Here is a 57,671-nt window from a genome sequence, read left to right on the forward strand (position 1 = left end):
TCAAGGGCGCGAAGCGCCGCATTTTTTGACTGGTTTGTCAAGTGTTTTTGAGAAAAAAGTGGGTGATTTTTGAAAAATAGGTTCTGAAAGCACCATGAAATAAGGGCTGAAGATTCCGAGAAGTTATACGAATACAAAGGAGGATAGCAGTATGTTGCCATCCATACTGGCCGGACAATTACAAAAAGGTATCGGCGATTACATAGAAGCCACATTCCCCATGACCAACGTGCCCTCCTGCTTTGAAGTGATTCATCCCGCATATCTTCCCTATGTGCATCAGCAGAAAGCCTTTCAGCGGCTGACCGGAGACGATGGCCGTTCCACATTGGTGGCCACAGGCACAGGCTCCGGTAAAACAGAGTGCTTTCTTTATCCGATTCTGGAGTATTGCTATCAGCACCGCGGCGAGGGAGGCATAAAAGTGCTTATCATTTATCCCATGAATGCCCTGGCAGCAGACCAGGCGAAACGTATCGCGGAACTGATTTATGGATGTGGGGAGCTGCGGGGCAATGTGACGGTAGGCATGTATGTAGGCGGCGAGGAGCATACCCCTGCCCGCATGATGGGCGAATACGGCGTCATTACTGACCACGAGACCATGCTGAATGCGGCGCCGGACATTCTGATGACCAATTACAAAAATTGTGCCGAAGCGGGTTCCGGCCAGAGTCTGGAGGACTTTCAAAAAGGCTTTCTGGCGTACTGGCATCAGCGCATGACAGACGAACAGTTTGTAAGCTTCTTTATTGCACCGAATATGATGTGGAAACATGCCTATGAAGACATGGTGGAGAACCGGAGGCTCGGCAGAGACAGACAGGCTTAAATTCTGATGCATGAGGTTGAGCAGCGCGTCAAATACGAGATAATGCTGGAGTTCGGTCTTGCCGGAAAGATTGGCCGTACCCTGGAAAAATCCGGCTGTTCGGTGCTGGCTTTTGGGACACAGGAGGTCATGGAGATTGCGGATGTTGTCCGGGAAAGAACAGTCAATGAGCTTGGCGTATTGACCGCCGAAAGTCCCGCGTCCTTTCAGCGCATGGTCATTGGATGTCTGAACCTCATGCGTACCAATGGCGGCGGAAGACCCTCCCCTGAATTTGACTATCCCGAGGCAAATAATCAAGCTGTTTCGATTTTCTGATAAGATGAGAATTGGAAAGAGGGCGGATAAAGGAATGAATAGTAAGATGCCAGATTTTATTAGAGCTGAATGAGACCCGTGGCAGCGGTCTGACCCACTCACAGATTGCTCATACCTATGCTGTTTGCACTATATCCGGGAGCACTGGTACCTATATGAGCGGAGCAATGTTTATGACTCACAGCTCGGACGGTCATTGGCGACATCAATTATCTTTGCAGCGAGTTGGCATCATGGGAAACAGAGAGTAATACAATAGAGGCAAAGGTAGACTGGCAGCGGCAGCCCCATTATCCAGAACGGGAAATTCATCGGGGCCGTGACCCATGTGCTGGTACAGGACAGCAAAAAGGGGTAATCGCGAAGCGATTGGCCGATGCAGCCCGTGGGAGCTTGCTCGCTGTCTCATTTTGCCGCAGAATTTGCCGCTGCTTTTTTCACAAAACATATTGACTTTAAGCAAGGTGTCTGATAGAATAAATCTATTCGTAAGATTTCGGATGTCAGTAAATCTTAATTTCTATGCAGAAGCATATCGTATTATAGTCGAAAGTTTATCCAGAGGTTTTTTAGAAATATGTGCCAGAGGTATTTTTGAAGTGGAAATATTGTATACGGGGAGAAAATAAATTTCTGTCCAGGGAATGCAGGAATGGGACACAAGAGAATGTTTTAGGGTCCATAACAGAAAATATCGGGGAGAAATACTCCCCGATGATAAAAAGCATGGTTTATTTCCGCATGGCGGCGCGTTTCCGCAGCGTGGGATCCAGAATCTTTTTGCGAATCCGCAGATGAGTGGGGGTAATCTCCAGCAGCTCGTCTGTGTCGATGAAGTCCAGGGCCTGCTCCATGGAAAGGATTCTGGGGGGGACCAGCCGCAGCGCATCGTCAGCCCCGGAGGAGCGGGTATTGGTCAGCTGCTTTTTCTTGCAGACATTGACCTCAATATCTTCACTTCTGCCGGTCTGTCCTACTACCATTCCCGCATATACTTTTTCGCCGGGACCGATGAAGAGTGTACCGCGTTCCTGGGCATTGAACAGGCCGTAAGTGATGGCTTCTCCCGCCTCAAAGGCGATCAGAGAACCCTGTCTTCTGTACTGGATATCTCCTTTGTAGGGGGCATAGCCGTCGAAAATAGTATTCATGATGCCGTTTCCCTTTGTATCTGTCAGAAACTCTCCCCGATAACCAATCAGACCTCTTGCGGGAATGGAGAATTCCAGACGGGTATAGGTGCCTCCGGAGATACTGCCCATATTCCTCAGCTCCCCTTTTCGCTGCCCCAGCTTTTCGATGACTGCCCCGGAAAATTCGTTGGGCACGTCTATATAGGCCAGTTCCATTGGTTCAGTGCGTTTTCCGCTTTCATCGGTTCGATAGAGAACTTCTGCTTTGCTGACGGCAAATTCGTAACCTTCCCGACGCATGGTTTCAATCAGCACGGAGAGATGCAGTTCGCCGCGTCCGGATACCTTGAAACATTCGGTGGTATCCGTTTCCTCCACCCGCAGGGATACATCTGTGTTCAGCTCCCGGAACAGCCTGTCACGGATGTGACGGCTGGTGACGTATTTCCCTTCCAGCCCGGCCAGCGGAGAGTCATTTACCATAAACTGCATGGCGATAGTGGGTTCGCTGATTTTCTGGAAAGGGATGGGGAGCACGGCATCGGGAGAGCAGAGGGTGTCACCGATATGAATATCTGTGATTCCGGAAATGGCCACAATGGAACCGATACCCGCCTCTTTTACTTCCACTTTGTTCAGGCCGTCGAATTCGTAAAGTTTGCTTACCTTAACCTTGACCTGCTTATCGGGGGCGTGATGGTTACAGATGACAACTTCCTGATTTACTTTGATTATGCCGTTATCTACTTTGCCGATACCGATGCGGCCCACATACTCATTGTAATCGATGGTGCTGACAAGTACCTGGGTACCTGCCTCCGGGTCGCCTTCCGGCGCCGGAATATAATTGATAATGGTTTCGAACAGCGGTTCCATGCTGGCGCCGGATTCGGCGGAATCCATGGAGGCAATGCCTGATTTTGCTGAGGCATAGACAAAGGGGCAGTCCAGCTGTGCATCGTCAGCATCCAGTTCCAGAAAAAGCTCCAGTACCTCGTCCACCACTTCATCCGGTCTCGCCTCCGGACGATCGATTTTGTTGATGCATACGATAACGGGTAATTTCAGTTCCAGTGCCTTTCTGAGTACAAATTTGGTCTGAGGCATGGGGCCTTCGAAGGCGTCCACCACCAGAATGACACCGTTTACCATCTTGAGTACACGTTCCACTTCTCCGCCGAAGTCTGCGTGCCCCGGCGTATCCACAATATTGATTTTCGTATTTTTGTACATAACGGCGGTATTCTTGGAAAGGATGGTGATGCCTCGTTCCCGTTCAATGTCATTGGAATCCATAACCCGTTCCGCAACATTCTGACCTTCGCGAAATACACCGCTTTGCTTTAACAGTTCGTCAACCAGGGTTGTCTTGCCGTGGTCTACATGGGCGATGATGGCAACATTTCTGACATCTTCCCTTTTTTGTTTCATAATTAACCTCATTTCCGGACCGTCAGGATCTGAAAGTCGTAGTTTGTCGCTGATTGTCCCTATTTGTCGATGAAATGTTTTGTCGAAATTTCAAACTGTTATAGTATAGCACTAAATTGCGGAAGACGCAAGTTTTATTGGGTTCCAACTTATGTTCTTTGGTTTTTCATATCGAAAAAAATGATAATAAGGATAAATATTAAAAAAATTGACGAACTGCGCGGTGAGAAATTGTACTAAAATGGTAATTTCTATTGTATAAATAGTAATATCCAGCCTGAAAGAAATGTTACGGTGTAGCAGCAACTTACAGGAGGTGTTACCGGAAAAAGTCTTGAGAGAAGAAGGGAGAACAAAATGACAGATAAGGTAATTGAAAACAACCAGGTAACGGTTATGGGGGAAATCGTCAGCGGCTTCAGCTATAGCCACGAGATATTCGGAGAAGGTTTCTATATGATGGATGTGAAGTGTAAGAGGCTCAGTGAGAGCTATGATACCATACCGATTATGGTATCGGAGCGTCTGCTGGATGTCAGCGCGGACTATACGGGAGAGCTGATCTGTATCAATGGTCAGTTCCGCTCTTACAATCGTCATGAGGAGCGCAAAAACAGGCTTGTTCTTTCCGTATTTGCCAGAGAAATAGAATTTGTGGAAGAGATGGAAGAAAGCTCGAAGACAAATCAGATTTTTCTGGACGGTTATATCTGCAAGGAACCGATATACAGGAAGACTCCCCTGGGAAGGGAAATCGCAGATTTGCTGCTGGCAGTAAACCGTCCCTATGGAAAATCCGATTACATACCTTGTATCTGTTGGGGGAGAAACGCCCGTTATGCCAATAACTTCAGGGTGGGAGAACGCTGTGCGGTATGGGGCAGAATACAGAGCAGAGAATATATGAAGAAGCTGGACGAGGAAAATGTGGAGAAGAGAGTGGCCTTTGAAGTATCTGTCAGCAAACTGGAACTGATTGAGGATGGGGAAGTGTCATAGCAGTTCGTGTGTTCTGAATCACCGGGAAATGTCAGCAGCAGTCCGACGAGAGACGGAATCGCTGCAACAGCCCGGCGTCCGGTCTGAATTGACGCAAATCGCCGCAGGCGTCAGGGGAGTGGGCTGCAAATAAATTTGCCAAATTCCGGAAAATGTGTTATCCTGAAATAGTAACTTTGTGCGATCGTGATTTCAAAGGCCTGAAAGAAATTGTCGTAAATGAGAATCATGAGCGTTTATCCTTTGTATATGAGAGGGGTAAGGTATGGCAAAAGGATTTGTAAGTATATATACCGGAGATGGACACGGAAAATCTCCGGCGGCGCTGGGTAGAGCTCTGCAGACGGCCATGGAAGGGAAAAATGTGGTCATTATCCAGTTCCTGAAGGGAAAGGGACCGGCGAATTCCGACTTCCTGCGGAGAATGGAACCGGAGATTAAGCTGTTTTGTTTTGAGAAATCCGATGAAAATTTCGAGAAACTTTCTGACGACAGAAAGCAGGAGGAGATTATCAATATTAAAAATGGAATGAAATTTGCCAGAAAGGTGCTGGCCACCGGGGAATGCGATCTGCTGATACTGGATGAAGTGCTGGGGCTGGTGGAAAAGGGTATTGTTCCGGTAGATGAATTGAAAACCATGCTGGAGTGCCGTGAAGATACGGGGGTTATTCTGACAGGCGCCTGGCTCTGTGACGATATCTGTGTTCTGGCGGATGAGGTTTCCAAAATAGAGACAGCAAAATTCAAGGTTTGGGAATAAATCCATTGACACCATCTGGATATGATGTTATGATGAAACCATGTTAATAATGTTGGGAAGATAGAGGTTGCGTTTTTCAGGAGTACTTTTTTTGATGCGACAGGCGCAGGAGATGAGAAGGGAAAGGGGAATACGCCGAAAGAGGAGATGGCCTGTAAGTCAAATCTTGGGCATGCGGCGAAGAACCGTATGACTGTCATTCGGTTTGCGGATGGAGCGCTATCAGACGTATTTTGTGGGAGTTATGTCGCCGGCGCTTTTGTGCCGGCGATATTTTGTCGCAGGGCTGTGGGGACAATCGGGAGTAACAGTCGACACTTATGCTGGCTGTGCGGTTTCTGCAGGCAGGCTTTTAATTTTCGCAGAATGCGGCATTATGGAAATGGAGGAAAATGGATGTCAATTTTTAAGGGATCAGGTGTGGCCATTGTTACGCCAATGCGCCACAATGGAGAAGTGGATTACGAACGGTTTGCAAAGCAGCTGGAATTTCAGATTGAGAACGGAACAGACGCCATTATCGTCTGTGGAACTACCGGCGAGGCCTCTACATTGTCACATGAGGAACACCTGGAGGTAATCAGGTATTGTGTCAGGACGGTGGCAGGGAGAATTCCTGTCATTGCGGGGACAGGTTCCAATTGTACGGAGACAGCCATTTACCTTTCCAGGGAGGCGGAGGCAGCGGGAGCAGATGGTCTGCTGCTGGTGAGTCCCTATTATAATAAGGCCACTCAGAACGGCCTGTACGGGCATTTCAGGGCTGTTGCAGAAGCGGTAAAGCTGCCCATTCTGCTTTATAATATTCCGGGCAGAACAGGATGCAATATACAGCCGGAGACTATCGTCAGACTCTGCAGGGATGTGGAGAATATTGTGGGGGTAAAGGAAGCCAGCGGTGATATCGCTCAGATTACACGACTTGCGGCTCTGGCAAACGGCTGTGTGGATATTTATTCGGGTAATGATAACGAAATTGTTCCCATTATGTCGGTGGGTGGTCTCGGTGTAATATCAGTATTGGCCAATATAGCTCCTGCCCGGACACATGAGATCTGTCAGAGATTTCTGGACGGAGATGCGAAGGGAAGCTGCGCAATGCAGCTGGAGGCAGTGGAGCTGTGCGATGCGCTGTTCTGTGAGGTGAATCCCATTCCGGTGAAAAAGGCGCTGGAACTGATGGGTATGGATACGGGAACCCTGAGAAGACCTTTGACTGAAATGGAGCCGGCTCATGCAGAGCGTCTGGAAAAGGCGATGAAGGCGTACGGAATTTTATAAAAATCTGCAGGAACATAGTAGAAATGAAACGGTAACCAACCCCACCTTTGGCATACAGGGTGGGGTTTATAATAATAGTGGAACCAGAATCAGGAGAAAAAGATGATCAGAATAATAATGCATGGTTGTAATGGAAAAATGGGACAGGTTATCGGCAGTCTGCTGGCAGAGGACAGGGAGGCGGAGCTGGTGGCGGGAATCGATGTATTTGATGACGGCCATAATGCTTATCCTGTTTTTAGAAATATCCGGGAATGTGACGTGGAGGCAGACTGCCTGATTGATTTTTCATCGGCTTCTGCGGTGGATGACATGCTGGATTACTGTGTGGAGAAGAGCCTGCCCTGTGTTCTGTGTACTACAGGGCTGCGTGAAGAACAGCTGCAAAAGGCAGAGAAAGCGGCGGAAAGCATTGCTGTGCTGAGATCGGCCAATATGTCTCTGGGGATCAACACCCTGTTGAAGCTGCTGAAGAATGCGGCGGCAATACTGGCACCCGCGGGCTTTGACATGGAGATTGTGGAGAGGCATCACAGACTTAAGGTGGATGCGCCCAGCGGGACGGCTCTGGCACTTGCGGATGCCATAAACGGGGAACTGGGGAATGAATACAACTATGTCTATGACAGAAGCGGCCGGAGAGAAAAGCGGCCTGAAAAGGAAATCGGTATCAGCGCTGTCCGCGGCGGCACTATTGTAGGTGATCATGATGTTATATTTGCGGGAGCGGATGAAGTTATCACTTTTTCGCATACAGCGTACTCAAAGGCGGTATTCGGCAAAGGTGCGGTGCAGGCGGCGAAATTTCTGGCGGGAAAGCCTGCGGGAAGATATAATATGAGCGACGTGATCAATGGAGCCGGCTGAGGGAGAAGGGTATGGATGGGAAGGACAGCAAGGTATTAAAAGTACTGGCGAGAGAATACCGGAGCAGTGCAGCGGCAGCTACGGAAATTATCAACCTGCAGTCGATTATGAATCTGCCGAAGGGCACGGAGCATTTTCTGACAGATATTCACGGGGAATATGAGCAGTTTAATCATGTGCTGAAAAACGGATCCGGTTTTGTGCGCAAAAAAATCGATGAAGAATTTGGAAATACTATCAGCAATAAGGATAAAAAAAGTCTTGCCACGCTGATTTACTATCCGGAGGAGAAGCTGGAGATTGTGGAGAGAGAGGAAGAAAACCTGGAGGACTGGTACAAAATTTCCCTTCACAGGCTGGTGCAGATGATCAAAAGGGTTTCTTCCAAATATACCCGGTCCAAGGTGCGCAAGGCACTGCCCGGGGACTTTGCTTACGTCATTGAAGAATTGATTACGGAAAAGGCGGAGATTCATGATAAAGAGGCATATTATAATGAAATTATTCATACCATTATCCGGATTGGGCGTGCGCCGCAGTTTATCATTGCGCTGAGCCAGCTGATTCAATGCCTGGTTATAGATCATCTTCATATTGTGGGGGATATATATGACCGGGGACCGGGCCCGCATATTATCATGGACACACTGTGTGCATATCACTCTGTGGACGTACAGTGGGGAAATCATGATATTGTGTGGATGGGAGCGGCCGGCGGACATCTGGCCTGCATTGCAAATGTGGTGAGAATGGCCGCACATTATGGGAACCTGGCGACTCTGGAGGACGGCTATGGCATTAATCTGCTTCCGCTGGCAACCTTTGCCATGGAGACTTACCAAAACGTGGACTGCAGTGCCTTTTCCATTCGATTCAACACAGATTACAATACAAAGGACCTGAGCCTTGATACCAGAATGCACAAAGCCATAGCAGTGATGCAGTTTAAACTGGAAGGGCAGCTGCTTATGCGGCATCCTGAATTCCGAATGGAGGACAGAATGCTGCTGGATCGGATAGACTTTGACAGGGGAACTGTCAGAATGGAGGATATGGCGGGAAATTCAGTGGAATATACCATGCTGGACATGGGTTTCCCCACCATAGATCCGCAGGATCCTTATGCGTTGACAGAAGAGGAAAGCAAGGTGATGGAAAGGCTGCGGCAGGCTTTTGTGAAATGTGAAAAGCTGCAGCGTCATGTGCGCTTTCTCTATGCAAAGGGGGGACTGTACAAAATTTATAATGGAAATCTGCTGTACCATGGGTGTGTGCCTATGAACGGGGACGGAAGCTTTATGGAAGTGGATATCTGCGGGAAACGGTACTATGGGAAGGCGCTGTATGATATTCTGGAATATTATGCCAGAAGAGGCTATTATGCGAAAGAGCCTGCGGAGCGTGCGCTGGGCCAGGATATTATGTGGTTTATCTGGTCCGGAAAGGGCTCTCCCGTATTTGGGAAGGAAAAAATGGCGACCTTCGAGAGATACTTTATAGCGGAGAAGGAAACTCACGAAGAGAAGAAGAACAGTTATTATAGACTGCTGGAAAAGGAGGAGACGGTTGACAGGATTCTGGGAGAATTCGGGCTTCACAGCCGGGAGGCCCATATTGTCAACGGCCATGTGCCTGTGGAACAGATACATGGGGAGTCGCCTGTCAAATGTGGGGGAAGACTGCTGATTATCGACGGCGGTTTTTCCAAAGCCTATCAGAAAAAGACAGGAATTGCGGGATATACGCTTGTCTGTAATTCCAGGGGAATGAGCCTTGCCGCACATGAACCTTTTGAATCTGCAGGGGCAGTTATCGAAAAAGAGTCGGATTTGTTTTCCCATTGGGTAGAAGTGGAAAGCTTTCCCCGCAGAAAGCTGGTTTCGGATACAGATGTGGGTCAGGAGATTCGGGAAAGAATTTATTATCTGGAGGAATTGCTGGAAGCTTACAGAGATGGAACGCTCATGGAAGAGGAATAGAGGTTTGAGGGACTCTCAGGCGCAGGCTTTCTAAGCAAACGCCCGAGAGAAAAGTTACTGCCCTATAACGCCGCCTGCATCGCCGCTGTTTATGCCTGTGCGTGCGCCGCCAGTTGTTCTGCCGTTCACACCGGTGCCGTTGCTTCCGATACCTGTGTTGCTGTTTTCGGTATTGTTCCTGTTATTGACGTCGTTAGTTCCGGAGCCGTTATTGTTGGTACTGTTGTCAGTTCCGGTGAGGCCATCGGTGACATCTTCAATGCCGTCGGCCACGTCATCTACCACATTGGTAACGGCATCACCTACATCGTCCAGCAGGGAATCATTGTCGCTGCCGGCAGTGCTGTTGTCTATTGTGCTGCTTCCTGCGGGATTGTTGTTACCCGCAGTGCCGTTATTGCCGGAGGAGCCGCTGTCCGCAGTGGCTCCGCTGCCGGATTCCTGAGTGCTGTTTCCGGCCATGCTGTCTGAATCGTTGTTGTTTCTGGCACTGTTTGTGCATGCGGTTGCCGTACACACACAGGCAAGCACCAGTCCTATTGCCAGAAGCTTTCTGGCTCCTGCAAGTTCTTTCCCTTTTTTCATTGTCTCCTCCATTTCTGCTGCGTGAACTATAAAACCAGACCATACTGTACCTGCAGAATGGCTGATTTGCCATTAGTATGTGGATTATCGTGAAATTTATGCATTAGAGATAAAAAATAAAAGGAAAAATCTGAGTATTGAAATTTTCATAACGGGGTGTAAAAATGGAATTCAGACCGTGTATAGACATTCATAACGGCAGAGTCAAACAGATTGTAGGCGGAAGTTTGAAAGACGGGGAAAATCTGCCGGAAGAAAATTTTGTGGCAGAGCAGGATGCTGCCTTTTTTGCACAATTTTATCATGAGGCAGGGCTTTGCGGAGGTCATGTGATTTTACTGAATCCGGAGAACAGCGAATACTACGAAGAGACAAAGCGACAGGCGCTGGCGGCGCTGCGGGCCTATCCCGGCGGGCTGCAGGCCGGCGGAGGGGTTACTCCGGACAATGCGGCGGATTTTCTGGAGGCGGGAGCGTCTCATGTGATTGTGACATCTTATGTATTCAGGGAGGGCAGAATTGATTTTGAAAGGTTAAAGAAAATGACAGATACAGTGGGAAAGCAGCATCTGGTGTTGGATTTAAGCTGTAGAAAGACTTCTGCCGGATACAGAGTGGTCACAGACAGATGGCAGAAAATGACACAGGAGACGGTGGATGAATCATTGATGGACAGACTGTCCCAATACTGCGACGAATTTCTGATTCATGCGGTGGACGTGGAGGGCAGGGCGGAAGGCATCGAAGAGGAGCTGACAGCCATGCTGGGAAACTGGGAGGGCTGCTGTGTAACTTATGCCGGAGGCGTACATAGTTATGAGGATTTGGAGCTGCTGCGCAGACTGGGCAGGAATCGTGTGAATGTCACTGTAGGAAGTGCGTTGGATTTGTTTGGCGGAAGTCTTGCCTGGAAGCGGGTGCTGGAAATCTGCGGAAGCGTTACCGGAGTGCATTGATGACGGTCCGCCGCTGTGGATAAAGGCTCGAAAGCGTGCCCAATGGAAAGAAGGATAAAACTATATAATGTACAGGATGCACAATAATTTAACTTGCTTTTTAGATAAATCAGCGTAAAAAGCAAGTTTTTATTGTAAGAATATCACAAAAACACCCGTTTATCGTTGAAGTGAAATTGCATTTATGGTAAAATAATAAAAGCTTGTCGGAGGTGACTATAAATGGGACGTAACAGACATAAGCGCAAAAACAGTCATGTGGTAATTGTTACATCCGATGCAGCGGACGGCCGGATGAAGCAGTTCCGGATTCGCCCCTGGATACTGCAGGTTATTATTATTATCCTGTGTGTGATTATCGGCGCATTAATAGGATATTTTTCTTACAAAAAGGATATCTGGACAGCAAAGCTTCAGCAGACCACAGAGCAGAATGAGGTGATTGCCGTTCTGGAGCAGGAGAAGGCTGATCTGGAGGCACAGATTGCCGGATTAAATGAGGAAATCGCGGGATTGAATGAGAAGATTCAGATTCTCAGTGAGACAGTGTCGCAGAAAGTACAGACAGAGACTGCGCTGTCCGAACAGCTGGAAAAGGAGTATCTGCCTACAAGGCTTCCGCTGTCGGAGCGGGCCACCATGGAAGACATGGCGGAAGGCGAGCTCATGTGTGTGTTTGCAGCGGCGCCGAATTCCATGGTGGTGGCTACGGCCAGCGGAACTGTCACAGCGGTAAATGAAGACGCGGAATATGGGAATAATGTCTGGATTGAGCATGGTAACGGCTATACCACCATCTACAGGAACCAGGGAGAAGTCAAAGTCAAGGTGGGAGAGACTGTCACCCAGGGAACCACATTATTTCTGATTACGGAGGAGAGCAGTAAACTGGGCTACCAGATGATGAAGGACGGAGAATATGTCAATCCCATGGATATGCTGAATATCAGTGGGTGAGAATATCAAGTCCGCTGTACGGGATAGAGGCTTTGTGACAGAACTATAACAGGAGGATTAAGAGATGAGGAAAAAGGAAACACAGATTACCACCATTATCGGTATGAGTGCCGAATGCAACGGTGATTTTGCCGCTGACGGCGCCATAAGGATTGACGGTACCGTAAACGGAAATGTAGTTGTGACGGATACCGTGATTGTGGGGGCATCCGGCTGCATTAACGGAGACATTAATGCTCAGAAGGTGGTCATCGGGGGGGAGGTATACGGCAATCTGAACGTGCCGGAAAAGGTTGAGCTGACGTCCACGGCAAGGGTTATCGGCGACATTACCACCAGCGGCCTTGTAATAGACGAAAAGGCAGTATTCCAGGGCAGATGTGACATGAATCAGGATGCCAGCAAGAAACCCAGACCCAATAACAAAGCGGTGAAAGCCATGAAGAAGACCGCAAAGGCAGCTGTTGTGGAAGCCCTGAAAGAAGCGGAGGAGGCTTCTGCTTCCGGCGATACTGTAAACTCTGAGGAGCAGGCTGTGGGATAAGATTTCGCCTGTTGTGCCGGAGAGATTTCTGGTGTGGTACATAGGCAATAAAAAAGCAGGTTTGTCGGCGTGAATTCATTTGGAGATCTGACAATCCTGCTTTTTGAATATGAAATTTTACATATTAAAGAATGGGTCTGTTCTCTTTTTTCATGCGTTCAAAGACCACTTCGTATCCGCCGTTTCCGTAGTTCAGGGAACGGTTAACCCGACTGATCGTGGCGGTGGAGGCACCGGTTTTCTCGGCGACTTCCAGATAAGTACTGCGATTTTTCAGCATTACGGCTACTTCAAAACGCTGTGACATGGAATGCAGTTCGTTGACAGTACATAAATCCTCAAAAAAACGATAGCACTCCTCACGGCTTTTCAGACAGAGTATGGCGTCGAACAGGGAATCTGCAGCCTCGCTTTTGACATCTTTATTCATTGGGGAATACCTCACTGTTTCTTTCTGTTTATTCATTTTAACATATTAAAGTTGTAAAGTAAAGGTGACTTTTTTTAAAACTAAATCTTGTCATGTAGTATTGAATACTATATAATGTTATCAGAGAAGAAAGTAATTGCCGGGGTTTGTCCGGGAGACAGAGAAGAAAAGGATGATCATCTATGACAATTGACAGCAGGGATTTACTGAACAGCATATTGGCAAGTCTGGACAGAATACAGTATATCAGCCCTGAGGATATACCTAATATTGATCTGTATATGGACCAGATTACCACTTTCATGGACAGCAGGCTGCGTTCTTCTGTGAGGAATCCGGAAGAGGATAAGGTGCTGACCAAGACCATGATCAATAATTACGCGAAAAATGATTTGCTTCCACCTCCGGTGAAGAAGAAATATTCCAAAGAGCATGTAATGCTGTTGATTTTTATCTACTATTACAAGGGGATTTTGTCAATTAACGACATTCAGACTCTTCTGGGACCGATTACGGAACACTTTTTCCGGAACGGGAAGGACTTTAATCTGGAAAGTGTGTACCGGGAGGCATTTGGTATGGAGGAAAAGCAGCTCCAGGCTCTGAAAGCGGATGTAACGGAGAAGTTCAAGGTTGCTCAGGAGGCTTTTCAGGGTGCACCGGAAGAACATGCGGATTTCCTTCAAAAGTTTGCCTTTATCTGTACGCTGGGGTTTGACGTATATTTGAAGAAGCTGATGATTGAGAAAATTATAGATGAAATTTCAGATCCCGGGAAAACAGACGTAAAATAAATGTAACCTGGACAGACATTCTTTCATATTATAGCTTATCAAAAGGAACCGGAGGTCCGGACAGAATGGTAAGGAGGTTTTAATGAAAGGGTTGTCTTTAAAAAGAATAGGGGCAGTATGCCTGGCGCTGTTGATGACAGCGGTTATGGCAGGCTGCGGAGACAGTGGGAATGCGGCAAAGGAAGGCGGTACAAAGGTGGTGCTGAATGAAGTGGCGCATTCCATTTTCTATGCACCCATGTATGTGGCCATTGAGGAAGGATACTTTGCAGAAGAGGGAATAGAGCTGACTCTTGTGACCGGGTTCGGCGCAGACAAAACCATGACGGCTGTGCTTACAGGCGAAGCGGATATTGGATTTATGGGAAGTGAGAGCACAATATATACTTACGCGGGGGGAACAGAGGATTATGTGGTGAATTTTGCGCAGCTGACACAGCGGGCAGGAAATTTCCTGGTATCCAGAGAGCCGGTGGAGAATTTTACCTGGGATATGCTCAAGGGCAAGGATGTGCTGGGAGGCAGGGCAGGCGGCATGCCCCAGATGGTATTTGAATATATCCTGATGAAAAACGGCATTGACCCTGCGGCGGATGTAAGAATTGACCAGAGCATTGATTTTGGCTCCACGGCTGCTGCCTTTTCCGGGGGACAGGGAGATTTCACTGTAGAATTCGAACCGCACGCAACCGCGCTGGAGCTGAAGGGAGAAGGCTATGTGGTGGCTTCTCTGGGAGAAGACTCCGGCTATGTGCCCTATACCTCTTTCTCGGCGAAGAAAAGCTATCTGGAGAAAAACAGGGATACCGTCCAGGCGTTTACCAATGCACTGCAAAAAGGAATGGATTATGTGCAGAGCCACACACCGGCTGAAATTGCAAAAGTGATAGCACCTCAGTTCCAGGAGACAGATATGGAGGCTCTGACTACCATTGTGGAGAGATATTATGTGCAGGATACCTGGAAAGATAACCTGATTTTTGAGGAGGAGTCTTTTAATCTGCTGCAGAATATCCTGGAAGACTCAGGCGTACTGGAAAACAGAGTACCTTACGAAGACCTGGTTACAAAATCGTTCGCTGAAACTGCGGGGAAATAACGAAACGGCAGAAGTCGGAACAGATGAGATAACTTTTCTGCCAGTGACAATAGAATCTCCCAAGAGGGGATTCTATTGCTGTATCCGTATATTTTTCACAGCCCAGAGCTGTAATGCCTTTGCGTTGACGCTGATTTTCTCCAGAGAATCCAGAATTTCCTGGAAGGCGGGACGCTCTTTTTCCTCTATGACGCCGTCTTCGGAAATGGCAATCAGAGAAGCACGCAAAGAATCGATGTCTTTCAGGGACCCCAGTACTTTCAGGGCCAGTCTGTCGAAATCATCAATGGAAACCTCGCGCACTGAGTTGCGGCCGATAGGGCATTCCCTTGCACAATATGAATTACATAATTCCGGCACATTATATGCCTTCGCCATGGCCCTGACTTCCTCCGGATAAGGAGGGATGGTATCCAGTTCGATTCGCGCCAGTCTGGTGCGATCAATGCCTATGATCTCGGCGGCCTTTTCCCGGCTGGAGAAATCGGAATTTGTTTCGGCGGCTTCCGAACGTGCGAGATAGTACATATTATCGGCGGCTTTGGTGGCTTTTTTACCCATGTCTGTCTATGTCCTTTACTTGTAAAATAATGAGATGGAACAGGCTTTCTCTTAACAGTGTATTCTAAAAGTCTCTTTTTGTAAAGATATTTCCCAAAAGCGGTTGAGAGAAAGCAAAAAATTTGATAGAATGCTTATATTGTAATGTCCTTCAGGGCAGGAAGAGGAGGTTGTAAGTTATGGGATTAATCAGAGCGGCAAAGGATGCGATAGGTTCCCTTCTGGCAGACCAGTGGAGGGAATACTTTTATTGTGATTCTCTTTCCAATGATATTCTGGTGACAAAGGGAAAAAGAAAAGAGAACGGCGGACGCGGCAATAATAAGGGAACAGATAACATCATCTCCGACGGCTCCATTGTGGCAGTAAACGAGGGCCAGTGTATGATTATCGTGGAACAGGGAGGCATTGTGGAGTTCTGTGCGGAGGCTGGAGAATTTGTCTTCGACAAGTCCACCGAGCCCAGTCTGTTCAGCGGGGATCTGGGTGAAAGCATTATGAACACCTTCAAAACCGTTGGAAAGAGATTTACGTTCGGCGGCAGTGCAGCCAAGGACCAGAGAGTTTATTTCTTTAATACAAAGGAGATAATGAACAATCTCTACGGCACAGCCACGCCAATTCCTTTTCGGTACATAGATGACAATATTGGTCTGGATATGGATGTGAGTATCCGCTGCAACGGCTCCTATTCATTCCGGATTACGGACCCGCTTTTGTTTTACCAGAATGTCTGCGGGAATGTGACAGACAGCTATAACCGCAGCCAACTGCAGAATCAGATGAAAGCGGAGCTGATGACTGCCATGCAGCCTGCTTTGGGCAGGATCAGCAGACTTCGTGTGAGGGTATCGGATATTCCTTACCATGTGACGGAACTGGTGGATGCCGTGAATCAGGAGCTGTCGGGGAAATGGGAGAAGACGAGGGGTATTGTGGTGGTCAGCATGACCATGAATCCTCCTTCCATGCCCGAAGATGTGACAAAAAAGATCAGCGAGCTGCAGACCACTGCTACTTTGCGGAATCCCAATATGGCTGCCGCCACGCTGGCAGGGGCTCAGGCGGAAGCCATGAAGGCGGCGGCGTCCAACACTTCCGCGGGTCCCATGATGGCTTTTGCCGGCATGAATATGGCCAATGCGGCCGGCGGTATGGATGCTTCCTCGCTGTTTTCCATGGGAGCGGCACAGAATCAGGCAAATCGCAGCCAGACAGGAAACGGGATGGCGCAGACAGGGTATCAGAGCGCAGCGGCGCCGGTGCCCGGCTGGAACTGTCAGTGCGGTCACAGAGACAACAGAGGAAAATTCTGTATGGAATGCGGCAGTCCGAAGCCTTCGGATGCAGGCTGGACCTGTGGCTGCGGGACTGTGAATCAGGGAAAGTTCTGTACCAACTGCGGTTCCAGAAGACCGGAGGGCGCACCGCTTTATAGATGTGACAAATGCGGCTGGGAGCCGGAGGATCCGGCACATCCTCCTAAATTCTGCCCTGAGTGCGGCGATATTTTTGATGAGAGGGATAATGTGCGTCGCTAGTCTGTGACAATGTGAGACCTGGTTTGAGCAGCCGGCACTGCGGAGTCAGATATCCTATTGCTGTTTTGACACAATGGAATGTGATTTCGCGGGGCCGGCTGTTTGGCCTGTTCTTCTGATAAATTATGTTTGTCATGTAAACAGTGGGAAATACCCCATAGCGGTGTGAGGGTTAAAAGGAGGTAAAACGGGGAAGCTCCCGGAAAGGGAAACTATGAGTATATATGATACTTTAAATAAGGAACAAAAGGAAGCGGTGCTGCGGACAGACGGACCTGTGCTGCTGCTGGCGGGGGCGGGAAGCGGGAAGACCCGGGTGCTTACACACAGGATTGCATATCTTATCGATGAGATGGGTGTGAAACCGTGGAATATTCTGGCCATCACTTTTACCAATAAAGCGGCGGGAGAGATGAGGGACAGAGTGGACAGGCTGGTGGGCTTCGGCGCCGACCAGGTCTGGGTTTCCACTTTCCATTCATCCTGTGTGCGGATCCTGCGCCGTTACATTGACAGAATCGGTTATGACAACGGTTTTACCATTTATGATGCAGATGATCAGAAGACGGTAATGAAGGCAGTTATCCGGCGTCTGAATCTTGACCCCAAAATCTATAAAGAACGGAATTTTCTGAGCGCAGTATCCTCCGCAAAGGATGAGCTGATATCGGTGAGCGAGTTCGAGCGCAGGGCGGCAGGGGACTATAATCGTTCTCTTCAGGCCAGAGCCTACAGAGAGTATCAGGAAACGCTGCGTGCGAATAATGCGCTGGATTTTGATGATATTATCGTGAAGACGGTGGAGCTGTTCCGGAACTGTCCGGAAGTGCTGGATTCTTATCAGGAGCGTTTCCAGTACATCATGGTGGATGAATATCAGGATACGAATACGGCGCAGTTTGAGCTGGTGAGGCTGCTTGCAGAGAAGTACCGGAATCTCTGTGTGGTGGGGGACGATGACCAGTCCATCTATAAATTCAGAGGTGCCAATATCAGGAATATTCTGGATTTTGAAAAGTATTTTCCGGAGGCGGCAGTTATCCGGCTGGAGCAGAATTACCGTTCCACACAGGCAATTCTGGATGCGGCCAATGCGGTGATCCGCAACAATACCGGGCGGAAAGAGAAGACGCTCTGGACAGGCAGAATGGGCGGAGAAAAGGTTCGCTTCCGCCAGTTTGACAGTGCCTACGAGGAAGCGGAGTATATCGCGGAAGAAATCGCCCGTAAAGCGGTGAAAAAAGGCATGGAGTACAGAGACTGTGCGGTGCTTTTCCGAACCAATGCACAGGCACGTCTTCTGGAAGAGCGAATGATTATGGAAGGTGTGCCATATAATGTGGTGGGAGGTACAAACTTTTATTCCAGGCTGGAGATCAAAGATATTCTGGCCTATCTGAAAACTGTGGATTCCGGCCGGGATGACGTGGCCGTGCGGCGCATTATCAACGTGCCCAGGCGGGGAATTGGCAATGCCACTCTGGAGAAGGCGGAAGAATTTGCCAGATTGAGGGGAATCGGTCTGTATTCGGCCTTTGAGCGGGTGGACGAAATAGAAGGGCTGGGGAGAGCGGCGGCCAAAATTCGCTCTTTTGTGGAATTAATCAGGAAATTTCGCGAAGCGCGTTCCCGGATGACAGTGGCAGAGCTGATTCAGCTGATCATAGAACAGATTGGCTACGAAGCGTATCTTCAGGATTACGATGATGACGGCGAGGACAGAATTGCGAATGTGGATGAACTGATAACCAAGGCCGTGAATTATGCTAAGACCCATGAGGAAGCGACGCTGCAGGAATTTCTGGAGGAAGTTGCACTGGTGGCGGATATTGACAATGTAAACGATAACGACAACCGGGTGCTTCTGATGACACTGCATTCTGCAAAGGGACTGGAATTCCCCTGTGTGTACCTGGCTGGTCTGGAGGATGGGCTGTTTCCCGGGTATATGGCGGTGAATTCCGACAGTATCGAAGATCTGGAAGAGGAGCGAAGGCTGGCCTATGTGGGGATTACCAGGGCGAAGGATGAGCTGATTCTGACCAGTGCCAGGACGCGGATGATTCGGGGAGAGACCCAGTATAATCCAGTGAGCCGTTTTGTGAGGGAGATCCCTCCGGAGCTGCTGGAAAGCGGCAGTGCTTTCGGGAGGAAAACGGCCGACAGTAGAGCGGCATCTGCTTTTACCGACCGCAGGCGTGATGTGTCGCAGGGAGACAGTGGAGCCCGGGCAGCCCGCGGAAGCGACGGTGTTGCGGATTATCGACCGAAGGCGATTGTGCGGCCGAAAGTGACGCCGAGAGCGGATAAGCCTTTTATTGCGAAAGGCATCGGCAGTTTGAATCAGCTGGCGGGAATTTCCAGAGGTGCGGTTTACAAGGCGCCGGAGGCACTTACTTATAGTGTGGGCGACAGAGTTTCCCATATGAAATACGGAGAGGGAAAAGTGATAAAGATTGACAGAGAAGAGCGGGATTACAAGGTGACAGTGAATTTTGACAAAGCAGGCCAGAAAATTATGTATGCTTCTTTTGCAAAATTAAAAAGGTTGTAGTATTTTTGGGGTGAATATGATATAATAAGGGTGTTAACTAAAAAAGGCAGAAAATCTGTCAGCATGGAGGTAGATTTATGAATAAGATCGAGAACCTGATCGATATGGCAAGACTGAATGACCTGTTGGGGAAAAAGGAAGAAGAGAAGAAGGAATGGAATGTTGTGGTATGTGTGCTGGCGATTATCGGCGCAGTTGCAGCGGTGGCCGGCATTGCCTATGCAGTATACCGCTATCTGAATCCCCGTTATCTGGAGGACTTTGAGGAAGAATTTGAAGATGAGTTCGAGGATGAGGATGCAGAGGACGAAGAGGATGACTTCTTTGCGGACGAGGGAGAGAACTGACTGAATGAAAAAAGGACAGGTGTATGAAGCGACAGTTGAGAGGGTAGATTTCCCCAATAAAGGAGCAGCGCAGACTGGGGAGGGTACCGTTATCGTAAAGAACAGCCTGCCCGGACAGAGAATAAAGCTCAGCGTCAATAAAATCAGAAATGGGAAGGCGGAAGGCCGTCTGCTGGAGGTGCTTGAAAAGTCACCTCTGGAGACCGGAAGTCCGTGTTCCCTTTTTGGCATATGCGGAGGATGCACTTATCTGTCTCTTCCATATGAAGAACAGCTGAAGATAAAGGAAAATCAGGTGAAGAGGCTTCTGAACGGCTGTCTGAGCAGGCAAAAGGAACCCTGGCGCTGGGAGGGAATCAAGGGCAGTCCGGAGATATACGGATACCGGAATAAGATGGAATTTACCTTCGGTGATGAGAGTAAGGAGGGGCCTCTGACGCTGGGCATGCACAGACGGGGCAGCTTTTATGATGTGGTGACAGTGGGAGACTGCCGCATTGTGGATGAGGATTATCGTCTGATACTGAAGACGGTGCTGGAATATTTCAGTGGTCAGAGAGTCGGGTATTATCACCGGCTGCGGCATGAAGGATATCTGCGGCATCTGGTGGTGAGGAAGGCCTCGGGGACCGGGGAAATCCTGACGGCATTGGTAACCACCAGCCAGGCCCCCTGGGGGAGCGTCTGTGGGGCAGGAGCAGGTGAAGAAAGCGCCGGCAGAGACATGGTATGTGAGGAGAGTGCGGAGAGGCGCCTTATAGAAGGCTTTCGGGAATGTCTGCTGGAACTGGAGCGCAGCGGAAGGCTGAAGGGAAGTTTTGCCGGAATCTTACATATTATAAATGATTCCGCGGCAGATATCGTACAGTGCGACCGCATGGACATTCTCTATGGAAAGGATTATTTCTACGAAGAGCTGCTGGGACTTCGATTCCGCATTTCTGTCTTTTCTTTTTTCCAGACGAATACGTACGGCGCCGAGATTTTGTATGAGACGGTGCGGGAGTATGTGGAGCAGGCCGGAAGGGACAGCGGGAGACGAGCCGGAACAGAAGCGGAAGACCGGGGAAACGGCAGGAAGGGCGGAATCGTGTATGATCTGTACAGCGGTACGGGTACCATTGCACAGATGATGGCTCCTGCGGCGGAGAAGGTGATTGGGGTGGAGATCGTGGAGGAGGCGGTGCAGGCCGCCGTCAGAAATGCGGCGGAAAACGGCCTGCATAACTGTGAATTCATTGCCGGGGATGTGCTGAAGGTTCTGGATACCATAGAGGAGAAGCCGGATTTGATTATTCTTGACCCGCCCAGAGATGGCATCCATCCGAAGGCACTGCCGAAAATCATCGCTTATGGGGTGGAGCATATTATCTACATTTCCTGCAAGCCCACCAGTCTCGTCCGGGATTTGGAGATATTGCTGCAGGCGGGATATGTAGTGGAGAGGGCGGTGACAGTGGACCAGTTTCCATGGACGGCGAATGTAGAGACGGTCTGTCAGCTTTCGAGAAAAACGGATTCGCGTCTGAGCGCCGCGGCGGGAGAGAGAACGGAATCGTGCTGTGACTGACAGCTGATTATCTGCAGGTATCGGTGAGATGCCTGCATCTCTGTATTTTTGGAGAGTATTTTACAAATAATATGACTGGTGATGATTTTACAGTAAAAATGAAATTTGCGGGAGGCTGCGGTGAAAAAAGAAGAGAAAACAGAGGAAAATAAACTGTGGATATTATTTAAGTCCATGTTTGTTCTGAGTGCCTGTACTTTTGGCGGCGGGTTTGTCATTGTCTCTCTGATGAAGAAGAAATATGTGGAAGAACTGAAGTGGCTTGATGAAGACGAAATGCTTGATGTGACGGCGATTACGCAGTCTTCTCCGGGACCGCTTCCGGTGAATGCCTCTGTCATTATCGGCTATCGAATGGCCGGGGTGACAGGTTCTCTGGCGGCAATTGTGGGAACCATATTGCCGCCCATGGTGATTATCTCCGTGATTTCGCTGTTCTATGAGCAGTTTCGTACAAACCCCTATATTGCTGTAGCGCTGCAGGTAATGCGAGCCGGAGTGGCAGCCGTGATATTTGATGTTGTGCTGAATCTGGCAGGGAATGTGATGAAGACAAAAAGGATTCTGTATATCGGAATGATGGTGACGGCCTTTGTCGCAACTTATTTTTTTGATATCAGTGCCATGCTGGTGATTTTAACCTGTCTGGGTATCGGACTTGCGGATATGACAGTTACCATGAGAAAAAAGAAAGGACCGGAAGCATAAATGTTATTACTGAAATTATTTTTTTCCTTTATACAGGTTGGACTGTTCAGCGTGGGCGGAGGGTATGCGGCCATTCCGCTGATTCAGGAGCAGATTGTAAATATTCATGGGCTGATGACGCTGGAGGAATTTTCTGACCTGATTACAGTGGCAGAGATGACACCTGGTCCCATATCTATCAATTCCGCGACATTTGTAGGTATGAGGATAGCGGGAATTCCCGGAGTACTGATTTGTACCATTGGGTGTATCCTGCCGTCATTCTGTATCTGTCTGACACTGGCATATTTTTACTATAAATATCGTTCCATGCAGGGGGTTCAGATTGTTCTCGGCGCCATGCGGCCTGCGGTGGTGGCGCTGATTGCCTCGGCGGGGGCGTCCATCCTTATGCTGGGATTATTTCAGGCTGAAATCGGGAATATTGTATTGCGTGATATCCGGGTGGTGGAACTGGGAATTTTTGGAGCAGCATTGTTTCTGCTGAGAAAATTCAAGATAAATGCCGTGACGATTATCCTGGGAAGCGGCGTGGCGGGAACCTTGATTTACGGACTTTTGGGGGCCATATAGAAAAAGATGATGTACGGGGTAATCATAAAACTTGCAGAATCGAGAGGAGACTGAGCGTAATGTGTACTGCAGCAACATACAGGACAAAAGACTTTTACTTCGGGAGAACTCTGGACAATGACTTCTCCTATGGGGAGGAAATTGTGGTTATGCCCAGGAATTTTCCGCTGTCTTTCCGTTATATGGGAACGCAGAAGAAGCATTATGCCATGATCGGCATGGCACATGTGGAAGCGGAATGCCCGCTGTATTATGATGCGGTGAATGAAAAAGGACTGGGTATGGCCGGACTTAATTTTGTGGGAAATGCGTCTTACCGAAAGGCGATGCCTGACAGAGAAAATGTGGCTACTTATGAATTTATTCCCTGGATACTGGGACAGTGCAGGGACGTGGAGGAAGCGAGAGCGCTGCTGGAGAAAATAAATCTCACAGATGACGATTTTCATGAAAAGCTGCCGGCGGCCCGGCTGCACTGGATGATTGCCGACAGAGACCACTGCATTACCGTGGAGTCAACGAAAGAAGGACTGCAGATATACGACAATCCGGTTGGTGTATTGACCAATAATCCGCCCTTTGACCAGCAGATTTTTGCACTGAATCACTATATGCAGTTATCGCCGGAAGAACCGCAGAATCATTTTTCAGCCCAGCTGCCGCTGTACTGCTATAGCCGGGGAATGGGAGCACTGGGGCTCCCGGGAGATTTGTCCTCTCAGTCCCGGTTTGTGCGGGCCGCCTTTGTCAGGATGAATTCCCGGTCAGGACAGTCCGAGGGGGAGAGTGTCAGCCAGTTTTTCCATATATTGGGTTCTGTGGACCAGCAGCGGGGGTGCTGTAAAGCAGGGGACGGCAGATATGAGATTACCATCTATACCTCCTGCTGTAATGCGGATAAAGGAATTTATTATTACACCACCTATGAAAATCATCAGATTACGGCGGTGGATATGCACAGGGAGAACCTGGAGGCCCACATTCCGGCCAGGTATCCCATGCTTCAGGAGCAGCGGATATATCTGCAGAACTCAGACTGCTGACCGTTGCTGTGAAGATACTTGTCACTGTATTTTTTCTCCATAAAGGCCCACCATCTATGATAGAGCCATACGTCGAACATCTGACTTGCGGCATAGACGCTGAAGGAAGAAAGCAGCAATTAACGATAACAGCGTTCTTCATCCCACACCAAAATCAGTGTTCTCAATTAAGATATCAACACGGTTATTCTCTGCGTATTTCGGATAAATTTTTTCACGAAATACTGAGATAACTTCTTCGTCCGGTCTGACTGACGTACTGTTTTCGCACATGATGTTCAGACAGATACGTTCAAAATAAGTAAGTCCCAATATAATATCCTGTTCCATGGAGGCCAGAGTCTGACCGGATATGCCGAACAGAAAGTTTGCCTCGTCAAAACAGCGGCTGATGATTTCGGGCCTTCTGTCAGGAATTCCCTTCTTCAGCACTTTTTCGCGAAATGCCCAGTCAAATGTCTCCAGTCCCAGCTTCATTTTCACATTGAACTCGGAGAAGTCACGCCTGAGTGCGGGAATTTTTTCCTTATATAGATAGTGGGATTCAAAATGGATGGTGGATATATTCCTGTCCCGGCATACGGCTTTGATCAGATTGAGAGTCCGAGAATCCAGCTCGAAGACAGAACCGCTGTTGATGACTTCCAGATTATCGAATTCCCCTGTGACCTGGCTGAGCACGTCGCTGTTGAGAAGGTAATTGGCGTTATCGTCGGCGCATTTATCCAGATGGTAATCACAGAAGGGACATTTTCCGTATACACATCCCCTGCCGCGAAGCAGAACAATTTCTCTTTTTTCTTTTTCCAGAATTTTGCTGTATCTTTCCATATAATATAAAAAAGCGTCCCAAAGGACGCGGCAGGGCATACTGTCCCTGCATCCTCCTTAGTTTTGATTTTGAAAAAGCTCGCAGCCCTTTCAGGGCAGGATGGTTACGAACTGCCCGGGAAAGCAAAATTTTATTTTGAGTAATGCCGGCATTTCAATGTGTTTCATTTTACTACATGATACTTAAGTTTGTCAATAAAACTACATGATTTTGATTTTTTGCACTTGACTATAGTCATTAACGTGACTATAATATAACGAAGAACGCTTTCAAAACGGGCGGATCAAAACATATGTTTTCACAATATGGTATTTGGCTGAATATCTGATCTAAGGAGAACGACAGGAGGCTTTCAGGCGGGGAGGGAATGGGCGGATGAGTGGAAAAGAAAAGAAGGAAAAGAAAATCCGGCGTATCCTGATGAGAGTTTTTCTGGGGATTGCGGTATTGATTTTCACGGGAGCCATTGTTTTTCTGGTCACGCAGATATCAGGGAAGAACAGTCTCTACAGTCATGCGGACAGCGGAGAAATGATGGCCAAATTGAGTGCTCTGGCCATAGAACTCGGCGGTACGGTTGAAGAAGAGGAGGAAGACGAGGACTGGCAGTCAGGCGATATCCGATATAATGGAATCCACTATCGCTATAATGAAGACATTCTGACTTTTCTGTTTCTGGGAATTGATAAGATGAGCGAAGTTGCACCTGTGGAAGACGCCATCGACGGAGGGCAGTCGGATGCTGTATTTCTGTTGGTGCTCAACCCGCACAGCGGGGAAATTTCTGTCATTGGAATCCCCAGGGATACTATGACGGATGTGGAGATATATGACGAGAAAGGTGTATACTGGGGCACTGAGAAAGCGCAGCTGTCAATTCAGCATGGGTATGGAGACGGGGCAGAGCTCAGCTGTGAACGGAGTGTGAAGGCAGTGTCGCGACTGTTCTATGGCTTGCCCATACACGGCTATTGCGCTGTCAATATGGGGGCAATTCCTTTCATCAATGATGCTGTGGGAGGAATTGAACTGAGTGCAGTGGAAACAATGAACTATCCTGAATTCAAGATCAAAGAGGGAGAGACAATTCATCTGGAGGGGATGGAGGCATATTATTACCTGCGCAGCCGTGATACAGACAGCTTTAACAGCGCGGGCAGACGTCTGGAAAGGCAGAAGCAATATCTGACGGCATATGCTTCCGCTGCTATCAGCGCAGTGAAAGAGGATCTTACATTTCCGCTGACGTTGTACAATACATTGAGTAAGTACATGGTAACAGATATCGGGGTAGATGAGATCAGCTATCTGGCCGGTCAGGCTGCGGGATATCATTTTTCGGAAGAAAGTCTCCGTTCCCTGCAGGGAGCGACAGTGCAGGGGGAAATCTATGAGGAATTCTATCCGGATGAGCAGGCATTGTACGAATTGATTCTGGAAGTATTTTATGAGGAAGTAGAGTGACGGGAAAGAGGATATGAAAAAAAGTAAAAAACAGCTAATTGTAAAAATTGTTCTGGGAATGGCAGGACTGGTGGCGGTATTTTTCCTGGGCAGGGGAATCAGCCATCTGCTGTATGGAGGCTCCGGAGAACCGGAGGATTTACAGGCCAGTGCCGACGAGAATCTGCCTCCGCCGAAAGCGGCGTTGACAGAAGAGGAGCTGGAAGCGCTGTTCCGTTCTGCCAAGGAGAGTGCTACTGCATCTGGCGTCGGAGAGGATGGGGTGGACGAAGAACCGGATGCAGATCAGGAACCGGACGAAGATACACAGACGGAAAGCGAAGAGGCGCCCCCGGAAGAGGGAGCGATTGACTTCGAATATCTGAAGACACTGAACGAGGATATTTATGCCTGGATTACGGTTCCAGGCACTATTATTGATTATCCCATTTTACAGCATCCCACAGATGACAGCTATTATCTGCATCATAATCTGGATGGTTCCTATGGGTATCCGGGCTGTATCTATACGGAAAGTCTGAATACAAAAGATTTTGAGGATCCGAATACAGTAATCTACGGTCATAATATGAAAGCAGGAACCATGTTTGCGGAATTACATAAATTTGAGGATGGAGAGTTTTTCAGCGCCAATGATGAAGTTGTGATTTATCTGCCGGAAAAGACACTGCATTATCAGATTTTTGCAGCTTATGTCTATGATGACAGACATCTGCTGTACAGCTTCGATTTCTCGGATGAGGATGTGTATGCCTCTTATCTGAAATCCATCTATGATATCAGAGATATGAGCGCAAACATCAACAGAGAAATTACGGTAACGGAGGAAAATAAAATTATTACGCTGGTAACCTGTATGCCGGGAGAGGCCAATGCAGAGAAAAGGCTGCTGGTACAGGCGGTGCTGCAGGAAGAGTAAGATACTGTATAAAATGGTATTAATACCGGGATTCCGGTATCAATATATAGAAACCAAACTAAATTTTCCAAAGGAGGACAATGTCCAATGAAAAAATTATATGCATTATTGATGGCCGGCGTCATGACCGTGGCAATGGCTGTACCTGTACTGGCAGCACCCAGCCGCGAGGCATCTGCACCTGCTGTCAGCGAAAGCTATTCTTCCGATGCCAAGGGTGCAACAGATCTTGGTTCTACTATTGGATTGGGAGCAGCTAATACCAGTGCAAAGACAATTGAGAACAAGGCAGTGGCAGAGGAGGTTGTAAATGTAACTTCCAACGCAAAGGTTCTGAGAGATCTGGGTGTGTCTGCAAATGCAAAATTAAAGGCAATGGTTGACGTAAGCTATTCCGGAACCATTCCTGCAGGCGGCGTACAGATTCCTTTTGATGTAAGCGGCATCGCGAAGAAAGGTGACCTGGTTTATATTCTTCACAGAAAAGATTCCGTAGAAGGCAAGCCCTGGGAAGTAGTTGGCCAGGCTGTTCTGGGCGATAATCTGTCTGTAACCGGAACCTTTACTTCTTTTTCACCCGTGGCATTCATGGTAGTGGATTCCGCACAGGCTCCTGCTGCGACAGGTGTCAAGGCTCCCAAGACCGGTGAGTTTTAAAATTAATAATTTTATTTAATGATCATGCATGATCTGAAATAGTATTCCATCGTTTGGTTTCTATCTGCGGGGATGCCATGCATTCTCCTGAAAACAGATGCTGCAAATGTTGCAGAGGCAGCATCTGTTTTTTCATCATTTTCTAATCAGTGGACAGTTGATTTGTACAGATATTTTCAGAGTTCAGGTGCTTTTATTACAAAAAGGGAAATCTGGCCGTCAGGAACGGTATATAGACAGTTAGATAAGACGGGAGCAAATATGAATTACAGGGAAGAGTACGAACTGGAAATCGATTTGAGAGATTTATTTTTTGATATAGTATATCAGTGGCGGATTATTTTGCTGGCTGCAGTAATTCTGGCCGTGGCTGCAGGGGCATATGCAGTCAGAAGTAATATTGTCAGTCAGTCAAAGGAAGCTTTGATGGCAAAAGAGCAGCAGATGCACGAAAGTGAACAGCCGGATGAAAGTACAATGACGGAATCGGGGGCTCCGGAGGAAATACAGAAATTAAGTATCGTGAAATATGCTGTGCTGGGATTCCTGGGAGGGGTCTTCGGGGCGGTATTTCTGTATGGAATATCGTACATACTCAGCGATAAAATCCGTGGAGAGAGAGAACTCAGGGAAAGGTATGGATACTATCTTCTGGGAACAGTGCCTAAGGCGCAGAAAAAAAGGCTTCTGTCAGGAATTGATTCCTTCCTTCAGAGACTGGAGGCGGGAGCCGGACAGGTTGCGGAAGAGGAAGCTTATGGGATCATTTCTGCAAATATCAGGAATCTGGCTTTGGAAAACAGTACGATTCTGGTGACGGGAACTGTGGAGAGCGGTAAGCTGAAAAAGCTTATAGCTCAGATTATGGCGCGGACAGAAGGCGTCACTTTGGTGGAAGGTGCGGATATGAATGTTACAGCCAGTACCCTGGAAAGACTGGCTTCCTGTGACGCTGTGATTCTGGTGGAGGAACGGGATATGTCCCGCCGGGCAAGAATTCACAGAGAACAGGAGAGTGTTGCCATATTGAAGAAAACGGTAGTGGGGTATGTAATGCTGTAGAGAACTTTTACAGATATTTTTATAGCGACTGTCTTTTTTTATTCCCAAAAAGTTCGCCTTAGTGACATGTAAGGCGAACTTTTTTCATAACTTTGTTTATTTTATACCTTTCAGCAGTACATTGCAAGCAAAATCTGATTTTTTTCTTTTTTTGGCAGTTTTTCTGTTTTTACAGAAAACATATTATTTTTTACAGCATATCGCATAAACAGAGACTGTATACAACCATAAAGGCATCGGTAGTTCTGTCTGATGAATCTTTGAAATCCATTTTCCGAATATTTTATTCTGCTTTATTCTGACCTCTCCGTAGGAATTTCAATCTTTTTATAAGTTCAGGTTATAATCCCACAACCCAATTGGCAGAAAAGTTCGCCTTACATGTCACTAAGGCGAACCATTTGAATGTATAAAGAACAGGAAATGTGCATACGAAAGGAAAACGACATTGATAGATTATCAGCCTTTCTGGAAGACATTGAAGAAATCGGGAGAATCCACCTATACCCTGATCACCAGACACAGGATCTCCAGTGCCACAGTGGACAGGCTCAGGAAAAACAAGCCAATGAACACAACCACGCTGAACGATCTGTGCAGGGTACTGGAATGTACTCTGGAGGATGTAGCGCGCTATGTGCCGGACGGAAGGGAGAAGGAGGGCTGACAGCGGAAGAAAACTGTGGGGCTGAACGCCGGATATTTCAAATCAGATCACATGCGGCAGATATTCGGGAAAGGAGGAGTGCACCGGATGAGCGCAAAAAGGAAAAAAGAAAAACAGATCCGGTATATTCTGGTGAAAACATTACTGGGGATGGTGGTATTTATCTTCACAGGAGCGGTGATTTTCCTTGCTCTGCAGATATCCGGGAAAAACAGGCTTTACAACAACGCGGATAACGGAGAGATGCTGGCCGCCCTGAGCGGTCTGGCTGTAGAAATGGGGGAGACCCAGGAAGCGGAAGAGGACTGGCAGTACGGCGATATCCGTCACAACGGTATTCACTACCGCTACAACGAAGACATCCTGACCTTTCTGTTCCTGGGAATCGACAAGATGAGCGAGGTGGGAGAAGTGGAAAGTACGTCGGACGGAGGACAGTCGGACGCCATCTTCCTGCTGGTGCTCAATCCTCATAATAAGGAAATGTCCGTGATTGGGATCCCCCGGGATACCATGACAGAAGTGGAAATGTATGATGTAAACGGGGCATACTGGGGGACGGAGAAGGCCCAGCTGGCCATCCAGCACGGCTATGGGGACGGAGCCCAGATCAGCTGCGAGCGGAGCATGAAAGCTGTATCACGGTTGTTTTACAACCTGCCTATCCACGGTTACTGTGCCATCAATATGGGGGCGATTCCCCTGATCAACGACGCCGTGGGGGGAATCGAACTGCAGGCTCTGGAGACATTGGATTTTAAAGATTTCCGGATAAAAGAGGGAGAGAGCATCCGTCTGATGGGAATGGATGCCTATTACTACTTACATAACAGAGACATAACCAGCTTTAACAGTGCGGGAAGGCGGCTGGAGAGGCAGAAACAATATCTGACTGCATATGCCGGTGCAGCTGTTGACAGGTTAAAGGAAGACATCACCTTTCCTGTGAGCCTGTACAATACCCTGAGCAGATATATGGTGACAGACATAACAGTGGACGAGATCAGTTATCTGGCCATGCAGGCGGCAGGGTACGAATTTTCGGGAGAAAATCTGCATTCCCTGAAAGGAGCTACTGTGCAGGGGGAAACCTACGAGGAGTTCTATCCGGAGGAAGCGGCTTTGTATGAGCTGATACTGGAAGTGTTTTACGAGGAAGTGGAGTGAGATGAAGAAGGATAAAAAACAGCTGATTCTGAAATTGATATTAAGTGCTGCAGGCCTGGTGGCGGTATTTTTCCTGGGGAAAGGCCTGAGCTATCTGCGGTATGGGGGGTCCGGGGACCCGGGAGAAGGGCAGGAAGAGACAGACGGAATGCTGCCGCTGCCGAAAGCGGCTCTGACGGAAGAAGAGCTGGAAGCGCTGTTCCGCACTGCAAAAGTGAACGCGATTGCCCAGGCCGGGGGAGAAACAAAAGAAGGGGAGGCAGCCCCGGAAGAGAAGGCAGAAGGAACAGGGGAGACAAAAGAGGAAGAAGGGGAGTCCCCGGAGGGCGGGGAAATCGACTTTGCCTATCTGAAGACACTGAATGAAGATATTTACGCCTGGATAACGGTTCCGGGGACTGTCATTGACTATCCCGTTTTACAGCATCCCACGGATGACGCCTATTACCTGCACCACAATCTGGACGGTTCGTACGGATATCCGGGGTGCATTTACACGGAAAGCCTGAATGCAAAGGATTTCACAGATCCGAACACGGTAATCTACGGCCACAATATGAAGGCGGGAACCATGTTTGCCCAGCTGCATGAATTTGAAGACAGGGACTTTTTTGATGCCAACAGGGAGGTGCTTGTGTATCTGCCGGAAAAAACTCTGTGTTATGAGATTTTTGCGGCGTATGTGTATGATGACAGGCATCTTCTTTACAGCTTTGATTTTTCGGATCAGGAAGTTTACGCTTCTTATCTGAAGTCCATCTATGACATCCGGGACATGAGTGCAAATATTGATAAGGGCATTACGGTGACGGAGGAAGATAAGATCATCACCCTTGTGACCTGCATGGCAGGGGAAGCCAATGCGGAGAAGCGGCTGTTGGTGCAGGCGGTGCTGGAAGAATAAATATGGTATTAATACCGGGAAACCGGTATCAATATATAGAAACCAAACAAAAAATGATAAAGGAGGACAATGTCCAATGAAAAAATTATATGCATTACTCATGGCAGGCGTCATGACTGTGGCAATGGCCATGCCTGTGCTGGCCAGCGGCAGCATTACAGCGCCGTCAAAACCTGCAGGCCAGGTGCCGGTCAGCGAAAGCTATTCTTCCGACGCAAAGGGAGCCGCAGATCTGGGCTCTACAATCGGTCTGGGAACAGCCAACACCAATGCCAAAGCCATCGAGAACAAGGCTGTGGCTGAGGAAGTGGTAAATGTAACATCCAACGCGAAGGTACTGAGTGACCTGGGAGTATCCGCAAATGCAAAGTTAAAGGCAATGATTGATGTGAGCTATACCGGAACCATCCCCGCAGGCGGCGTGCAGATTCCCTTTGACGTAAGCGGCATCGCAAAGAAGGGCGACCTGGTATACATTCTTCACAGAAAAGATTCCGTGGAGGGCAAGCCCTGGGAAGTAGTTGGCCAGGCCGTTCTGGGCGACAATCTGTCTGTAACCGGAACCTTTACTTCCTTCTCCCCCGTGGCATTCATGGTGGTAGATTCTGCCCAGGCTGCTGCAGCAGCGGGTGTGAAGGCTCCTAAGACCGGAGAGTTTTAAAGCTCGTAATCTTAAGAAATGATCATGCATGATCTGAAATAAGGATCCGACGTTTGGTTTCTATTTGAGGGGGGATGCCAGTCATCCCCTTTCAGAAAAAGGACTGTCAGTGGGGGAGTGCATAAAGCGCGGAAAGGGTACCGGTGTACCGTAAATTTTGTGCGCTGCCGCAGAGACAGGAGGGAAGACCATGCAGGTATAACCGTACAGAGGGAGTTGAGTTTATGTACAGAAAGAGGGCGGGAGGATGGCTGAAACACCTGGATTTCATCGTGCTTGACGGACTGTGTCTGCAGGGGGCCTTTATGCTGGCTTATGCGGTGCGGATGGGACCGTCCAGCCCCTATGGGGATGAGGAGTACAGGGGGATAGGGATTGTACTTCTGCTGGCGGTTATTGCAGTGGCCCTTTTGTCCGGAACTTTCAGCGGAGTGCTGAAAAGGGGATTTTACGGGGAATTTACAGTGACGCTGCGCCATGTATGCCTGGTGGAGGTAATCGCGGTGCTGTACCTGTTTACTGCCCAGAAAAATGTGAGCGGTTCCCGCTTTGTGATTTACCTGACAGGGATTCTCTATATCTGTACAGGATATTTTTCCAGACTCCTGTGGAAGAAGCTGCTGCTGAAGAGAAAGGCGGCGGAGGGAGAGAGACGCTCCCTGCTGGTGGTGACGGAGTCGTGGATGGTGCGGGAAGTGCTGGCAGACCTGCATTCCCAGGGGACAGAGCAGTTCAATATCACGGGGACTGCATTTCTGGACAGAAAAACTGTCAGTGGGGCGGAGGCGGAAGAAACAGATGTCATACAGGTAGCCAGAGAAAAATACAGTGACGTGACCGGAAGTCAAAATCCGGATGGTGTGGGTGAGACAGGGGAGCGTTACCGGCATATTCCTGTAGTGGCAGGGGTGGAGGATGTAGTGGACGCAGTATGTCGCAGCTGGGTGGATGAAGTGCTGATTGTGCTGCCCCGAAGCGTCCCCTATCCGGAGCAGCTGGTGGAGCGGCTGGCTGGGATGGGTGTGGTGGTCCATGTAAGCGTCTTCCGTGCGGGAACGGACGGAGGGATGCGACAGTTCGTGAATCATCTGGGAGAGTATACGGTGCTGACCACCAGTATCAGTTATGCCACTCCCCTGCAGCAGCTGATTAAGAGAGGGATGGACATTGCGGGAGGAAGTATCGGCTGCCTGATGACCTGTATTCTGTTTTTGGTTCTGGCACCGGCCATTCAGATAGCGTCCCCGGGACCTGTCTTTTTTACCCAGGAGAGGGTGGGAAGAAATGGGAAGAGGTTTAAAATCTATAAATTCCGCAGTATGTACCTGGATGCAGAAGAACGGAAAAAAGAACTGATGGAGCGAAACCGTCATGGAGACGGCCTGATGTTCAAGCTGGAGGGAGATCCCAGGATTATCGGCTGTAAGGTGCTTCCGGATGGCAGGGTAAAAAAAGGACTGGGGAATTTCATGAGAGATTATAGCCTGGACGAGTTCCCCCAGTTTTTTAATGTGTTAAAGGGGGACATGAGCCTGGTAGGGACCAGACCGCCTACGGTGGACGAGTGGGAGCGGTATGAACCCCATCACAGAGCCAGACTGGCGGTGCGCCCGGGAATTACGGGGTTGTGGCAGGTCAGCGGGCGAAGCAGAATTACGGACTTTGAGGAAGTAGTCAGACTGGATACGAAGTACATCATGGAGTGGAGTATGGGGATGGATATGAGGATTCTGTTTCGGACTGTAGGTGTGGTGTTTGGCCGGGATGGGGCGATGTGATGCCTGTTAGATGAAAGTCTATTTATTGGAGTACAGTGAAGTGGATACGATAGTCCGGGAAGAATTTAAAGATTGGTTTGACTTGTGATTGAATGAAGCGTGATGGAGGGCTTATATGCCGGTTTCTGCCAGAAAAAAAGACAGAAAACTGAATATTGCTATGGTGGGACATAAACGAATTCCTTCCCGTGAAGGTGGGATTGAGATTGTGGTGGAGGAGTTGAGCACACGCTTGGTTAAAATGGGACACAAAGTGACATGTTATAACCGGAATGGGCATCATGTGGGCGGGACAAAGTTTGACACATATCAGGGAAAGGAATATAAGGGTGTTACTTTAAAATATGTACCTACGGTGGATATAAAGGGTATGGCGGCAGTGACATCCTCCTTTTTGGGGGCGCTGGGAAGTGCATTTGGTCGATATGATGTGGTGCATTTTCATGCGGAAGGGCCATGTGCAATGCTTTGGATTCCCAAATTGTTACGAAAAAAGTGTGTGGTTACCATACATGGGATTGACTGGAAACGTGAAAAGTGGAAATCTGGATGGGGTTCCCAATATATTCGAATGGGTGAAAAGTGTGCAGTCAGGTATGCTGATCAGATAATTGTATTAAATAAAAATACATATGAGTATTTTAAGAATATATATGGAAGGGATACGGTGATTATTCCTAATGGTTTAGGAAAGCAGAAAATAAGAAATGCAGGACTGATTCGGGACAAATTTGGCATTGATAAAGACGAATATATTCTTTTTTTAGGAAGACTTGTTCCTGAAAAGGGAGTGCATTATCTGATAAAAGCTTATAAAAATTTAGAAACAGATAAAAAGCTGGTTATTGCAGGAGGAGTTTCTGATTCGCAGGATTATGTAATGACAATTAAAGCACTGGCAGGAGATGACAGAAGAATTCTTTTTACAGATTTTGTTCAGGGAGCGCTGTTGGAAGAGCTGTACAGTAATGCTTATGTATATGTGCTTCCATCTGATTTGGAAGGAATGCCGCTCAGCCTGCTGGAAGCAATGGGGTATGGAAATTGCTGCCTGGTTTCTGATATTCCAGAATGCATGGAAGTGGTGGGTGATAAAGGGGTGGTATTTAAGAGAGGGGATGCTGGGGACCTGCAGGATAAATTGCAGATGCTATGTGACAGTCGGGAAGTGGTTGAGAATTATAAGAACGTGGCTTCAGATTTTGTTTATCAAAAGTATAATTGGACCGATATGGCCCAAAAGACAGAAGGGTTGTATAAAAGGCTGGCACAAGGATATAGAGATACATTTACCATAGAAAATGACCTTGGAGGAAAAGTATGAAAGTGCAGGGTAGAACTTTGCCGACAAGTCATGGAGATATGAAAAAATATTACGATGAAATAAATATTGCACGCGGAATTGCATTACTGGCTGTTTTGATTGGACATTCTTTTCCCGATGCATTTACGGGAGTAAACAATCCTGTGGCCTTTTGGATTCATGCTGGTGTATATGCATTTCATATGGGGTTATTCTTCTTTTTATCAGGATTTGTATCAGGAAAAAGTTTGTGCAGGAATAATGTACAAATAGGAAGCTGGATAGTAAAAAAGATAAAAAGGCTTATGGTACCATATTTGTTTTATTCGGTGGTGACACTGGGATTAAAACAGTGTTTTTCTCAGTATGCAAATAATCAGTTTGACATGAATGAAATCTGGAAAATCTTTGTGGGAAAAAATCCCAATGGTGGTATGTGGTATTTGTGGACATTATTTGTAATGTCATTCTTTTTTCTGGTATTGAGCAGACTGGGACTAAAGGCAGGTCATTATGTGCTGACAGGCATATTTATGTTGGGCTTAAATTATATACTTCCGTCAGGCTTTGTAAAAGAAATATTTTCACATGTTTTAGCCTATTCATGTTGCTATTCTCTGGGGATATGGGTATGGCAGAATTTTGATAAAGTCAAAGAAGCGCTGGAGAGAAAAAAAGGCAGTATAGTTGCAGAGGTTTCAGCAGCCCTGTTTTTGCTTTTTCTTACAGTACCAGATTGCCCTTATATAATTACGTGGGGCTTCGCCACGATTTCCATTTTGACTTTTAGTATCAAAGTATCAGGAAATAAAGAGTCCTGGATATATAGAGTATTAGGGGAACTTGGATATTACAGTTATGATATTTATCTGGTCAGCTATTTTGTGCAGGTACCAATCCGGGTGATATTTTATAATATCATTTCAGCACCATATTGGCTTGTAGTGGGGATGATGTTTGTTCTGGGAACAATTGTTCCGTATTATGTCAGCAAATATGTTTTAAGAAAAGTATCTGTATGTAACAAAGTAATGCTGGGAAATTGGCAAAAAATTTAATGTTATTGCCGGGGAATGAACCAGGGGTGAAAGAGGGCTGGTATATGAGTGCTGTATTTTCTGTGATAATTCCTGTTTATAATGTAGAGATGTATCTTCCCAAATGCCTGGATAGTATATTGTCACAGACATTCAAAGATTTTGAAGTGATTTTAGTAGATGATGGATCTAAAGATAACTGCCCCGAAATCTGTGATAATTATGCTGCAGAAGACAACAGAGTCAAGGTGATACATAAGGAAAATGGTGGTTTGGTAAATGCTCGAAATACCGGGATTAGAGCTGCAACCGGTGAGTATATCTGTTATGTGGACGGTGATGACTGGATAGCGGAAAATTTACTGCAGGTTATGTGGGATAAAGCGGTCAGAGATTATAAGCCGGATATGATTGCCTTTGGGATGATTAAAAAGTTTAAAAATAAAGAAGTAGAAATCCCGCAGATAGTATCAGAAGGCTTGTATGATAAGGGAAAACTCGAAAAAGAGATATATCCTTATATGATATACGACAAAAGGCAGTCTTTTTTCAAAGGTCTGATTTTTCTCTCAGCATGTACCAAAATTTACAAAAAGGCTGTTTTGGAAAAACATTTTTGTACAGAGGAACATATTCATATAGGGGAAGATGCAGCATTTATCTATGATTGTGCGTATGCATCTGAAAGTATCTATTTCTGCCGGGATAATCTTTATTATTATAATCGTTTGAACAGTGATTCCATGACAGGTGTATATAATGCAGGCAGATTTGAGAATAACCAGCTGTTGCTTTCTTATATTGAAAATAAGCTGGGAGGAAAGAGTGAAAATCTGGATATGCAGATTAATGCATACAGAACATATTGCCTGACAGTCGCGGTATTTCATGAAGTGAAATGTGGAAGAAAACTTTCAGAAGCGGCAACACATATAAAAGCTAAATTGAAGCTGACAAATGCGATAGGAGAAATTCAAATGGAAGGTTTACCTTTTAGTATAAAGGTTTTTCTGATACTATTGCGGTTACATTGTTATGTTCCTGTATTGGCGGCAGCTAAGGTAATATCAAAATTTAGAAACTAGAGTAGATCTGACAGACTTCTATATGGCAGAGGTGTGATAATGGTTAAAAAAGTAACCAGAAAGCTAATTCTATTTATAGCCTTCTTTTTAATTACATTAAGTAATTCTTCTTATTTTATTAAAACAGGGATTAATGATCTGATTGAGTATGCAGGAATGTTTATCTTATTGAGCTGCATTTCTGTCTGTTTTTTAGGGGAAGGAAAAATAAGGAAAAAGTTTGGAATGGCGGGCCGTACTTTTTTCTGTATTGTATTTTTTTGCATCGGTATTTGTTTTCAGGGATTGGATATCAAGGTTAGACTCAGGCTTATCATATCTATGATGATATTGGCCTTTTTGGCTTGTATGAGTGAAAGTATGATTCGGTCTTTTTCACAGATCAGAAGTGCATCTATCGGAATTTTTTGTGGATGTATGGCGGCGGGATTGATAGGTATTTTTACCGGGGCTTCTTTTTTTACAATTGCGGAAACTGGGCTGGTTAAATATGGGTTTAATTGCGGAATGGAGCATAAAAATTATTTTGCTTATGCAATGATAGCAAGTTTTATCGGCATTTTTCTTCATGGTAAATTAGAAGAATGGAAAAAAGGTGATTGGGTATTTCTGGTGTTGGAATCTGTTTTGCTGTTATCAGCAAACACCAGAGGAGCTTGGATAGTATTTGCTGCTTTTATTATGATAGCAAATGTTGACTTTGTTAATAAAAAGATTCCTGAGAAGAAAAGAACTATATTTTGGGGAACGATTGTTGTTACAGCAACGGTAGTGGCAATGTGGTTCTTTATCAAATATGCATTAAACAGTGAAACTTATATGTACCGTGTGAGAGGAATTCTTAACTATATTCAAATGTATTCAAGGGATATGTTCCATTTGATATTCGGTAACGCAGAGATGGCCTTCAGGGATTCGGGAATGGATTACAATAAGAATATCAGATCTGTTGTGGGATGGGATGGAGCGACAGATATTGCCTGGCTTAATATCATGATCAAAAATGGAATTCTGGGGATTTTGGCATATATATTTATTTTTTTACGCATGTTTGCCTTATCCATAAAGAGCCATAACACAAAATATAAAATTGCATCTTTTTCAGTATTACTCTCATTTCTTTTGACATCTTTGGTAGAGCCTTTTATTGCAAATGTCCATTGGGCATATAGCCCGTTTTGCTATTGTGTACTGGGTGGATTGTGTGGATTGATATATGATGAAATTAGCAGAAAAAAATAAAAGAGAGGAAATAATAGATATGGATAAAAAAGTTGAGAGACTAAAGGGCTTATTCCTTCAGATTGAGAACAAGGGATTGCAGTGGGGCAAGAAACACAGAGAGATTATTTTTGTGGATATTCTTTTTGGTGTAGCTGTTTATTTTATGATGATGTCAGAAAATCTGGTGAACTGTATAGATGGAATATGGAATACATCTCATTTTATTGCAGGGGCTTGGGAAACATCTTTAGGAAGAGGGCTTCTCTATTTTTTTGATAAACTAAGATCTGGATTAGTTTCGATGCCGTTAAATACGATTCTTACGATATTTTTAATTTCTGTTTCATCAGGTTTGATGTTGGATTTATATTCGAAACAAGAAAAAGGAATAAAAATATTAATATCTCTGCTTTTGATTGCCAATCCGGTTACATGTAACCTTTTGTCTCATTGCTATATGTCCGTTGACTTTGGGTTAGCCTTTTTATTCAGCGTGATTGCTGTTTGGTGGATTCAAAGTAAATATAGAATAGCCGGAATTTTTGCCGGGGGGGGTATTTGTTGCTTTGTCAATGGGATGTTATCAGGCATATTTTGGAATTACCTGCCTTTTACTTTTAATGCTGTTGATGAAGAAATTGTCAGAATTTTTTGAGTGGAAAAAAATAGTACAATTTATAGGAAAAAGTATTTTGACGATTATAACTGGGGGTATTTTCTATATAATCATAGCGAATGGTTTACTTATGATATATGGCATTCAGCGTAGTAGTTACAAAGGGGCTTCAGAAGTATCTTTAGGAACGATAATTGTGTCATTTCCGGCTTCCGTAATAAGATGCTACAAAAATTTTTATGCATATTTTGTAAATCGCAATATGTATCTTACGGTTCCAAACAAATCATTTCTTCTGTTGCTGGGAATCGGACTTTTTATGCTGTTTTGTGTAATCAGATTATTTACTATAATCTGGCGTAAGAATAGACTATATGCAATATGCTTTTTGGGATGCGTGGCGCTGATTCCTGTAGCCGGTTGTGCAATCCTGCTGATAGTGCAGGGAACAGGCATGGGTTTGCTTATGTCCATGAGCCTGGTATCAAGTCCGGTACTGTGTCTTTGGATAAGTGTAGAATCAATGCCTAAGGAAGAAAAGGTTAGTTTCTTTTGCAAAAAGGTTAGCCATCTGTTGTTACTCTTATTACTTTGGGTGGAGATACTTACAGTTACGAATGATCAACTTGCGTTAAAGGAAGGGAAAAAAGCGACAGAAAAAATGACAAATATAATTGTCAGTGAGTTGGCATCAGAAGAATATCTGGGAAGTGATTCTGCGATTGCAATTATGGGAAAGCCTTCTGAAAATAACTTGTTTGCGAAAAGAAAAGCCTGGGAAGCGGCAAATTTTTACGCAAGATTTGGTGCAGACGATTGGCTGGGAGGACGTGATGGGTATAGAAGCTGGAGAGGTTTTGTAATAGAAGGCTGTGGTATTAATTTGAATTTCTGTACGGAAGAGCAATATAAAAACCTGTTGCAGACCAATGAACTTTCTGAAATGCCGGTATTTCCAGCAGAAGGTTCTATCAGGGAAATTGATGGGGTGGTAGTGGTGAAAGTATCAGAGGCATATTGAAAAGCTGATGCAGAAAAGTACTTTGGAATTGTTGAATTATGTGGATAAAATACATATGTTTGCAGATGTTAACTTAAGGAAAGGGTAAGGTATGAGGACTGTTAAACTGGAAAATAGAAATATTTTGGTAACAGGTGCTGCCGGGTTTATTGGAGCGGAACTTGTGAAACGATTATGTCAGGAAGCAGAGAATATTATTGTTGTCGGAATTGACAATTTAAATGATTATTATGATGTTTCTTTAAAAGAATACCGGTTGAAAGAATTAAAGAAGTATAGGCAATTTATATTTAGAAAAGGAACAATTGCAGATAAGCAGTTTGTGGCAGAGATTTTTAAGGAATATAAACCTCATATAGTCGTAAACCTGGCGGCACAGGCTGGAGTAAGGTACTCCATTGTAAATCCTGATACTTATATTGAGAGCAATTTGATTGGGTTTTATAATATTCTGGAAGCCTGCAGACATTCTTATGACAATAACAGGAGCGGAGTAGAGCATTTGGTTTATGCAAGTTCTTCCAGCATATATGGTTCAAATGAGAAAGTGCCATACAGTACAGATGACAAGTCGGATAATCCGGTATCACTATATGCGGCGACTAAAAAGGCAGACGAATTACTGGCTCATGCGTATGCAAAGCTCTTTAATATTCCATGCACAGGTCTTCGTTTTTTTACAGTATATGGACCTGCAGGTCGACCAGATATGGCCTATTTCGGATTTGCAGATAAAATGCGAAAAGGGGAGCAGATCCAAATATTCAATTATGGAGATTGTAAAAGAGATTTTACTTATATTGAGGATATTATTGAGGGGGTGGTAAGGGTTATACAGAAGGCTCCGGAAAAGGCAATAAATACAGCTGGATTGTTGCTGCCGCCCAATGCGATATATAATATTGGAAACAGTCACCCGGAGAATTTACTGGATTTTGTAAATATATTACAGGAAGAACTGATTAAGGTAAGGGTGTTGCCGGAGGATTATAACTTTGAGGCACACAGTGAGTTCCTTCCAATGCAGCAGGGTGATGTAAAAGTTACATATGCAGATACAACGGCACTGGAACGCGATTATGGTTTTAAACCCTCTACCCCGTTAAGGGAAGGGCTGCGAAAGTTTGCAGAATGGTATGCGAATTTTTATATGAAATAAGGTTTGATTGGATAGTGAAAGTTTGCTTGTTGGATATTTTTGAGTTTCACTTCGTATTATTATTTATGCAGGGGAGGTTTTAATGGCAGAAAATCCATTGATCAGCGTCGTTATGTCTGTCTATAATGATGAAGCTTTTTTGGCGGAGGCAATTAATAGTATATTAATTCAGTCAGAACAGGATTTCGAATTTATTATTATTGATGATGCATCTACAGACAGAAGTGTAGACATTATTAAGGGATATAGGGATACAAGAATCAGATTATATGTTAATTCAAAGAATGAAGGGCTGACAAGGAATCTGAATAAGGGGATTAGATTATCAAAAGGTAAATTTATAGCACGAATGGATGGAGATGATATCAGTCGACCAGACAGGTTTAAGAAACAGGTGGAATATATGAGAAAACACCAAAACGTTATGCTGTCAAGTTGTTGGACACATGCTTTTGGAGAGAGTAACTCTATTTTGGATATTAAAGGAACATCTGAGCAATTACGGGTTATGATGTTGCTTCGTCCGGTATTGATGCATCCAGGCTTTATGATGAGGAGAGAAATCATTGAGGAGGGGATGTTTTATGATGAAACTTTTCGGACAACCCAAGATTATGCTTTTCAGGTTCAGGTAAGTGAAAAGTATGATGTGGGAATGGTGAACCGTATTCTCTTGAACTATAGAGTGCATAAAAAGCAAGTGTCAAATGCTCATAATACTGAACAGTCTCATAATGCTGATCGTGTGAGAACAGGATTACTGGAAAGGCTGGGACTACACCTTATGCCGGCGGAAGAAGCAATATATTGTGCATGGGCATTTGAAAAACGGGATGTTTGCCGGAGTGATTTTAATGAAGCAAGAAGAATAATAAAAATGATTCTAAATGCAAATAGAGAATCAGAAATATATAAAGAAAGAATTCTCAATGATGAGTTGTATAAGCTGCTTTTTCAATGGATAGTGAAGAGCAGGGCAGGTAGAAAAGCTTATTGTGTAGGTTCCATATGCAGATTCAATATGAAAAAGTGGCTGTTGTTTTTACAAACAGTTTTACAGCTTTTTAAGAGACAGATTAGAAAATATGTGATGATACAAAATAAAAAATGATTATAACAGGACAATATTAAGGAAAGAAAATCCAGGAAGAAGGAACAGCGTATGGGAAATAAGTATAATTATGATTTTTATGCAACAAGAGATTGCGACACAAAATATGCCGCAGATAAAGTACTGGATATTTTAGCGAACTATATAGATATTTCTTCGGCTATCGATGTTGGCGGCGGTGTGGGGACCTGGCTGAAAACTATTCAGGAAAAATTTGAATGTCCAGCAGAAAATTTGCTGTTACTGGAAGGTGATTATCTGCAAAAAAAATTATTACAAATAGATGAAAAAAGTTATATCGCGCAAAATCTGGAAGAGAGGATCAAAATAGAGCAGCGGTATGACCTTGCAATTACGTTGGAAGTGGCAGAGCATTTGACAAAACAAAGAGCAGAAACGTTTTGCGAGGATTTAACATTGTTAAGCAATGTAGTGCTTTTCGCAGCAGCAGTGCCTTTTCAGGGGGGGGGTAGGCCATATTAACGAGCAGCCATTAAGTTATTGGACAAGATTATTTTTAAGGTACGGTTATGAGGCATTTGACATTATACGTCCACAAATACAGATGGAACAGGAAATTAGTCTTTGGTATAGGCAAAATATAATAGTATATGTCAAAAAAGATTGTCCTGAATATGAAAAGATAATGTCAAAAATTAAATATCTGCCCCCGCTGGATATGGTATCATATGAGCTTTATTTGTCAAAGGCAAAATTTTGCCAGCAGGTGCAATCTATGCTGATATATAAAATATATAGAGATATCAGGAAAATATTCAAACGGAAATAAGTGAGTATCAGGAGTATAAAATGGAAGGATATGTAAAGGGGATAAAGCAGAAGATTAAGAAAATAATAGGATTGCGTAATATTATAGTAATAAAAAGGTCGTTATGTTATTTAAAAGGCTTTTTTTTAATACTCGAAAAAGAAAAAATAAAATTGAATGAAAATTATATTGATGGAATTACCGAATTATCTCAAAAAGGCAGGAATGTTTTTTGTGGTTATTACGATGTACCAATATTTGATAAAAAAATGAAAATATTCTGGTGCATGTTGTCAGGAAAAAGGCTCGGCCCGGACATGATACAGCAGTGATTGGTATTTATGACATAAAGGGAAGAAAATTTCGAAAAATAGCAGAAACATTTGCCTGGAATTGGCAGCAGGGAAGCAGATTAAGGTGGTCTGTGAAAGATGATGATTGTATTTTGTTCAATCAGTATGAAAATGGAAGCTATTTCTGTTCAAAAATCAATATATATACAGGAAAGGAAATGAACAGATATTGTGATGCGTTGTATGATATCTCATTTGATGAAAGATATGGGGTAACATGTGATTTTCCGAGACTGCAACGGCTTAGACCCGGTTATGGATACAGCAATATTCAGGATGAATCCATTTATGAATATGCACCTGCTGATAAAGGATTGTATTTAGTAGATTTAGTAGAAAACAAAAAAATATTGCTTGTCTCATTGGATGAGTTAGCTAATTTAAATGATAAAGAGAGTGTTTATCAGCATTATATCAATGCTTTACTTTTTTCACCAGATGGGAATAAGATAATGTTTTTTCATATATATAACATACATAATTCGCTTAGTTTCAGATGGAGAACTCAACTCTGTACATATGATATAAAAAAGAGTAAGCTCCATATTCTGGAAGATAAGGCGAATGTTTCACATTATACATGGTTAAATAATCGTGAATTGTTGATTACCGGATCTACAATACCGGATTGCAAAGCATTTTATCGAATATATAACTGCGAAAAAAAATCCTACATGGAAATTACGGATTTGGTGTTGAAAGAAGATGGACATCCATCAAAATGTAAAGGGAGTGACTGGATAATTACTGACACATATCCTGATAAACGTCAATATCAAAATTTGATTAAATATGATATGAAAATGAAACAGGGAAAAACATTAGCTGCGTTATTTTCATTCCCCAGAATATGCGAAGAAAAAAGATGTGATCTTCACCCCAAGGTTTCCAGTACTGGTAATATGATTGCGATAGACTCAACCTGTAAGGGGGGGCAACGGGAAGTCATTATTCTGCAACTAAAATAAATCAGGTATACAGAGGGGAGCTATAATGGAAAAAAGGACAAAAACTCTGGCAAAAAATACGGTTGTATTAGCTGTTGGAAATATTTGTACAAAGGGGATCATGCTTATACTCATTCCATTTCTGACAAGATGGCTTTCAGCGGATGAGTATGGAGTTTTTGAACTGTTGACAACATATACCTCTCTTTTTATTCCGTTAGTAACACTTGATGTAGGAGAAGCTGCTTTTCGGTTCTTATTGGATAGTAAATGTGAGAAAGAAAATAAAGTTATTATCAGTAATGTATCTAAGATTTATATTATCGGGATTATTCTGATGGGCTTTGTGATTGGTGTTATTATGACACTGTATCCGGAAGTTCGACATTTCATGCTTCCTTTTGGACTTTTATTTCTGGGGGAAGCATTATATAGTTATTTTACCTTATTGATGCGTGGACTGAAAAAGGTAGAGGGTTATGCGCTGGCTAATATCGTTTTCGTACTTATAATGACAATATTTGCTGTTATTTATGTAAAAATATTGAAGTGGCAATTACCGGGTATTCTGCTTGCATATGCTACAGGATATTTGGCAAGTTCAATATTTATGGGAATAAAAGCAAATCTATTTGGTCAGCTTGTTTTTGGAAAATTCGATTTTCATTTGATGAAGAAATTATTGTCATATTCTTTGCCGCTGGTTCCAAATGCTATTTCATGGTGGATTGTAGGGGTTTCTGATAGAACAATAGTCAGCATTGTTTTGGGCACTTCTGTAAATGCTGTATATGCGGTTGCCTGTAAAATTCCCAATATTGTTCAAAATGTTTTCAGCGTATTTCATGTTTCATGGCAACAAAGTGCTTCTGAGACAGTGAATGATGAAGATAAGTGCATTTATTATAATAAAATTATGAATAGAGTATTTACTATTTTTGGGTCTCTAATTACAGGAGTAATGGCAGTTGATTTTATATTGTTTGATTATATATTTGGAAAAGAATATTTCACGGGATATTATTTAGTACCAATTCTGTGTATATCTATTATGTGTTCCATGGCGGCAAATTTTCTGGGAGGGATTTATATTGCCCAAAAAGAAAGCAGGAAGAATGGGATAAGTACGGTAATTGGTGCTGGGGTCAACATAATGGTTCATCTGTTACTGATATATTTTATAGGGATATATGCGGCAGCAATTTCAACGTTGGTTTCTCATATTGTATTATTTTGTGTCAGATATGTAGATTTACATAAAAATATAAAGTTTGGAATTGAAAAAAAGAATAAAATTATTGTGTTAATGATGCTATATGTATTTGTCAGCATATATTTTCATTCATTTATCTGGAATTGTGTTAATCTGACTATTGTAGGAGTATTTTGCGGGTGCTGTAATTCTGACTTAATACGTAAATGTATAAATCGGTTAAATTGGCGTAGTGATGATTAACTTACTCACACTAATAAAGCGATAGAGATATAGCTTACATACTGTAGATCTGGTCTTGGAAAACCTGGCATTTCCCAATTGTCGAACTTTGTCGATGAATACATGTAGAAAAAGCTCAAAAAACAGCGTAAAATAGAAAAAGTTAGATAATCCTTCACCTTTTCCGGAGGACTATGTGTTGTTCAACTATTGTATTTTTCTGTAAATGATACGGCCAGGTATATATAAGGAAAGCATGTTGGGAATGGAGGAATCAGCATGTCGATAACGGATAATGTACAAATTGCTGAAGAAAATATTAATATACAGAAAAACTGGACGATTGAAGAAATAGAAAGTGTAAATAATCTTTCAAGTTTTCAGAAAATAAACGAACGTATTACATCTTTATTTATGATAGTAAATATTGGAATAGTCGTTTATGCAGTATTTTTTTTAATAGCAAAAAAACCCACATGGAGTTACCGGATATTTCTAATATTACTACACAATATGCTGGAAGTCCCATATGTGCATTTAACGCCATACTTTTATGCGCGCTGGCACTGGGGCATGATTATTATTATAAACGTACAGGAAAAATGGTGATTTTGTCTGATCATATAGGACTTCAATGGATTGATTTTGTGATTAAATTATCATTGCTGTTTGTTTCAATTTTACAATGTATGAATATTGATTTATTTATTGGAATTTGCTGTTATGGATATATTTTGACATTTATTCGTGCATTATATTTAAAAGTGAAGTTGGATAAAGAACATCCCCTTTGGGATGAGGTACAAAAGAAATGGTATCCGAACAACATTAAGCATAATTTAGTTATGGCGTTTTGGACAGTATTTTACTATGTTATGCTAAACAGAAAGGTTATGTATATATTTATTTGTTATATAAATGAAGTGCAGCTTGATTTTCAGAACCCAGAAGTAAAAAATATGCTTTCTGTAATCAATTACAGTTATATCATGATATTTGATATTTATTGGGTTGTTCGAGTTTTTAACAAAAAAATTACGAGTAAAAATAAATCATTCAAGGCTCAAAACGAAAAAGAGTTAGAACAGCGTGGAAAGAGGTATTATAATGACGAAACTCATTAAGAAGTTTTTTGGGCTTTTATGGTTGACGCGTGTTCCTATTGTAGCCGTAAGTTTATTACTGGCAATGATTTCGTTGAAATTCTGTAATACATATAATTTTTATTTTATGATTTCCCTAGCCTGCATTATTATGGCCGGATATATTCAGAATGACATTCTGGATTATGAAATAGATACAATTTCTGCATCGAGTCGACCGCTGCCATCAGGGACTATTTCCATTCATCAAGCAAAAATACTATATAAACTATTGGTAATATTGGGATTAGTTGGTGGATTAGCATCACGGAGTATCCTTTGTCTGGTATATGTATGTGTAGTACTTGCAGCATTTTATGTGTATACGAAATATTGTAAAGCAAGTTGGGTGTTAAAAAATCTGTTTACTGCAATTATTTCTACGACTGTAGTATTTGCGCCTGTTTTGTGCGGTGGTAAAATTAATATAAAGGTAGTATACCTTGGAACTGTGGCTTTTTTCTTTACCTTAGGAAGAGAAATACTGATGGATATTCGAGATAGAGAAGGGGATCAGATAATCTTAAACGTGAAACGTCCGCCAAGTTTATTAGGACATATAATAGCTTTTTTATTTATATTTATATCGTTTATGATAAAAGAACTTTTTTTCTTTGAAACAGATATTATACGATATATGCTATATGCATTAATTGCTTTCATTCTATCTATTCTTTTTATGGAAAAGAAATCAGTATATTGGATTATGAGTGAGAGCATAAAAGTCATCTTTATATATGATTTAATTAGAATATACATAGAATTACGGTGATATAATGAAACTGATTATTAGAAAGGATAAAATATTTACTCATATTGGTATCTATTTGGATGATACGATGATTCTTCACTATTCATCCAAGACAAATAATTTTTTCAGAAATGATAAGATAGTTAAGTGTAACAGCATTGAAGAATTCAAAAGGGATCGAAAGATCAGATTAATAGAATGTAAAGAGAAAATATATGGAGAAGAATTTAAACGGGCAATAGAAACTTTTATACGGAGACAAGAAGATTATCATATTATAAAGAATAATTGCTATACATTTGTTTTATGGTGTTTATATCATAAAAGGAGAACATCACTTAAAGATATATTTTATTTTGCGGATAATTATAAAATACCAATACTGTCAATTTATATGTAAAAATGATATGAGGAGAATTTTGACAGGACACTTCAGGTTTGTTGTGATGTTCGGGTAAAATCAAAAATCCGACTTACAGAGGAATAGAGAATGCAGGAGAATCGCTACTTTCAGAAAGCACTGTCCGACTTTACCCATGCGTCAGCCAGCGGAGGCGCCATTCGACATCTCACTGATCTGGGATACACGGTGAAGCAGATCAGTGAGCGACTGGACTTTCCCACGCCCTATGAGAGGGTTCAGAGAGATGTGTGGGAACGGCTGAAAGAGAATGGGGTTATTTTATCGGAAGAACCAGGCAGCGGAGGGCGGAAGGAAAAGGTAAATTATATTCAGGAACGGGATCGATTTGGCAGGACCAGCTTCCGGCGGGTGACGGAGGAAGCGTGTGCGGAGACGGTGAGAGGCTGGAAGGAGCTGTGCATAACCATAACTGCGGATAGAACGCGGGCAGGGGTGGTGTCCGGGAACAAAGCGGCAGGAAGAGATATATTCGATCTGTTACAGGAGAAGGTCAGGGAAAACGGAGAGGCGTACTCCTATGCGTCCTGTGATTTCGGACTGGCGGCCATGAAAGCATCCGGACAGTTACAGGATATGCTTTCAGTCCTGGAAGCAAAGCCGCGGGAGTATGTGGAAGGGCTTCCCTGGGAAAGGCAGAGAGTTTATCACAGGATCAATTCCCGCATGATGGAGATTCTGACACAGCTCTGCCTGGCAGGTCAGTATCAGGGGGAATGCTTTTTCCTGAAGACAGAAGAGAAAATCAGGATTCAATAGTAACCAAAGCATTTTCCGGAAAAGCAGTTTCCTGAGAAAAAGGATAGGAAAATTCCGGAAAATGTGGTATACTGTCCGTATTTCAATAGGAAAGCAACGATGAGCGGACGCAGGCAGGAAGTTACATCTGCGGTGGAATGTGGCCTGAGAGGCCGGACATCTGCGATTAGAAAGGGACAGTTATGGAAGAAATTACGGAATCATTATCCAATGAGAAAATGCAGTTTGCAGTGCTGATAGATGCTGACAATATCAGCTCAAAATATGCGGTGACAATATTTGAAGAGCTTGAAAAATACGGGATGACCAGCTATCGGCGCATTTACGGCAACTGGTCGAAGGGAAACGGCTGGTCGGAGGGAATTCTGCTGGAATATTCTATTATGCCGGTGCAGCAGTTTTCCTATACCAGCGGGAAGAATGCCACGGATATGGCCATGGTTATCGATGCCATGGATATCCTCTATAAAAACAGAGTGCAGGGGTTTTGCCTTGTGACCAGCGACAGCGACTTCACCAGACTTGCCATGCGCCTGCGGGAGGAGAACATGTTCGTGCTGGGCATGGGGGAGTCCAAGACACCTCTGGCGCTGACCAGGGCATGCAACAAATTCATTCACCTGAATCTGGTAGCAGAGCAGAATATGGAAGAAAAACAGTCTAAAACCAGTGAAGAAATCGACATGCTGGATGCTGTGTCCGCGGAGGAGCAGAACGTGACATCTATTGCGGAGGTGCGGCAGGTGATTTTGGCATTGATTAATGAGAACGGAGGAAGACAGGTAGATCTGGCCCGGATGGGGAATCGGCTGAATGATAAGTTCACAGATTTTGATGTGCGGAATTATGGATATTCCAAGCTCAGCACGATGATAGACCAGGAGATGCCGGATCTGCATATGAGGAAGATAAGCAACCAGTACTATGTGGAGCGGCGTTCCACGCTGACGAAGGAAGAGCTGGAGAAGGAAATCTGCCGTATGATTGAGAAGAACGGTGGCATGGTGGAGAATCTGGCCAGTCTGAACGATGAACTGCACAAAAAATATAAGCAGCTGGATTTCAAGCAGTTTGGTTACAGCAGGATTTCCAGCTTCCTGCGCAGCCTGAGTTCCGTTTCGGTCCATGAGAACGAAGTGTCTCTGAAGGGCGGGGTACCCAGACGCGGGTAAGGATAATGCTTTGAATGGTGCAGAAAATTACGGAAATGGGCTATAAGCCGGGAAAGAAGAGATATGGACTCCAATATATTTGACTATATGCGAAGTACCAATATGGAAAAGGAAGCGCCGCTTGCCGCCAGAATGCGTCCCCGGACACTGGAGGAGGTGATGGGGCAGGAGCATATTATCGGGAAGGACAAGCTGCTTTACCGTGCCATCAAGGCAGACAAGATCAGCTCTGTTATTTTTTACGGGCCTCCCGGTACGGGCAAGACCACTCTGGCGAAAGTGATTGCGAATACCACCAGCGCGGAATTTACCCAGATTAACGCAACGATTGCCGGGAAGAAGGATATGGAGGAAGTGGTTGCGAAGGCCAAAGAAAGCCAGGGGATGTACGGCAGGCGGACGATTCTTTTTATAGATGAGATACACCGCTTCAACAAGGCACAGCAGGATTATCTGCTGCCTTTTGTGGAGGACGGTACTCTGATTTTAATCGGTGCCACCACGGAGAATCCTTATTTTGAGGTAAACGGTGCGCTTTTGTCTCGCTCTGTTATTTTTGAGCTGAAGCCGATTCCCATGGAAGGTGTGAGAGAACTCCTGAAGAAGGCGGTATATGATCCGGACAGGGGGATGGGGGCGTATGATGCCGCCATTGACGAGGATGCGCTGGAGTTTCTGGCGGATATCTCCGGCGGGGATGCAAGACATGCGCTGAATGCCATAGAACTGGGTATCATGAGTACCGGGCGCAGCCAGGACGGCAAAATTCACATCACCCTGGACGTGGCCCAGGAATGTATCCAGAAGAAGGCTGTGCGCTATGACAAGGGCGGGGACAACCATTATGACACGATTTCCGCTTTCATCAAAAGTATGCGGGGTTCTGACCCGGATGCGGCGGTTTATTACCTGGCCAGGATGCTTTATGCGGGGGAAAGTGTTACTTTTATTGCCAGAAGAATTATGATATGTGCTTCGGAGGACGTGGGAAACGCGGACCCCCAGGCATTGGCGGTAGCAGTCAGCGCTTCTCTGGCAGTGGAGCGCATCGGCATGCCGGAGGCACAGATTATACTGTCACAGGCTGCCGCTTATGTGGCCTGTGCACCCAAAAGCAATGCGGCCTGCCAGGCAGTCTTCCGGGCCAGGCAGGAGGTGGAGCGAAGTGGAAACCTTCCGATTCCGCCGCATCTGCAGGATGCGCATTACAAGGGCGCGGCAAAGCTGGGCCGCGGAACAGGGTATCTGTACGCTCACGATTATCCCAACCACTATGTAAAGCAGCAGTATCTGCCCTATGAACTGAACGGAACAGAATTCTATAAGCCCACCGGCAACGGTTATGAGGCGAAAATCCGGGAACATATGCAGAGAATCAGACGGGAAGCGGAAACCGTTTAGAAAAGCTGCTCCGTCAGATATTTGTAAATTTCCTGGTTCTTATGCTGCCAGTTTTCACAGATGGATTCGGCAATCTCCTCTGTGGGCACAGACAGCCTTACATCCACCAGACAGATTCCTCTCTCTTTTGCCACCAGATGGGCCTCATATTCTCCCGTGCCGGCTCTGTAATAATAGTCGGCCAGCACGGAGACTTCATTGCGCAGAACATATTCGTTTTCCCGAAAATAAGAATCAATTTCCTCCTTAATAGCGTAATTGATACGGTTCTGAAAGAAACGCAGCGTTTCCTGGCCCTCCGGCGTAATGGCCAGATGGGTGCGGTTGCGGATGGTTTCCAGAACAATCATTTTTGCCTCGGCCAGCTCATTGATGACCTGCTGGAGAGTCAGATAATTGGTATATCCTTTTTCCAGAATAAAGTCACTGACCTGGGCATTGGTCATGGGGAAATTAACCCTGTTCAGCATGTAGAGAACGATTAATTTATATAATGTCAACGGATCCTGCAGCATGTGATTCCTCTTATTATAAGTTCCGCAGTTGCCCTTACAGGCACACATAAGGCAGAAGAATTTCCGAAGGAAAGAGCACCTTCGCAAATTCTCTGCGTGCCTGTAAGTGCAGCAGCTGATTAGAGTTCCGCAATTATCCTTCCAGATACATATGCGGCAGGAAGGATAACTGCTGATTAAAGTTCCGCAGTTGCCCTTACAGGCACACATAAGGCAGAAGAATTTCCGAAGGAAAGAGCACCTTCGCAAATTCTCTGCGTGCCTGTAAGTGCAACAGCTGATTATAAGTTCCGAATAATATGTGATTTGACAGCGTTTGCCACCACCTCCGCCACCTGGGGATGGAACGCTTCGGGCATGATATTATCTTCGCTGAGCTCGTCGTCGGGTACCAGTCCGGCAATGGCTTCGGCGGCAGCCAGCTTCATCTCCTCCGTGATCTGTGCGGCCCGTCCCTCCAGAGCACCTTTGAAGATACCGGGAAAAGCCACCACATTGTTCACCTGATTGGGGAAGTCGCTGCGGCCTGTGCCCACCACCCGCACTCCTGCCGCCTTCGCTGCATCCGGCATGATTTCCGGAACAGGATTTGCCATGGCGAACAAAATGGAGTCATGATTCATGGAAGCTGCCATTTCAGAGGTCACAATGTTGGGGGCGGATACACCCACGAAAATGTCCGCGCCCTTCAGAGCGTCGGCAAGTGTACCGGTCTCGCCGGCCGGATTGGTTATCCGGGCCATTTTTTCCTGCATCCAGTTCAGGCCCTGGGTTGATCTGGAAATGATTCCTGCTTTATCACACATGATGATGTTCGTAAATCCGTAAGTGAGGAGCAGCTTTGTGATGGCGACGCCGGCGCTTCCGGCACCGTTTACTACCACCTTGCAGCTTTCCTTTTTCTTGCCCACGACTTTCAGTCCATTGATAATACCGGCAAGCACTACAATAGCGGTGCCGTGCTGATCGTCGTGAAAAACGGGGATATTCAGGGTGGCTTTCAGTCTTTCTTCTATTTCAAAACACCTGGGTGCACTGATATCTTCCAGGTTGATACCGCCGAAGCCGGGCGCAAGCCAGGTGACCGCTTTGATAATCTCTTCGGTGTCCTGTGTGTCCAGACAGATGGGAACCGCATTGACGCCGCCGAATTCTTTAAAGAGAACGGCCTTTCCCTCCATGACGGGCATGGCGGCGTGAGGGCCGATATTGCCCAGACCCAGAACGGCGCTGCCGTCGGAGATCACAGCCACAGTGTTTGCTTTCATTGTATACCGGTAAGCGTCCTCTTTATTTTCTGCAATCTTCCTGCATGGTTCGGCGACTCCCGGCGTGTAGGCTATTGCCAGATCTTCCCGGGACTTAACAGGGGTTTTGGAGACTGTCTCCAGCTTGCCGTTCCATTTTTCGTGCATTGACAGGGCTTTTTCACTGATAGTCATTTGCGTACCTCTTTCCTGTGTTCATTCTCTGGTATCATCATATAATAGTTTGCGGCAATGCGCAAGCACAAAAAGCGGTTTGCCTTCCGGTCGGAAGCGCAACAGCCCGGACAGGCCGCTGAACTGTTGTCTTAAATCAGTATAATAAAATAGGGCTTCCTATTTTGGACAAAATGTATTATAATGGAAAACATGACATGATGTTCAGTCATGTATCATGGCAGCACGTCAATATCAAATCTGGCTGTGCCCCCCTTTTATGAAAACTGCAGAAAACAGGAGGAATCTATGAGAGAAAAGTATGAATCGCTTGCACTTGTACAGCTGAAAGAGCTTGCGAAAGCCCGTGGACTGAAAGGTACGTCGACGATGAAAAAAGCGGAACTGGTGGAAGCCATGCTGGCCGAGGATGAGAGAGTAAAGGAGCAGGAAGCGGAAAAAGCTGCGAAAAGTGAGGAGACACAGCAGACGCGGGAAAGTGCTTCAAAGCCGGTACACAGACGAAATGTGGTGACGAATACAAGGTCGTCCCAGGCGCGGGCGGAGAGAACGGACCGCCCGGAGAGAACAGAACGGATAGAACGGGCCGAGAGACAGGAGCGGAGTGAGAGACCTGAGAAGACCGATCGGCCGGTGGGCGTAATGAATGAGAGCACGTACAGGGCGGAGCCCACAGCCCAGAGCGAGAGTGCAGTGAAAACGGATGAGATGCCCAGAGCGGAAGGGCAGACAATGTCATCGGCAGTACCGCGGACCAATCGGCCCAACGAGGTCTATGACGAGAAGACTTATCCGAAAGAGCTGGACAGTGGTGAAGAAGCCAGCGGTATCCTGGAGGTTATGCCTGACGGATACGGATTTATCCGCTGTGAGAATTATCTGCCCGGAGAGAATGACGTGTATGTGGCGCCCAGTCAGATCCGTCGTTTTGGCCTGAAGACAGGAGACATCCTTCGAGGCAATAAGCGTGTGAAAACGCAGCAGGAAAAGTTCAGTGCATTGTTGTTTATACGAACGATAAACGGTTATTCTATTGAGGAGGCCTCAAAGCGCAAGGCTTTCGAGGACATGACTCCCATTTTCCCGGATGAAAGAATTAAACTGGAGACGCTGGGAAGCAGCGTGGCCATGAGGGTGATGGATTTGGTCAGTCCCATAGGAAAAGGCCAGCGTGGTATGATTGTATCTCCGCCGAAAGCAGGTAAGACGACTCTGCTGAAGGAAGTGGCAAAATCTATTCTTCGTACAAATCCCCGTATGCATATGCTGATATTGTTGATTGACGAACGGCCCGAGGAGGTGACGGATGTCAAGGAAGCCATCAGTGGTACCAATGTAGAAGTGATATACTCTACTTTTGACGAACTGCCGGATCACCACAAGAGAGTGTCGGAAATGGTGATTGAGCGGGCAAAACGTCTGGTAGAACATAAAAAGGATGTAGTCATTCTGCTGGACAGTATTACCCGTCTGGCAAGGGCTTATAATCTGGTGGTTCCGCCCAGCGGACGTACATTGTCCGGCGGTCTGGACCCTACAGCTCTGCATATGCCCAAGCGGTTTTTCGGAGCGGCGAGAAATATGCGTGAAGGCGGAAGTCTGACCATTCTTGCCACCGCACTGGTGGATACGGGAAGCAAAATGGATGACGTTATATATGAAGAATTTAAGAGTACAGGCAATATGGAAATGATTCTGGACCGTAAGTTGTCTGAGAAGCGTATCTTCCCGGCAATTGATCTGGCGAAATCAGGCACCCGAAGGGAAGATCTGCTGCTGGCGCCCGAAGAACTGGAGGCCATCAATATCATGCGCAAGGCATTGAACGGACTGAAGTCGGATGAGGCAACCGACCGCATTCTGGATATGTTCGCCCGGACAAGAAACAACAATGAATTCGTTCAAATGGTAAAAAGAAACAAATTTATTTAAAATAGGACTTGCAAGTGAGCTGGCCTTATGCTACAATAATACCGCTGTTTGTGGTTCCATAAGCAGTGCGGATGTGAACGACAAATAATGACGGAATTATTATAGAGAGGTGAATGAGATGAAAGAAGGAATCCATCCCAAGTATTATCAGGCAACGGTAACCTGCAACTGTGGCAACACCTTTGTGACAGGATCCACAAAGCCCGAGATTCATGTGGAAGTCTGTTCAAAGTGCCATTCGTTCTATACCGGCCAGCAGAAGACAGCGAGAGCCGACGGACGTATTGAGAAGTTCAACAGAAAATACGGTGTTAAATAGGAATCGCGGGAAAAGGTTGAGGTCATCGTATCTCAACCTTTTTCATCATATTCTGTTCCCGGTGAGAAAAAAGAAAGTTGGTGGCAATTATGGCAGGAAGAAGGCACAACCGCTATTCCGGTATCGGCGGCCAGGCCGTGCTGGAAGGTGTGATGATGAAAAACAAGGAAAAGTATGCGGTGGCGGTGAGGCGGCCGGACGGCGGAATATCTGTGGAAGTGAATAACTATCCGGGAGTTCTGTGTGGCAGAAGAATAAAGGAAATTCCTTTTATCAGAGGGATTTTCAATTTTATTGATTCATTGATTCTGGGGACCAGATGCCTGAACTTCTCTGCATCCTTTTATGAGGAAGAGGAGGGGGACGGCAGTAAGAAGGGAGGAATGGGGGATAGGCTGATGACTACCCTTGTCACCTGCTTTTCTGTGCTGCTGGCAGTCGGCATTTTCATTGTGCTTCCCTATTTCCTGGCAGCACAGCTGAACGGATTTCTGCGGAACAAGTCGCTTACTGCCATTATTGAAGGCGTACTGCGGATTGTGATATTTATTCTGTATATATGGGGTATCAGCGCCATGAAAGATATCAGGCGGCTGTACAGGTATCATGGTGCGGAGCACAAATGTATCAACTGCATTGAAAAAGGAAGGCCTCTGACACCGGCCAATGCCATGAGAAGTTCAAGACTGCACAGGAGATGCGGAACAAGCTTTATTTTCTTTGTGTTTTTCATAAGCATTATTCTGTTCTTCTTTATTCGTGTGGAGAATCCGCTGTGGCGCGTGGGACTGCGGATTTTGCTGATGCCTGTGGTGGCGGGGATTTCCTATGAAATTATCCGGCTGGCGGGAAGAAGTGACAATATTCTGGTGAGGCTGATTTCTGCGCCGGGAATGGCGATTCAGAGAATGTCGACCAAAGAACCGGACAGACAGATGGTGGAAGTTGCCATTGCTTCTGTGGAGGCTGTGTTCAACTGGAGGGCGTATCTGATGGAAAACTTCGGCTATACGGAGGAAGAATTGCGGCCTGAGGAGAAATGGTCTGAAAGCGATTCAGAGGAGCAGGATGATATATGACATATGAGGAGCTGTATTGCCGGGGCAGGGACCGTCTGACTGCCGTGGGAATTGAAGAGGCGGAGCTGGATGCCAGACTTTTGCTGGAATATATCTGTGGTACAGACCGTAATGAGCTGCTGGTCCACGGAGACAGAGAGGTGGAGGACGGGAAACGGACAGCCTATGAAGAACTGCTTGCAGGGAGAGAGAAGCGGATACCTCTTCAGTATCTGACCGGAGTGCAGGTGTTTATGGGGCTGGAATTTCTGGTGAATGAAGCGGTACTGATTCCCAGACAGGATACGGAGATTCTGGTGGAGGAAGTGCTCCGGTATCTCCATGACGGCATGCGGATTCTGGATATGTGTACCGGTTCCGGCTGTATTCTGATCAGCCTTTTATATTATACAAATGATTGTGAAGGTGTGGGCCTGGATATTTCGGAGACTGCGCTGAAAGTGGCGGAAGAGAACAGGGGGAAGCTTCTGGGCGGCGAACTGCAGGAGAGGCATGGGAGAATCCATTTTGAACAGAGCGACCTGTTTGAACAGGCAGCCGGATTATTTGATGTGATTGTGTGTAATCCTCCTTATATTCGCACAGATGAGCTGAGAACGCTGATGCCGGAGGTGGGGAAGTATGAGCCGGTGAACGCATTGGATGGCGGGGAAGACGGGCTGTCCTTTTATCGGAAGATCGTGGAAGAGAGCAAAAAGCATC

Annotated in this window: 55 protein-coding genes, 2 pseudogenes and 1 riboswitch (1 of these 58 running past the window's edge); of the genes and pseudogenes, 50 read left to right on the plus strand and 7 right to left on the minus strand. The window is 45.4% G+C overall.

Translation table 11 applies throughout. The features are described from left to right. The first annotated feature begins 151 nt into the window (after window positions 1-151). The 3 genes and pseudogenes from NSB25_RS21380 to NSB25_RS29760 all read left to right on the plus strand — a co-directional run. Window positions 152-832: a DEAD/DEAH box helicase gene (locus NSB25_RS21380; RefSeq protein ID WP_103241565.1), complete on the plus strand. Its 681-nt coding sequence runs from the start codon at window positions 152-154 to the stop codon at window positions 830-832. A gap of 6 nt (window positions 833-838) precedes the next feature. Beyond that, a complete protein-coding gene (locus NSB25_RS21385) occupies window positions 839-1,150 on the plus strand; it encodes a hypothetical protein (protein ID WP_103241566.1) in 312 nt (103 codons plus the stop codon). 277 nt (window positions 1,151-1,427) lie between these two features. After that, window positions 1,428-1,508 (plus strand): annotated as a pseudogene (locus tag NSB25_RS29760) (SpoIVB peptidase S55 domain-containing protein); the annotation flags it as partial. Window positions 1,509-1,881: 373 nt separating this feature from the next. On the opposite strand, the gene typA reads toward NSB25_RS29760, so the two are convergent. After that, on the minus strand, window positions 1,882-3,714 hold the full coding sequence (gene typA / locus NSB25_RS21395; RefSeq protein WP_103241567.1) for a translational GTPase TypA: 1,833 nt from the start codon (window positions 3,712-3,714) through the stop codon (window positions 1,882-1,884). 357 nt (window positions 3,715-4,071) lie between these two features. On the opposite strand from typA, the gene NSB25_RS21400 reads away from it, so the two are divergent. From NSB25_RS21400 to NSB25_RS21420, 5 genes are all read left to right on the plus strand, one after another. After that, complete coding sequence (locus tag NSB25_RS21400; RefSeq protein WP_103241568.1) at window positions 4,072-4,713, plus strand: single-stranded DNA-binding protein; 642 nt, start codon at window positions 4,072-4,074, stop codon at window positions 4,711-4,713. Between the two features lie 265 nt (window positions 4,714-4,978). Further along, a complete protein-coding gene (locus NSB25_RS21405; protein ID WP_103241569.1) occupies window positions 4,979-5,476 on the plus strand; it encodes a cob(I)yrinic acid a,c-diamide adenosyltransferase in 498 nt (165 codons plus the stop codon). 53 nt (window positions 5,477-5,529) lie between these two features. Further along, a riboswitch (Lysine riboswitch) is annotated at window positions 5,530-5,706 on the plus strand. 166 nt (window positions 5,707-5,872) lie between these two features. Then, window positions 5,873-6,757: a 4-hydroxy-tetrahydrodipicolinate synthase gene (dapA, locus tag NSB25_RS21410; protein WP_103241632.1), complete on the plus strand. Its 885-nt coding sequence runs from the start codon at window positions 5,873-5,875 to the stop codon at window positions 6,755-6,757. A gap of 102 nt (window positions 6,758-6,859) precedes the next feature. Continuing rightward, window positions 6,860-7,624, plus strand: coding sequence for a 4-hydroxy-tetrahydrodipicolinate reductase (dapB, locus tag NSB25_RS21415; RefSeq protein WP_103241570.1), 765 nt, complete (start codon window positions 6,860-6,862; stop codon window positions 7,622-7,624). A gap of 11 nt (window positions 7,625-7,635) precedes the next feature. Then, entirely contained in the window at window positions 7,636-9,603 is a 1,968-nt protein-coding gene (locus NSB25_RS21420) for a fructose-1,6-bisphosphatase (protein WP_103241571.1), read from the plus strand. A gap of 54 nt (window positions 9,604-9,657) precedes the next feature. Here the strand turns inward: NSB25_RS21420 and NSB25_RS21425 are convergent, their stop codons facing one another. Next, window positions 9,658-10,188, minus strand: coding sequence for a hypothetical protein (locus tag NSB25_RS21425; protein ID WP_103241572.1), 531 nt, complete (start codon window positions 10,186-10,188; stop codon window positions 9,658-9,660). 164 nt (window positions 10,189-10,352) lie between these two features. Here NSB25_RS21425 and hisA point away from each other — a divergent pair, with 164 nt between their 5' ends. The 3 genes from hisA (at window position 10,353) to NSB25_RS21440 (ending at window position 12,645) form a co-directional block, all read left to right on the plus strand. Then, entirely contained in the window at window positions 10,353-11,144 is a 792-nt protein-coding gene (gene hisA, locus NSB25_RS21430) for a phosphoribosylformimino-5-aminoimidazole carboxamide ribotide isomerase (protein WP_103241573.1), read from the plus strand. Between the two features lie 222 nt (window positions 11,145-11,366). Next, on the plus strand, window positions 11,367-12,101 hold the full coding sequence (locus tag NSB25_RS21435) for a M23 family metallopeptidase (RefSeq protein WP_103241574.1): 735 nt from the start codon (window positions 11,367-11,369) through the stop codon (window positions 12,099-12,101). A gap of 64 nt (window positions 12,102-12,165) precedes the next feature. Then, window positions 12,166-12,645, plus strand: coding sequence for a bactofilin family protein (locus NSB25_RS21440; RefSeq protein WP_103241575.1), 480 nt, complete (start codon window positions 12,166-12,168; stop codon window positions 12,643-12,645). A 124-nt stretch (window positions 12,646-12,769) separates the two neighbouring features. On the opposite strand, the gene NSB25_RS21445 is transcribed toward NSB25_RS21440, so the two are convergent. Next, a complete protein-coding gene (locus NSB25_RS21445) occupies window positions 12,770-13,075 on the minus strand; it encodes a YerC/YecD family TrpR-related protein (protein ID WP_103241576.1) in 306 nt (101 codons plus the stop codon). Window positions 13,076-13,257: 182 nt separating this feature from the next. Here NSB25_RS21445 and NSB25_RS21450 point away from each other — a divergent pair, with 182 nt between their 5' ends. Beyond that, entirely contained in the window at window positions 13,258-13,869 is a 612-nt protein-coding gene (locus tag NSB25_RS21450; RefSeq protein ID WP_103241577.1) for a DUF1836 domain-containing protein, read from the plus strand. A gap of 145 nt (window positions 13,870-14,014) precedes the next feature. After that, window positions 14,015-14,968 carry an ABC transporter substrate-binding protein gene (locus NSB25_RS21455; RefSeq protein WP_242982569.1) on the plus strand — a complete coding sequence of 318 codons (954 nt, stop codon included), beginning with the start codon at window positions 14,015-14,017 and terminating at the stop codon, window positions 14,966-14,968. Between the two features lie 72 nt (window positions 14,969-15,040). Here NSB25_RS21455 and NSB25_RS21460 read toward each other — a convergent pair whose 3' ends face one another. Beyond that, window positions 15,041-15,529 carry a helix-turn-helix domain-containing protein gene (locus NSB25_RS21460; RefSeq protein ID WP_103241579.1) on the minus strand — a complete coding sequence of 163 codons (489 nt, stop codon included), beginning with the start codon at window positions 15,527-15,529 and terminating at the stop codon, window positions 15,041-15,043. A gap of 179 nt (window positions 15,530-15,708) precedes the next feature. Here NSB25_RS21460 and NSB25_RS21465 point away from each other — a divergent pair, with 179 nt between their 5' ends. The 7 genes from NSB25_RS21465 (at window position 15,709) to bsh (ending at window position 23,865) form a co-directional block, all read left to right on the plus strand. Beyond that, window positions 15,709-17,070, plus strand: coding sequence for an SPFH domain-containing protein (locus NSB25_RS21465; protein ID WP_103241580.1), 1,362 nt, complete (start codon window positions 15,709-15,711; stop codon window positions 17,068-17,070). A 214-nt stretch (window positions 17,071-17,284) separates the two neighbouring features. Further along, window positions 17,285-19,624, plus strand: a complete 2,340-nt coding sequence (locus NSB25_RS21470; RefSeq protein ID WP_103241581.1) for an ATP-dependent helicase — start codon at window positions 17,285-17,287, stop codon at window positions 19,622-19,624. A gap of 77 nt (window positions 19,625-19,701) precedes the next feature. Then, window positions 19,702-19,971, plus strand: a complete 270-nt coding sequence (locus NSB25_RS21475) for a hypothetical protein (RefSeq protein WP_103241582.1) — start codon at window positions 19,702-19,704, stop codon at window positions 19,969-19,971. 4 nt (window positions 19,972-19,975) lie between these two features. Next, window positions 19,976-21,541, plus strand: coding sequence for a class I SAM-dependent RNA methyltransferase (locus NSB25_RS21480; protein WP_103241583.1), 1,566 nt, complete (start codon window positions 19,976-19,978; stop codon window positions 21,539-21,541). A 120-nt stretch (window positions 21,542-21,661) separates the two neighbouring features. Then, a complete protein-coding gene (locus NSB25_RS21485; RefSeq protein WP_257479310.1) occupies window positions 21,662-22,249 on the plus strand; it encodes a chromate transporter in 588 nt (195 codons plus the stop codon). Then, window positions 22,250-22,822 carry a chromate transporter gene (locus NSB25_RS21490; RefSeq protein ID WP_103241585.1) on the plus strand — a complete coding sequence of 191 codons (573 nt, stop codon included), beginning with the start codon at window positions 22,250-22,252 and terminating at the stop codon, window positions 22,820-22,822. A gap of 59 nt (window positions 22,823-22,881) precedes the next feature. Beyond that, a complete protein-coding gene (gene bsh / locus NSB25_RS21495) occupies window positions 22,882-23,865 on the plus strand; it encodes a choloylglycine hydrolase (RefSeq protein ID WP_103241586.1) in 984 nt (327 codons plus the stop codon). A gap of 138 nt (window positions 23,866-24,003) precedes the next feature. Here bsh and NSB25_RS21500 read toward each other — a convergent pair whose 3' ends face one another. Further along, window positions 24,004-24,696: a radical SAM protein gene (locus tag NSB25_RS21500; protein WP_103241633.1), complete on the minus strand. Its 693-nt coding sequence runs from the start codon at window positions 24,694-24,696 to the stop codon at window positions 24,004-24,006. Between the two features lie 376 nt (window positions 24,697-25,072). On the opposite strand from NSB25_RS21500, the gene NSB25_RS21505 reads away from it, so the two are divergent. The 26 genes and pseudogenes from NSB25_RS21505 to NSB25_RS21630 all read left to right on the plus strand — a co-directional run bounded on the left by NSB25_RS21505 (window position 25,073) and on the right by NSB25_RS21630 (window position 51,682). Further along, window positions 25,073-26,161 (plus strand): LCP family protein, encoded by a 1,089-nt coding sequence (locus tag NSB25_RS21505; RefSeq protein WP_103241587.1) that lies wholly within the window; start codon window positions 25,073-25,075, stop codon window positions 26,159-26,161. Between the two features lie 13 nt (window positions 26,162-26,174). Further along, window positions 26,175-27,080: a class B sortase gene (gene srtB / locus NSB25_RS21510; RefSeq protein WP_103241588.1), complete on the plus strand. Its 906-nt coding sequence runs from the start codon at window positions 26,175-26,177 to the stop codon at window positions 27,078-27,080. Window positions 27,081-27,167: 87 nt separating this feature from the next. Then, window positions 27,168-27,737: a hypothetical protein gene (locus tag NSB25_RS21515; protein WP_103241589.1), complete on the plus strand. Its 570-nt coding sequence runs from the start codon at window positions 27,168-27,170 to the stop codon at window positions 27,735-27,737. A 261-nt stretch (window positions 27,738-27,998) separates the two neighbouring features. After that, the gene (locus NSB25_RS21520; RefSeq protein WP_146040150.1) at window positions 27,999-28,799 is read left to right on the plus strand and encodes a hypothetical protein; all 801 of its coding nucleotides are present in this window, start codon (window positions 27,999-28,001) and stop codon (window positions 28,797-28,799) included. 448 nt (window positions 28,800-29,247) lie between these two features. After that, the gene (locus NSB25_RS21525; RefSeq protein WP_103241592.1) at window positions 29,248-29,466 is read left to right on the plus strand and encodes a helix-turn-helix domain-containing protein; all 219 of its coding nucleotides are present in this window, start codon (window positions 29,248-29,250) and stop codon (window positions 29,464-29,466) included. Between the two features lie 87 nt (window positions 29,467-29,553). Then, window positions 29,554-30,633 carry an LCP family protein gene (locus NSB25_RS21530; protein ID WP_172455237.1) on the plus strand — a complete coding sequence of 360 codons (1,080 nt, stop codon included), beginning with the start codon at window positions 29,554-29,556 and terminating at the stop codon, window positions 30,631-30,633. A 1-nt stretch (window position 30,634) separates the two neighbouring features. Beyond that, window positions 30,635-31,537: a class B sortase gene (gene srtB, locus NSB25_RS21535; protein ID WP_103241594.1), complete on the plus strand. Its 903-nt coding sequence runs from the start codon at window positions 30,635-30,637 to the stop codon at window positions 31,535-31,537. A gap of 76 nt (window positions 31,538-31,613) precedes the next feature. Continuing rightward, window positions 31,614-32,198: a hypothetical protein gene (locus NSB25_RS21540; RefSeq protein ID WP_103241595.1), complete on the plus strand. Its 585-nt coding sequence runs from the start codon at window positions 31,614-31,616 to the stop codon at window positions 32,196-32,198. 224 nt (window positions 32,199-32,422) lie between these two features. Next, window positions 32,423-33,976, plus strand: a complete 1,554-nt coding sequence (locus NSB25_RS21545; protein WP_103241596.1) for a sugar transferase — start codon at window positions 32,423-32,425, stop codon at window positions 33,974-33,976. Window positions 33,977-34,091: 115 nt separating this feature from the next. Continuing rightward, window positions 34,092-35,300 carry a glycosyltransferase family 4 protein gene (locus NSB25_RS21550; RefSeq protein WP_103241597.1) on the plus strand — a complete coding sequence of 403 codons (1,209 nt, stop codon included), beginning with the start codon at window positions 34,092-34,094 and terminating at the stop codon, window positions 35,298-35,300. Next, window positions 35,297-36,337, plus strand: a complete 1,041-nt coding sequence (locus tag NSB25_RS21555; protein ID WP_103241598.1) for an acyltransferase family protein — start codon at window positions 35,297-35,299, stop codon at window positions 36,335-36,337. The genes NSB25_RS21550 and NSB25_RS21555 overlap by 4 nt, the downstream gene beginning before the upstream one ends. After that, window positions 36,322-37,401 carry a glycosyltransferase family 2 protein gene (locus tag NSB25_RS21560; RefSeq protein ID WP_103241599.1) on the plus strand — a complete coding sequence of 360 codons (1,080 nt, stop codon included), beginning with the start codon at window positions 36,322-36,324 and terminating at the stop codon, window positions 37,399-37,401. Before NSB25_RS21555 ends, NSB25_RS21560 begins: the two co-directional genes overlap by 16 nt. A gap of 39 nt (window positions 37,402-37,440) precedes the next feature. Then, window positions 37,441-38,643 carry a hypothetical protein gene (locus NSB25_RS21565; RefSeq protein ID WP_103241600.1) on the plus strand — a complete coding sequence of 401 codons (1,203 nt, stop codon included), beginning with the start codon at window positions 37,441-37,443 and terminating at the stop codon, window positions 38,641-38,643. 151 nt (window positions 38,644-38,794) lie between these two features. After that, a pseudogene (locus tag NSB25_RS21575) lies at window positions 38,795-40,262 on the plus strand (glucosyltransferase domain-containing protein). A gap of 91 nt (window positions 40,263-40,353) precedes the next feature. After that, the gene (locus NSB25_RS21580; RefSeq protein WP_103241603.1) at window positions 40,354-41,421 is read left to right on the plus strand and encodes an NAD-dependent epimerase/dehydratase family protein; all 1,068 of its coding nucleotides are present in this window, start codon (window positions 40,354-40,356) and stop codon (window positions 41,419-41,421) included. Window positions 41,422-41,503: 82 nt separating this feature from the next. Continuing rightward, window positions 41,504-42,532 carry a glycosyltransferase family 2 protein gene (locus tag NSB25_RS21585; protein ID WP_103241604.1) on the plus strand — a complete coding sequence of 343 codons (1,029 nt, stop codon included), beginning with the start codon at window positions 41,504-41,506 and terminating at the stop codon, window positions 42,530-42,532. A gap of 51 nt (window positions 42,533-42,583) precedes the next feature. Continuing rightward, complete coding sequence (locus tag NSB25_RS21590) at window positions 42,584-43,015, plus strand: hypothetical protein (RefSeq protein WP_103241605.1); 432 nt, start codon at window positions 42,584-42,586, stop codon at window positions 43,013-43,015. 327 nt (window positions 43,016-43,342) lie between these two features. Then, window positions 43,343-43,633 carry a hypothetical protein gene (locus tag NSB25_RS21595; RefSeq protein ID WP_103241607.1) on the plus strand — a complete coding sequence of 97 codons (291 nt, stop codon included), beginning with the start codon at window positions 43,343-43,345 and terminating at the stop codon, window positions 43,631-43,633. Between the two features lie 92 nt (window positions 43,634-43,725). Then, the gene (locus NSB25_RS21600) at window positions 43,726-44,622 is read left to right on the plus strand and encodes a hypothetical protein (RefSeq protein ID WP_146040152.1); all 897 of its coding nucleotides are present in this window, start codon (window positions 43,726-43,728) and stop codon (window positions 44,620-44,622) included. Between the two features lie 25 nt (window positions 44,623-44,647). Next, window positions 44,648-46,057, plus strand: coding sequence for a lipopolysaccharide biosynthesis protein (locus tag NSB25_RS21605; RefSeq protein WP_103241609.1), 1,410 nt, complete (start codon window positions 44,648-44,650; stop codon window positions 46,055-46,057). 455 nt (window positions 46,058-46,512) lie between these two features. Further along, a complete protein-coding gene (locus tag NSB25_RS21610; RefSeq protein WP_146040153.1) occupies window positions 46,513-47,160 on the plus strand; it encodes a hypothetical protein in 648 nt (215 codons plus the stop codon). Beyond that, complete coding sequence (locus NSB25_RS21615; protein WP_103241612.1) at window positions 47,144-47,950, plus strand: UbiA family prenyltransferase; 807 nt, start codon at window positions 47,144-47,146, stop codon at window positions 47,948-47,950. Before NSB25_RS21610 ends, NSB25_RS21615 begins: the two co-directional genes overlap by 17 nt. Before the next feature lie 4 nt (window positions 47,951-47,954). After that, window positions 47,955-48,329, plus strand: coding sequence for a lecithin retinol acyltransferase family protein (locus NSB25_RS29965; RefSeq protein WP_103241613.1), 375 nt, complete (start codon window positions 47,955-47,957; stop codon window positions 48,327-48,329). Window positions 48,330-48,419: 90 nt separating this feature from the next. Then, complete coding sequence (locus NSB25_RS21620) at window positions 48,420-49,109, plus strand: hypothetical protein (protein WP_103241614.1); 690 nt, start codon at window positions 48,420-48,422, stop codon at window positions 49,107-49,109. A 182-nt stretch (window positions 49,110-49,291) separates the two neighbouring features. Next, complete coding sequence (locus tag NSB25_RS21625) at window positions 49,292-50,281, plus strand: NYN domain-containing protein (protein ID WP_103241615.1); 990 nt, start codon at window positions 49,292-49,294, stop codon at window positions 50,279-50,281. A 63-nt stretch (window positions 50,282-50,344) separates the two neighbouring features. Continuing rightward, window positions 50,345-51,682 carry a replication-associated recombination protein A gene (locus NSB25_RS21630; protein WP_103241616.1) on the plus strand — a complete coding sequence of 446 codons (1,338 nt, stop codon included), beginning with the start codon at window positions 50,345-50,347 and terminating at the stop codon, window positions 51,680-51,682. On the opposite strand, the gene NSB25_RS21635 is transcribed toward NSB25_RS21630, so the two are convergent. Together NSB25_RS21635 and NSB25_RS21640 are read right to left on the minus strand one after the other, a co-directional pair. Further along, window positions 51,679-52,197: a DUF4364 family protein gene (locus NSB25_RS21635; RefSeq protein ID WP_103241617.1), complete on the minus strand. Its 519-nt coding sequence runs from the start codon at window positions 52,195-52,197 to the stop codon at window positions 51,679-51,681. The two genes, NSB25_RS21630 and NSB25_RS21635, sit on opposite strands and share 4 nt — an antisense overlap. A gap of 281 nt (window positions 52,198-52,478) precedes the next feature. Next, entirely contained in the window at window positions 52,479-53,639 is a 1,161-nt protein-coding gene (locus NSB25_RS21640; RefSeq protein WP_103241618.1) for an NAD(P)-dependent malic enzyme, read from the minus strand. A gap of 288 nt (window positions 53,640-53,927) precedes the next feature. Between NSB25_RS21640 and rho the strand changes: the two genes are divergently transcribed. The 4 genes from rho to prmC all read left to right on the plus strand — a co-directional run. Next, on the plus strand, window positions 53,928-55,571 hold the full coding sequence (gene rho / locus NSB25_RS21645) for a transcription termination factor Rho (protein ID WP_103241619.1): 1,644 nt from the start codon (window positions 53,928-53,930) through the stop codon (window positions 55,569-55,571). A gap of 118 nt (window positions 55,572-55,689) precedes the next feature. Beyond that, window positions 55,690-55,890: a 50S ribosomal protein L31 gene (gene rpmE, locus NSB25_RS21650; protein ID WP_103241620.1), complete on the plus strand. Its 201-nt coding sequence runs from the start codon at window positions 55,690-55,692 to the stop codon at window positions 55,888-55,890. 89 nt (window positions 55,891-55,979) lie between these two features. Further along, a complete protein-coding gene (locus NSB25_RS21655; protein ID WP_103241621.1) occupies window positions 55,980-56,969 on the plus strand; it encodes a DUF1385 domain-containing protein in 990 nt (329 codons plus the stop codon). Further along, window positions 56,966-57,671: the 5' portion of a peptide chain release factor N(5)-glutamine methyltransferase gene (prmC, locus tag NSB25_RS21660; RefSeq protein WP_103241622.1), read on the plus strand. It continues 155 nt past the right edge of the window; the window shows 706 of its 861 coding nt (coding positions 1-706); it begins with the start codon at window positions 56,966-56,968; its stop codon lies beyond the right edge, outside the window. Before NSB25_RS21655 ends, prmC begins: the two co-directional genes overlap by 4 nt.

The sequence above is a fragment of the Acetatifactor muris genome (genome assembly GCF_024623325.1).
Classification (GTDB): domain Bacteria; phylum Bacillota; class Clostridia; order Lachnospirales; family Lachnospiraceae; genus Acetatifactor; species Acetatifactor muris.

Coding starts and splice junctions, on each gene's coding strand:
- NSB25_RS21455 (WP_242982569.1), top strand. CDS start 14,015: ATGGCAGGCTGCGGAGACAGTGGGAATGCGGCAAAGGAAGGCGGTACA.
- NSB25_RS21385 (WP_103241566.1), top strand. CDS start 839: ATGCATGAGGTTGAGCAGCGCGTCAAATACGAGATAATGCTGGAGTTC.
- NSB25_RS21625 (WP_103241615.1), top strand. CDS start 49,292: ATGGAAGAAATTACGGAATCATTATCCAATGAGAAAATGCAGTTTGCA.
- NSB25_RS21380 (WP_103241565.1), top strand. CDS start 152: ATGTTGCCATCCATACTGGCCGGACAATTACAAAAAGGTATCGGCGAT.
- NSB25_RS21420 (WP_103241571.1), top strand. CDS start 7,636: ATGGATGGGAAGGACAGCAAGGTATTAAAAGTACTGGCGAGAGAATAC.
- NSB25_RS21505 (WP_103241587.1), top strand. CDS start 25,073: ATGAGTGGAAAAGAAAAGAAGGAAAAGAAAATCCGGCGTATCCTGATG.
- typA (WP_103241567.1), bottom strand. CDS start 3,714: ATGAAACAAAAAAGGGAAGATGTCAGAAATGTTGCCATCATCGCCCAT.
- NSB25_RS21635 (WP_103241617.1), bottom strand. CDS start 52,197: ATGCTGCAGGATCCGTTGACATTATATAAATTAATCGTTCTCTACATG.
- NSB25_RS21585 (WP_103241604.1), top strand. CDS start 41,504: ATGGCAGAAAATCCATTGATCAGCGTCGTTATGTCTGTCTATAATGAT.
- NSB25_RS21520 (WP_146040150.1), top strand. CDS start 27,999: ATGAATTACAGGGAAGAGTACGAACTGGAAATCGATTTGAGAGATTTA.
- NSB25_RS21475 (WP_103241582.1), top strand. CDS start 19,702: ATGAATAAGATCGAGAACCTGATCGATATGGCAAGACTGAATGACCTG.
- NSB25_RS21565 (WP_103241600.1), top strand. CDS start 37,441: ATGGTTAAAAAAGTAACCAGAAAGCTAATTCTATTTATAGCCTTCTTT.
- NSB25_RS21605 (WP_103241609.1), top strand. CDS start 44,648: ATGGAAAAAAGGACAAAAACTCTGGCAAAAAATACGGTTGTATTAGCT.
- NSB25_RS29965 (WP_103241613.1), top strand. CDS start 47,955: ATGAAACTGATTATTAGAAAGGATAAAATATTTACTCATATTGGTATC.
- NSB25_RS21445 (WP_103241576.1), bottom strand. CDS start 13,075: ATGAATAAAGATGTCAAAAGCGAGGCTGCAGATTCCCTGTTCGACGCC.
- NSB25_RS21590 (WP_103241605.1), top strand. CDS start 42,584: ATGGGAAATAAGTATAATTATGATTTTTATGCAACAAGAGATTGCGAC.
- NSB25_RS21640 (WP_103241618.1), bottom strand. CDS start 53,639: ATGACTATCAGTGAAAAAGCCCTGTCAATGCACGAAAAATGGAACGGC.
- srtB (WP_103241594.1), top strand. CDS start 30,635: ATGAAGAAGGATAAAAAACAGCTGATTCTGAAATTGATATTAAGTGCT.
- NSB25_RS21595 (WP_103241607.1), top strand. CDS start 43,343: ATGGAAGGATATGTAAAGGGGATAAAGCAGAAGATTAAGAAAATAATA.
- NSB25_RS21425 (WP_103241572.1), bottom strand. CDS start 10,188: ATGAAAAAAGGGAAAGAACTTGCAGGAGCCAGAAAGCTTCTGGCAATA.
- dapA (WP_103241632.1), top strand. CDS start 5,873: ATGTCAATTTTTAAGGGATCAGGTGTGGCCATTGTTACGCCAATGCGC.
- NSB25_RS21580 (WP_103241603.1), top strand. CDS start 40,354: ATGAGGACTGTTAAACTGGAAAATAGAAATATTTTGGTAACAGGTGCT.
- rho (WP_103241619.1), top strand. CDS start 53,928: ATGAGAGAAAAGTATGAATCGCTTGCACTTGTACAGCTGAAAGAGCTT.
- NSB25_RS21515 (WP_103241589.1), top strand. CDS start 27,168: ATGAAAAAATTATATGCATTATTGATGGCCGGCGTCATGACCGTGGCA.
- NSB25_RS21610 (WP_146040153.1), top strand. CDS start 46,513: ATGGAGTTACCGGATATTTCTAATATTACTACACAATATGCTGGAAGT.
- NSB25_RS21555 (WP_103241598.1), top strand. CDS start 35,297: ATGAAAGTGCAGGGTAGAACTTTGCCGACAAGTCATGGAGATATGAAA.
- NSB25_RS21440 (WP_103241575.1), top strand. CDS start 12,166: ATGAGGAAAAAGGAAACACAGATTACCACCATTATCGGTATGAGTGCC.
- NSB25_RS21400 (WP_103241568.1), top strand. CDS start 4,072: ATGACAGATAAGGTAATTGAAAACAACCAGGTAACGGTTATGGGGGAA.
- NSB25_RS21490 (WP_103241585.1), top strand. CDS start 22,250: ATGTTATTACTGAAATTATTTTTTTCCTTTATACAGGTTGGACTGTTC.
- NSB25_RS21435 (WP_103241574.1), top strand. CDS start 11,367: ATGGGACGTAACAGACATAAGCGCAAAAACAGTCATGTGGTAATTGTT.
- bsh (WP_103241586.1), top strand. CDS start 22,882: ATGTGTACTGCAGCAACATACAGGACAAAAGACTTTTACTTCGGGAGA.
- NSB25_RS21460 (WP_103241579.1), bottom strand. CDS start 15,529: ATGGGTAAAAAAGCCACCAAAGCCGCCGATAATATGTACTATCTCGCA.
- dapB (WP_103241570.1), top strand. CDS start 6,860: ATGATCAGAATAATAATGCATGGTTGTAATGGAAAAATGGGACAGGTT.
- NSB25_RS21550 (WP_103241597.1), top strand. CDS start 34,092: ATGCCGGTTTCTGCCAGAAAAAAAGACAGAAAACTGAATATTGCTATG.
- rpmE (WP_103241620.1), top strand. CDS start 55,690: ATGAAAGAAGGAATCCATCCCAAGTATTATCAGGCAACGGTAACCTGC.
- NSB25_RS21530 (WP_172455237.1), top strand. CDS start 29,554: ATGAGCGCAAAAAGGAAAAAAGAAAAACAGATCCGGTATATTCTGGTG.
- NSB25_RS21500 (WP_103241633.1), bottom strand. CDS start 24,696: ATGGAAAGATACAGCAAAATTCTGGAAAAAGAAAAAAGAGAAATTGTT.
- NSB25_RS21630 (WP_103241616.1), top strand. CDS start 50,345: ATGGACTCCAATATATTTGACTATATGCGAAGTACCAATATGGAAAAG.
- NSB25_RS21545 (WP_103241596.1), top strand. CDS start 32,423: ATGTACAGAAAGAGGGCGGGAGGATGGCTGAAACACCTGGATTTCATC.
- NSB25_RS21655 (WP_103241621.1), top strand. CDS start 55,980: ATGGCAGGAAGAAGGCACAACCGCTATTCCGGTATCGGCGGCCAGGCC.
- NSB25_RS21470 (WP_103241581.1), top strand. CDS start 17,285: ATGAGTATATATGATACTTTAAATAAGGAACAAAAGGAAGCGGTGCTG.
- NSB25_RS21540 (WP_103241595.1), top strand. CDS start 31,614: ATGAAAAAATTATATGCATTACTCATGGCAGGCGTCATGACTGTGGCA.
- srtB (WP_103241588.1), top strand. CDS start 26,175: ATGAAAAAAAGTAAAAAACAGCTAATTGTAAAAATTGTTCTGGGAATG.
- NSB25_RS21480 (WP_103241583.1), top strand. CDS start 19,976: ATGAAAAAAGGACAGGTGTATGAAGCGACAGTTGAGAGGGTAGATTTC.
- NSB25_RS21615 (WP_103241612.1), top strand. CDS start 47,144: ATGACGAAACTCATTAAGAAGTTTTTTGGGCTTTTATGGTTGACGCGT.
- hisA (WP_103241573.1), top strand. CDS start 10,353: ATGGAATTCAGACCGTGTATAGACATTCATAACGGCAGAGTCAAACAG.
- NSB25_RS21465 (WP_103241580.1), top strand. CDS start 15,709: ATGGGATTAATCAGAGCGGCAAAGGATGCGATAGGTTCCCTTCTGGCA.
- NSB25_RS21620 (WP_103241614.1), top strand. CDS start 48,420: ATGCAGGAGAATCGCTACTTTCAGAAAGCACTGTCCGACTTTACCCAT.
- NSB25_RS21405 (WP_103241569.1), top strand. CDS start 4,979: ATGGCAAAAGGATTTGTAAGTATATATACCGGAGATGGACACGGAAAA.
- NSB25_RS21450 (WP_103241577.1), top strand. CDS start 13,258: ATGACAATTGACAGCAGGGATTTACTGAACAGCATATTGGCAAGTCTG.